Origin of the sequence: Chloroflexus sp. (genome assembly GCF_049970315.1) — a bacterium.
Lineage (GTDB): Bacteria > Chloroflexota > Chloroflexia > Chloroflexales > Chloroflexaceae > Chloroflexus.
In genome coordinates this window covers 249,029-293,983 of record NZ_JBMFNE010000003.1, presented here as the reverse complement: position 1 = coordinate 293,983, position 44,955 = coordinate 249,029, and the positions used below count along the sequence as shown (strand labels likewise).

Genomic DNA, 44,955 nt, shown 5'->3' with positions numbered 1-44,955 from the left:
CCCCGCGGATGCAGTAGGGCCGCACGGCAGTGCGGCCCCGCGGATGCGGTGCGGCCCCGCGGATGCAGTGCGGCCCCGCGGATGCAGTGCGGCCCCGCGGATGCAGTAGGGCCGCACGGCAGTGCGGCCCCGCGGATGCGGTGCGGCCCCGCGGATGCAGTAGGGCCGCACGGCAGTGCGGCCCCGCGGATGCGGTGCGGCCCCGCGGATGCAGTGCGGCCCCCGGTGCATCCCAATCAGGAGTTCACGCCATGGACCCACGTGATCGCGTTGTCATTATTACCGGTGCCTCTAGTGGGATTGGCGCTGCCACTGCCCGTTGTTTCGCGGCTGCCGGTGCGCGATTGGTGTTAGCCGCCCGTTCGGTGGATACGTTAGCTCAGATTGCAGCCGAACTGCCGCAAGCCCTCTCGGTACCGACCGATGTGTCCGATCCGATTGCTTGTGCGCAATTGGTGGAACGTGCAGTAGCAACATACGGTCGAGTCGACATCTTGATCAATAACGCCGGAATTGGCCTGACCGGTCCGGTAAGTACGCTCGCTCGCCACGACCTTGAGCGAGTGTTGGCGGTTGATCTGCTTGGCCCGATCTGGCTTATGCAGGCTGTCGTACCGGTAATGCGTGCCGCCGGACGTGGTCAGATCATCAATGTCTCATCGGTGTTGGCCGTGCAACCGTTGCCGTACTTGGGCGGCTACGCGGCTGCGAAAGCGGCGCTTGAACAGATCAGCAACGCACTGCGCATCGAGTTGCACGGCAGCGGCATTGCGGTGACGGTGGTCCGCCCTGGTACGACCCGTACCGATTTTAATCAACGACGGCTGGGGCGTGGTCGTGAGCGGCGCCGGATTGCCCCGCCCGGTGTTGCGCCGGAAGTGGTGGCACGTGCTATTCTGCGGGCAGCCCGAACCGAGCCGCGTCTTGCGTATGTGAGCTGGATGGATCGCCTGGCGCTAATGGCGAGCCGTTTGGCGCCGGGTGTGGTCGAGGCAATATTAGCACGTGCCTTTCGTTGGGAAGAATGAGCGTGAGTGGTGTGCTGGGTGTTCGAGATATGACTACCCACGTACATTCTTGCGTGCTACAATGTAACCTCGAATTCGTGGTGAAAGAAGGTCACCTGGTTCGCGCTTCGCAGCGATCTACAACCTGGTTGGTTCTGATCTTGATGATGGTTGTAAATCGTCCTTGATGTACTCATGCGATATTCGGCCTTGCGGAGCGATTGGCATGATCTCGATGCAGCCGATATTGGTCTCGTTACCGGTAATAGTGAACGTTGTTTGTCGTTGCAGCCGGAGAACGTCGTTAGAGCGACTAACTGCCAGAGCAGTGATGCACCGCATCCAGTTGCTTAACAGCGGATTCGACGAGCTGTCTTTGGCGAAATAGCGGCGGGTCGCTGCTACGATGCCACAGAATAAGCTAATCGCGAGTATAATAGGGCAAGGGATCATAGGGTACTTGGGCTACACATTAGGAACGAAAACTACATGTTGGTTTGCATTGTCCCGTCTGGTATGCGTCAGAACGGTTGTTGCGCAGAAAAGTGAGGTTGAAGATGTCGACCCTCGCACCCCTCCGCTTCTCAGTCTGTCTCGATATGATCTTCACCGATCGACCGTTTGAGCAACGGCTGGAGCATATTGCCGATCTGGGTTTTCGCGCCTACGAGTTCTGGACGCGACGGGGCAAGGATATGAACATTACCATTGCCCTACAGACAGCGTTACGTTTGCATTGTGTAGCTATTTTGGGAAGTGAGGCATCGCCAAACGATCCCGATCAGCGTACTCAATTCCGCGATGAGATTAGTCGAAGTGCAGCACTGGCGGTCGATTTGGCGTGCGACAATCTGATTGTGCATGGGGGGGTTATCCGTCCGGATCTCGATCTGGCCTCGCAACGGGCGTGTCTCATCGAGGCATTACAAGAAGCAGCAGAAACAGCTTCTGATGCCGGTTTGAACCTTTTACTCGAACCGCGTAATCCGCTTGATCATCCGGGGAGCTTCTTGTGGTCGTCTGATGAAGGATTTGCGATTGTGCGCGCGGTTGGGCAACCACACGTGAAGTTGTTGTTCGATTGTTATCATCAGCAAATTAGTGAAGGTAACCTGACCCGTCGTATTTTGGCGAATCTTGATCTTATCGGTCATATTCATGTTGCCGATGTGCCCGGACGGCACGAACCCGGTACCGGCGAGATTAATTATGAGCATATTTTTGGTATTTTGCGCGAACATGCGTATAGCGGCTATGTTGGTTTAGAATATGCGCCACGGATTGATGCTGCGGCCAGTTTGCGGGCAGTGCGGATGATGGGGCAGTAAAGCTGAGATCCGAATGAATATCTTTACATATGTATTCGTCACCAATTATGATGGCGTTTTCGCATAAGGAATACAATGAACAACTTTTGTCGAATCAGTGTTTTCTACGATGGTTCGTACTTCTCATATTCGCAAGCATATTTCTACGCTGAAAAGAAAGTTGGCCGGCTGTCGTTTACGCTGTTTCACCGCTTGATCGAGCAATTCATCAGCAGCAAAGAGCAGCGTTATGTGATGCACCGCATTGTCTATGCGAGTTGGCATCAGGGTCTTTTCCCTGCATCACAGACCAATGAAAAGCAGTTTTTCGTTGAGCGCAATCGCCACCTCGATCTGATGCACGCCGGGATCGAGCCGAAGTATGTGCCGATGGCACCGAGTGGGCATGAGAAAGGGGTTGATGTGTCGTTGGCGGTTGATGTGATGGAGCGCGTGATAGAGGGAAAGATCGATGTGGCTGTCCTCGTCACCGGCGATGGTGATCTGACACCACTGGCGCGCACGGTCATGAAGCACGACGTGCGTGTCGGTGTTTTTTTATTTTGAATACGATTCGCCGCAACGGAATAGCCGTGTCAATAGGCGCTTGATCACCGCCTGTAACTACTCGTTTAACGTGAACGAACTCGAACGTGATCCCCGCTACGCTACCGTCTTTAAAACGCTGTTCCGCACACCACAAGCACCGCCGAGAAAGCATAGAGAGTTTTACCCCTGGCCCCTCTCCCAAGGTAGTGAGAGAGGGGATGTTGATGTCTCCTTAAGACTGCACTACGCTGAAAACGATCGTCGAACCGCTCGCTTGGGCGCGCCAGCGCCCGAGAAATCTTCCATCGAACGATGGGAAAGATTTCTCGCTACGCTCGAAATGACAGCGGTTTGCTGGTGAGGACGGTGCTGTGCTCGCACTGACAGCGGTTTGCTGGTGAGGACTGCGCTGCGCTCAACACGACCGTCGCCCCACTCCCTTGTGATTTCGAGGGCGCGCCAGCTCTTTTGTCATTTCGAGGGCGCGCCAGCGCCCGAGAAATCTTCCATCCATCGAACGATGGGAAAGATTGCTCGCTACGCTCGAAATGACAGCGGTTTGCTGGTGAGGACGGTGCTGTGCTCGCACTGACAGCGGTTTGCTCGATAGGACAGCACTGTGCTCGCACTAACAGTAGTTTGCTTACGCGGACCGCGTTGCGCTCGCACTGACAGTGGTTTGCTTGCGCGGACCGCGCTGCGCTCGATATGCAATATCTCCTTTGGTGGGAAGAGTTTATAAAAGCATTCGGCTATCGAGCAGGTGTCCCATACGGAGTTGTTTAGCCAAGAGATACGGGGCGTTATACACGTTTGCCGGAATTTGAAGGGGAACTCGTTCTGACACCTTAATGCCGTACTCTTCGAGACCGGTGATTTTGTCTGGGTTGTTGGTGAGAAGACGGACGGTGTGAACGCCAAGATCACGCAGGATAGCCGCTGCAACGCTGTAGTCGCGGGTATCGACGGGTAGTCCGAGCGCGCGATTTGCGTCAATGGTGTCTAGCCCTTGTTGTTGGAGGGCATACGCCCGAATCTTGTTGACCAGCCCGATCCCACGACCTTCTTGCCGCAGGTAGAGCAACACGCCGCGCCCGGCCTGCTGAATTGCGTTGAGTGCGGCAGCAAGTTGTTCGCCGCAGTCGCAACGGTGCGAGCCGAAGATATCTCCGGTCAAGCATTCGGAATGGAGGCGGGTGAGGACCGGCTCTGAGCCGGTTAGGACACCGCACGTCAGCGCGATCTGTTCTTTCTGTTCAGCATCGAGATAGACGATAATCTGAAAATGACCGAATTTGGTTGGTAAATCGGCCATCGCCGCACGGGTAATGAGAACGGGTGAAGATTCTGTTGTCATACCTGAGCCTCTGGATCTTCAGTAGAACGAATAAGAATAGACGGGTTGGCAATGGTTATTGTTGTCATAACCCATGAGCCGATCAACAGCATGCCTCCCGCGAGATAGGGTGTAGTGTTGCCAAACCAGTCGAAGAGGAAACCGAAACTGGCCGGTCCGATCAGGAGAGCTACACTGATCAGTGCCTGCATCCCGCCAAGCACAATTCCTTGCCGGTTTTCACTGGCCTGTCGTGAGACGAGCTTGTGATGGCCGGTACGGCTAGTCCCATCCCGATGGCGAGAAGCGCGGTGAGCGGAAAGAGAAGCCAACCCGTATGTACACCACTGACAAAGGCAAAGGCGAGGGCCATCAACCCCAAACCACCGCTGGCTAACCATGCATCGCTAAGCCGTGATTGTAACTGGCCGATGAGCACGCCTTGCGTTAGGGCAGCACACAGCCCTACAAAAACAAACAAGATCGCATTCTGATCTGGTCCCCAGCCGAAACGGGTGAGCGTGTAGAGTGCAATATTACTTTGTAAACCGGCAAATGTGATGTTGAGTAGCATCACCGCGATCAACAACGGTCCTACCGATGAGGCTTGTAACGCAATGAGCGCCGATCCGAACAGGTTGCGGAAGGGCAACGACGCTGTGCACCGCTTTGGTGATAACGACTCGGGTAAGACAATGCTGGCGTAGATAGCGTTAATCAAGGCAATGGTAGCGGCGATGAGTGGAGGCAGGGCTAATCCGAACTGGCTGAGGAAGCCGCCGATAGCAGCTCCGCCGATCAGGCCAAGCCCAAATGCCGCACCAAGCAACCCGAAGCCGCGAGTTCGTTCGGTCGGTGACGTGACATTGGCAATGTAAGCCTGTGCCACCGGCAGGCTCGAACCGGCTACCCCGCCAAGAGCGATGGCAGCCGCCAGTAAAGGGAGTGAGTCGGCGAGGGCTAGCCAGCTATATGCCAATGCCGATCCGAATAAGCAGTCCAAAATAACCGGTCGTCGCCCGACGCGGTCGGAAAGTGCCCCGAACAGCGGTGCTGCCAGCAACTGTATCAGCGTATACAGTGAGCCGAGCAACCCAATGATCGTCGCGTTACCTCCCCGCGTCTGCACTATAAACGGGAGTAACGGCATAATCAAGCCGTATCCCAGCATATCAACCAGGACCGAACTGGCGACGATGTAGCGATGATGGTTTAATGCCATGGTCTTGTCTCACGATATTCAATGGGTGTTACTTGCCGTATCAACTGCTCTGCCACTACTTGCACCGTCGAACGCAAGCTGGTGTTGGCGACGAGCGGTGGCCCCCACCGGATGCGCACCGGATTTGTCGCGAGATGCGGCCACAACACTTGCAAAATTGCCGCTAACCACCGTCGTTCCAATGGTTCGCGGCGAAGGTGCGTCAACGGATGGTGCAGTGCTGCCGGAGCCTGGACATCGCTAACGATGGCCGTTACCACAGGGATGTCAGGTGATAACCGGCCAAACAGATCGAGGCTGGTTGACCACTCGGCCAAGCCCATTATCGCCGTTGGATCACGTGCCGGGTCAGGCTCGATCCGACCGGCAGGGAACGTTAAGACTGCACCACCTTGCTGTAGATGGCGTATCGCCATACGAAGCGTGGTCATGCGTCCGGTTGGGGTTGTCCCCACCGGAATAATCGCCGCTGCCGTATTCGACAAAGCCCGTAGGAGCGGACGAGCAATCGCAATAATCTTCAGATCGGTACGACCGAGAGCTGCGATGAGAGCTGCCGCATCGAGCAGACCAGGATGATTGGCGACCACGAGTAATGGGCCGGTGCGTGGTGGTTGTGGGCCGTCGATCCGCAAACCTGGGGCAAATTGGCTACAGATCCACCGGCTCCCTGTCGGTAATCCGGCTTTGCCGACTAATTCGTCGAACACGAGGAGTTGTTCGGCGAACCGTTGGGCCGGTAGACGAGCAACGAGCGCAGCAATTCCGTAGATCCACGATGGTTGCGTTATCCCAAATCCACGCAACATATCGTGAATATTGCACCACATCAGATCGGCCAAAGCAGACGACCGGTAATGTGGTTTGGCGGCGAGACGATAATTCTGGTAGTGATTGATAAGCACAGGAAGAATACGTGCAACGTTCACATGCTGTTGTTATCAATTAACCCTGTATTGCTATCATACCACTGCTTGCCCGAGAATCACGGTACAATAATAATAAATATAGGTCTTTTCCGAAACAGGAGAACAGATTATGCCTACGGTCACCATTAACGATGTCGAGATGGAGGCCCGTCCCGGTGAACGACTCCTCGATATTGGCCGACGCCATGGCGCGCATATGGGTTTTGTCTGTAACGGTACCGGTTTTTGTCAAACGTGTAAAGTCAAGGTACTTGCCGGCAGTGAATCACTCAATCCGCCAACTAAGCTAGAGAAAAACTGGATTCCCGAGCAGCGGCTGCAAGAAGGGTGGCGTTTGGGATGCCAAGCTGCTGTGCGGGGGAGAGGGCCGATCACCGTTTTGACCAATGCTGAACTGTTGCGTCGGCAGACCTTTGCGGTGGTCAATCCACCCGCTGGTACCGATACGTTGTCCAATGTGGCCGCTTTACTGGCTAATATTGGGCAGCAAAGTATCGATCAGATTACCGGATATCCGTTTAATTTACTCAACGCAGTATCTCGGATAGGATTAGGTCGTTTGCTGAATCCGTGGCAATCGGTCGAACAGTTTAGTCGGTGGATTGCTGATTTTGGTAAGGTGGTGGAAACGACACTGAATGCACCGGTACCGCCTCCACCTCGTGATCCGCTCGATCAGGTGCGTGCGGCGGCTGCTGAGGTTCGGCGAGCTAGCGAGGCCAGCTAGGTAATGGGACAACGGCGGATTATCTCCTCGCTGTGGTAGTTTTCCCTCTACCTTAGCCTCCCTCGTGCGCGGAGGAGGCGGGGAGAGGGGGAGCATCTCCTGTCATCGCTATCGTTTCTTTCCCCAACTCTTCTCGCAAACCATGCTCATTGCAGCATACCTGTAAAGTCATGGTATGCTACCTATCAGCAAATACCTTGCCGAGGAGCTACCATGACGAACGAACCTCGTACTGCACTTGTCGTTGTCGCGCATCCTGACGATGCTGAATTTGGTTGTGGTGGTACCTTAGCCGCATGGGCCGCTGAAGGGTGGGAGATTACCTTAGTGATCTGCACCGACGGTGGCGGTGGCGGGCCTGATGATACCACCGATGTTGGCCCGACAGCTCGTCGCCGTATCAGTGACATTCGCAAGGCAGAGCAACGGGCAGCGGCGGAGGTACTCGGTCTCAAAGAGGTTGTGTTTCTCGACTACCCGGATGGGATGCTGCAACCAACTCTCGAACTGCGCCGAGATATTGTCCGCCAGATTCGCCGTGTACGCGCACAGCGGATTGTTTGCCAATCACCTGACCGGGTCTGGACACCGCAGTACTCCATCCCGCGGTTTCATCCCGATCATCTCGCTGCTGCCAATGCCACCCTTGCAGCGGTGTATCCGGCGGCACAGAACGGATGGGATTTTCCAGAACTCTTAGCCGAAGGCTATCGACCGTGCAAGGTGCGCGAACTTTACATCACCGGTGCGCCGGTGTTGAATTATGCCGTAGATATTAGTGCTACCATCGAGCGGAAACTGGCTGCATTGCGCTGCCACGTCTCGCAGTTAGGGACGGATCAGACTGAGTTAGCGCAGATGGTGCGGCAATGGGCTGCTGAGCGGGGCAAAGAGTTTGGTTTGGCGTTCGCCGAAGTATTCCATCGAGTGGAAAATTAGGTATTCACTACGATGGTGAGAGTGAATGGAGGCAGAACTGTTGCAGGTTGATGGATGAGACTGTAGCAGTGAACCTACCGCCGTGCTGCCGGCACAATGGGTGGTGGTGCTGTATAGCGAGATAATGTGATAAGTTGTTTGTTGCAGTTGACTCCGAGGCCAGACTCGGATATACTACCCAACGGTGGGCCGGTAGCTCAGTGGTAGAGCACCTGACTTTTAATCAGAGGGTCGTGGGTTCGATCCCCACCCGGCTCACCAGCTGCGGAAAAATACTGCCGCCGATTTGGATGTTGTCTTGCAATACCCGGTCGGCGGCAATACTTTTTGTTGCGTTACGTTTAGCCGGTTCGTCTCATTCCTCTGCCCAATCACGCGGTTTGAGAAACTCGGCCATCGCCGCTTCCGGTGATCCTGGTTCGGGCTGATATTTGAATTGCCAGCGCGCTAGTGGCGGTAATGACATCAAGATGGCTTCAATGTTGCCGCCGGTCTGTAGGCCAAAGAGCGTTCCCCGGTCGTAGATGAGGTTGAATTCAACATACCGACCCCGTCGGTAGAGTTGCCACGAACGTTCGCGTTCGCTGTAAGGGGTGTGCATACGACGTTTGACGATCGGTAAATAGGCGTCGAGGATGGTGGTGATACCGTCGCTAACGAAGGCAAAGGCCTGCTCAAAGCCGTCTGGCCCGGTGGGATGGAAGTCATCGAAGAAGATGCCGCCGATGCCGCGCATTTCATTACGGTGCTTGAGAAAAAAATAGCGATCACAGGTCTCTTTCATTGTGCGATAATCGGCGATGGGGTGGCGTCCGCAGTAGTCGCGAAGCGTGACGTGAAAATGGCGTGCATCTTCGACAAATCCGTAGTTGGGAGTGAGATCCATCCCACCACCGAACCACCAATCGTCACCGGTCTCGAAGTAGCGAAAGTTGGCGTGAAAGGCGGGAACGTAAGGGTTGCGTGGGTGAAGAACCATTGAGATACCGGTAGCGAAGTAGGGTTGGCCGCGGGTTGAGGGGCGATGTTGCCAGATACTCGGTGGCACCTCTTCACCGTACACTGCCGACACATTGACCCCGGCGCGCTCGAAGACGGCACCGTCGGTCATGACGCGCGCCGTACCGCCACCTCCTCCCGGTCGTTCCCACGTCTCGGCAACAAAACGTTGGTGTCCGTCGATCTCTTCAAAGGCAGCGCAGAGGTTTTGCTGACCGGTGCGCATCAGCTCATGCACAAGCGAACGAGTGTCGGTAATGGTCATAGGTCGTCTCCTTTGAGGTAAGGACGCAAAGCAAGCAAAGGTGTAAAGGGATAAACGCAAAGGCGCAAAGAACGCGAGGGACGCAATGGGTTGGGATGGTCCTTGGTCGTGTTTCCGGCTTGCGGCGCGGCGGAACGCGCTGGTGGCGTACCCAAACCCTTTGCGCCTCGGCGTTGGTTACAGTTGGGCGAACGATTCCTCCACGGCGGCCAGCGTCTGGTCAATGTCGGCGTCGGTGTGAGCAGTGCTGACAAAGCCGGCCTCAAACTGTGATGGAGCAAGGTAGATACCGCGGTCGGCCATCGCCCAGAAGAAGCGAGCATACCGTTGGGTGTCGGCATTAGCTTTCGCTTCGATGTAGTTGGTGATTTGCGCATCGGCGTGACGCAGGAAGTAGCAACCGAACATCGTACCCACATTGCCGACTTGTAATGGAATGCGATAGCGTTCACCCAATTCGCGCAAACCGTTCGCAAGTCGGGTGGTGAGCGTGACGGCCCGCTGAAAAGCGGTGTTGTCGTCAGTGAATGCGGTGCGGAGTGTGGTGAGGCCGGCGATCATTGCCAGCGGGTTGCCACTCAGGGTACCGGCCTGATACATCGGGCCGGCCGGTGCGACCAACTGCATCAAATGGCGCTTTCCGGCATATGCGCCGACCGGTAGGCCGCCACCGATCACTTTTCCCAAACAGGTGAGATCGGGGTCGAGGTTCCAGAGGGCTTGGGCGCCGCCAGGGGCAACCCGAAAACCGGTCATGACCTCATCGAGAATGAAGATGGCACCATGCTGTTTGGTGAGTTCACGGAGACCGCCGAGGAAACCGGGTTTGGGGAGGACGAATCCCATATTGGCGGCAATCGGCTCGACGATCACGGCTGCAATCTCGCTGCCACGTTTGGCAAAGAGATCGGCCGCGGCGTCGAGATCGTTGTATTCAATAGTGATAGTATCGGCGGCAACGGTCGGCGGTACGCCGGGACTATCGGGTAGGCCAAGGGTAGCAACGCCGCTGCCGGCCTGCACAAGCAGCATATCGGCATGACCGTGGTAGCAGCCGTTGAACTTGACGATGAGGCGGCGTCCGGTGGCGGCACGGGCAAGCCGAAGCGCACTCATCGTGGCTTCGGTGCCGCTATTGACAAAGCGAATCTGTTCGATCGACGGCACCAGCTCAATCACAAGCCGTGCTAATTCAGTTTCGAGTTCGGTTGGCGCACCAAAGCTGGTTCCGCGTTGGGCTTGCGTGGCAATCGCGCTGACAACCGCCGGGTGGGCATGACCGAGCAAGAGTGGTCCCCACGAGAGCACGTAATCGATATACCGGTTACCATCAACGTCCCAGATGTGGGCGCCTTGGCCGCGCTCGAAGAAGATGGGGCTACCGCCAACTCCGCGAAAAGCGCGTACCGGGGAATTGACACCACCGGGAATAACAGCTTGAGCTACGACAAAGTTGGTCTGTGAACGGCTGTAACGCTCGGTAGCAATGGTCATTGCATAACCTCCTGCAAGGCGGGCGTGGTCGCTGGAAGGGGGTGCGATTGGACAAATTCAACGAGATAGCGCACGTGTTCGACCGGTGTTTCGGTAAGAATACCGTGACCAAGGTTGAAGATGTGGCCGGGGCGGCCACCGGCGCGCTGTAAGATTTCACGTGCCCGGCTGGCGATGAGTTCGCGTGGAGCGAAGAGGGTCATTGGATCGAGATTACCCTGTACAGCGTGTTCGTAGCCGTACTGCGCCCACGCCACGTCGAGGTCGATCCGCCAATCGACGCCAAGCACATCGGCGCCAAGTTGACGTAATTCGCTCGCTAATCCGGCCATATCGGTGCCGAAATAGATGATCGGCGGGGCGGCTGCACCAAGGCGGGCACGGACGGTTGCCACCACGTTTTGGACATGGCGCAAGACGTAAGCGCGGTAGTCAGCCGGTGCGAGTGTGCCGGCCCAGCTATCGAAGATTTGGACGGCATCGGCGCCGGCCTCGACTTGGGCTATCAGGTATTCGGCGACCAACGTACTCAGCCGTTCCATCAGGTCGTGCCATGCAGCCGGCTGTTCATACATAAACCGTTTGGTGAGGCGGTACTCTTTCGAACTACCGCCTTCGATGGCATAGCTGGCTAACGTAAAGGGTGCACCACTGAAGCCGATCAGCGGGAGACCGTTCAGCTCTCGCTTCACCAAACGCACTGCGTCGAGGGTATAGGTAACCGTCTCACGTGGGTCACAGGCGTGTAGGGTAGCAACATCGTGCGGATGCCGGATCGGGTTATGGATAACCGGTCCTTCACCCTTCTCGTAGGTAAGCCGCAAGCCTAGTCCTTCGAGCGGTGGCAAAATATCGGCAAAAATAATCGCTGCATCGACCCCGAACGCTGCTATCGGTTGCAAGGTTACTTCGGCAGCGACTTCAGGCGTTTTCACCATCTGCAAAAAGCCATAACGTTCACGGACGGCGCGGTATTCAGGCATATAGCGCCCGGCCTGTCGCATCAGCCAGATCGGTGTACGGTCGACCGGTTGGCGGCGGCATGCTCGTAGAAAACGATCACGCATTGATCTCCTCGCTGGTGTGATAGTACATTATTCGATGAAACACGTGCAAAGCAACCTTAGTCCAGCCATTCGGCGGCTTCCTTCGCCCAGTAAGTAATGATCATATCGGCGCCGGCGCGACGGATTGCAGTCAGGGTTTCGAGAGCGATGCGCTGCTCATCGAGCCAGCCCTGTAATGCAGCAGCCTTAACCATGCTGTATTCACCGCTGACTTGGTAAGCGGCTAATGGTAGCGTATGGCGGTCGCGAACCTGCCGAATGATGTCGAGATAGGCGAGTGCCGGTTTGACCATCAAGATGTCGGCGCCTTCGGCTACATCGAGATCGACTTCGCGGATTGCTTCGCGTGCGTTGGCCGGATCCATCTGATATTGGCTGCGGTCGCCGAATTTGGGTGGGCTTTCGGCGGCGTCGCGGAAGGGGCCGTAGAAGGCACTGGCGTATTTCGCAGCATAACTCATGATCGAGGTGTGGGTAAAACCGGCAGCGTCGAGGGCAGCCCGGATCGTAGCGACCATACCGTCGATCATACCGGAGGGCGCGATAATATCGGCTCCGGCACGGGCATGCACGACCGATGCTTCGGCGAGGAGGCTGAGGGTGGCATCGTTGAGCAGATAGCCCTCACCGAGCTGCGGTTGGAAGTCGCTGTGATCGGGAGTATTGAGAACACCGCAATGACCGTGATCGGTATACTCGCAGAAACACATATCGCTGATCACGACCATACCCGGTACTGCTGCTTTGATAGCCTGTATCGCCTGCGGTACGATCCCATCGGGATCGGCGTTCTCGCTACCGCAGGCATCCTTGCGGGCGGGGATGCCGAAGAGCAGGACCGCACGAATGCCGCACTCCGCTAATTGTTTGGCTTCTTGCGCTGCCTGATCAGGCGACAGTTGATATTGGCCGGGCATGGAGCGAATCGCAACACGTAGATTGTGACCATGACGGACAAAGATAGGGGCGATCAGTTGCGCCGGTGTGAGCCGCGTTTCACGCACCAGATCGCGGAGAGCCGGGCTAAGGCGCAGGCGACGGGGACGCTGGACTGGCACCGGTAATTGTTGACCAATACTGTTCGTAGCCTGGGAACGTGATGACAGCGTTTTCATACTCATACTCCAGGGTAAAAAGCATTGTCAGACTGACTAATGGGAAGTTATACGTCCGGTTCTGTAAGCTGTCTCCAACTATCCATACAATCAAAACCCGCTCACAGGTTGCACATCCTGACCGAGAAAAACCCGTTCCAACGCCGCCAGCAGTGCATCGTCGTTGGGGCTTGTAGCGATGGCGGCAACCGGTAGGCCCAATTCTGTGCAGACGGCAGCAGTACTCGGCCCAATGCAGACTAATGGTGGGCACTGAGTTTGTGGCGGCAAGAGGGCCGGTATTTGGCGAGCGGCCGATCCGCTGGCCAGTACAATTGCATCAATCGTACCGCTCCGTAGCGCAGCGGCGAGTTCGGCGGCAGCCGGACTGCTGATCGTGCGGTAGGCAGTCACCCGATCAACAATTGCACCGGCTGCTTGGAGCGCTGCGGTCAGTGTTGATGGGGCAATATCGGCGCACGGTAGCAATACTCGCTTCCCGGTGAGTGTGCCCATAACGTTCGGTAGCGCGGCTCCGAGCTCCTCATCGGGTACACCGGCCGGTTCGCGCCCCCACGTGCGGCGGCAATCGGCAGCGGTTGCCTTCCCGACAGCAGCGATGGCTGTGGTCGCCGGCACTGTGGCCTCGGCTAACACGTGGACCGCTTGCCGGCTTGTGACCACGAGCCAATCATACGTGCCGGCGGCGAGTTGGGCCAGCGCGTGTTGCAGTGGGGCCGGATCGGCAGGTGGTGCATACGCGATGAGCGGCGTGAGTAACGGAATGGCGCCGAGTGCGCGTAATCGTGCAGCGAGTGTATCGCCGCGGCCTGCCGGACGGGTGATGGCTATCCGACGACCTAAAAGCATACTCATCGTTGCGCCTCCTGCTGACTTTGAATCGCGGCCAGAATTGCTTCGCCACCTTGGGCCAGGACAGCTTCGGCCACCGTGATACCGACGGCTTCGGGTTGAGCCGGATCACCGACTTGCTCGGCAAAGACCAGTGTGCTCCCGTCGAGTGCGCCAACCATACCACGGAAGTGTAAGCCGGATTCAGTCAAAACGGCATGAGCGGCAACCGGTATCTGACAACCGCCTTCGAGCCGGCGCAGGAATGCTCGCTCGGCCAGGGCGGCTGTGCGCGCTGCCGAGTCATCGAGGGCAGCGACGAGGCGGTTGGTCGTCTCATCGTCGGTGCGTGTCTCGACGGCCAAGATACCCTGTGCAACCGCCGGTAGCATCACCGATGGATCGAGGGGATAGACCAGCGCTTCGCCGATGCTCGCACCGGGCGTGCCATCCCACAACCCTAACCGGCGTAATCCGGCTGCCGCCAAAATAAGGGCATCGTACTGTCCTGCCGCAAGCTTCCGTAGGCGTGTGTCAACATTACCACGCACATCGGTCAGGTGCAGATCGGGACGATAGTAGCGTAACTGACTGGCACGGCGCAAGCTTGAAGTACCGATACGCGCTCCGGTAGGGAGCGTTGCAAGATCAGCGCCTACGTCGGCGTGACGCACGACTAAGACATCACGCGGATCCTCGCGCATCGGAAAAGCGCTTAGCATCAGCCCAGATGGAGTGGCTGTCGGCATATCTTTAGCGCTATGCACACATAGATCAACATCACCGGCGAGCAAGGCTTGCTCCAGCTCTTTCACAAAGAGACCTTTGTCGCCGACCGCCGATAGGGCTACATCGAGCACCCGATCGCCGGTCGTGGTAATGATCCGTAATTCGACCGACAGATCGGCAAACGTGTTGCGTAAGACGTTAGCGACCCATTCTGATTGAGTACGGGCCAGTGCCGAGCCGCGGGTACCGAGTAGTAAGCGCGCCATAGTTCCTCTCGTCTCTTCAAACCGTTATGCCGATGTCTTCCTGCAACCGAGCGTCTGGTGGACGTGCTACAGGGTTACGTCGCTTACCTTACGCGATCGATCGGTATTTCCCGTGCTACCGGCCTTGTGCTCAAGCGCATGTTCCAGATTAAACAGCTCGGCAAGCACGGTCGCATAACGTTTACCCTGACCGTGAGCAGCGGCTTCACGCAGGCAGCGGATCGGTGGATGGAGCAGCTTATTGACAATACTGCGGGACAAACCCTCGATCACGGCCCGTTGTTCGGGAGAGAGATCGTGGAGACGGCGCAAAGCGCGGGTAAGTTCTTCGTTTCGCACTTCTTCAGCCCGCTGACGAAGCATTGTCAACACCGGTAGTGCCTCTTGTGTTCGCAACCAATCACTAAACTCACGAACTTGCTCTTCAACAATCCGATTAGCAATATCTATCATGGCACTACGTAACTCAATCGTGTGGCTCACCACTTCGCGCAGATCATCGACGGTGAAGAGGTGAACACCGGGCAACTCGGCGACATCGGCGGCAATATCACGAGGGACGGCCAGATCGATCAGCAACATTGCCGGCGGGTCACAATCGCCGCAGGCTCGCATCCGTTGTTTATGGGCAAGTGCTTCGGCAACGTGGTGACGGTAAATGATCGGAACCGGCGCGGCAGTCGAGCTAATCACAATATCGGCGCGGGCAAGAGCTTCTGGTAGCGCACCGAAATCGAGCATCTCGGCACCGTAGCGTTCGGCCAATGCAGCGGCACGGGCCGATGTGCGATTGACAATGGTCAACCGGTTGGCGCCGTTGGCGATCAGATTCTGGGCCGCCAATTCACTCACTTCACCACCACCGATCAGCAATACTTCGCGTCCGCGCAGATCACCGAGCCGGCGGCGGGCAAGTTCAACTCCGGCTTGCGAGACACTGGCTGCACCTTTGCCGATAGTGGTCTCGTGGCGTACCCGTTTACCGGCAACCAGTGCGATTTGGAACAGGCGGTGCAACACTGAGCTGACGCTGCCGATCCGTTGGGCAGCTTCGTAGGCGCTCCGTACCTGACCTTGGATCTGTGCCTCGCCAAGAACGAGCGAGCGTAACCCGGCGGCAGTTGCGCACAGATGGCGGGCAACGGACTCACCCTGGTAAAAATAGAGAGTATAAACGAAGCTACCGGCGGGGCGACGGTGAAAGTTGGCCAAGAAATCGACCACGTGCTGCGCTGTCGTGCCCGGGTTCGCAACGCCATAAATCTCGACACGGTTGCATGTTGAGAGAATGACCGCTTCGCTGAACAGTGGTGGCGAACCGTTACCGGCTTGCGTCAGTTGTAACAGTGCGGACGGTAAATCGGTTTGGCTAAAGGCCAGTTGTTCGCGAATCTCGACCGGCGCGGTAGTGTGATCGAGACCGGCAAGGAACAGATTCATAGCCCTTGATCCTTTGCTCTGCAATGTGTATACGGTAAACGACGGAATCCCTCTTCCAGTCGGGTCGTTGAACACAATGGCCCAATCGACCCGTGCCGGTGCGCTGTTGCCACGGCACGGGCTGTCTCATTATACCCCATCTTAGTTTTAAAATTTACGTATATCTATACTTTTCTATGCATCGCCAATCACGGCCACTAACTGGCCCAACTCACGGCGCTGGCTGCGGAAGGCGCTGACATCAATCGTTCGTAAGAGGATGAGTGCAGTGCAGAGAATCAGCGCCTCGATCAGAAAGACGGTCACGTAAGCACCGGTTGGACCGACGACCAGCGCGGTGATGTCACGGATGATACCGGCGAGCAGGTTCCCCAACCCACGGGCCGCGGCATCGGCGACACCCCACGCACCGATGAACAGTCCAACCTGTTGCGGTGTAGTCATATCGAGCATCAGTGCGAGGTTGGTGGCAGTGGCGATGCCGGTACCAAAACCGAGCAAAGCTACTGAGGGTACAAAGAGCGGTTGCAGGTGCAAGATACCACTGAGCGCGATCAGGGTTAGCCCACCGGCAGCAATGATACCACCGAGCGTTGCCCCTTGCTTATTGCTCAGCCATCGGCTAAAGAAGATACCGTGCAGCAAGAGTGCCAGGAGTGTCGCTCCACCCCACGTCGCCGTTAATTGGGTGGTGTCGCGCACGTTCATTCCAAATGCCTGGGCGCCATACGGTTCGAGTAATACGTCTTGACCGAGAATAGCCGACAACATCAACATCAGATAGACGAAGAAGCGTCGTGCCTGGGGGTCACTCACGACGGTACGTACCGAGTCGGCGACGCTATGTCGTTCTTCATGGCTGAACGGGACGGCGTTACGCGGCTCAAGCCCGATGAGACCAAGCGTACTAATCAACAGGGCAGCACCGGCACAAATCGCAAAGACCTCGATGAGGCGAGTGGGAGAGTAATCCTCTAGTGCGCGGCCGGCCCCGATTGCCGTTCCGATCACGGCGGTGATCATCATAAACCACATGACCGCAATGGTACGCGAGCGTAGATGCGATGGCGACAGATCGCTGGCAAGGGAAAGGTACGACACAACCGCAACGTTGAAACCGATACCCCACATGCCAAAGATGAGCAGTGCCAACATTAATCCCGGCCAGAAGTTGGCGTCCATTGCAAAGGCGGCAAACGGCGTGAGCGCCGAGCCAACGACGCAGAGGATAATCCCCAGTACGATGTAGGGTGTACGCCGATACCCCCACAGTGGATGCCGGTCAGAGAACTGACCGATGAAGACTTGAATGGGCGAGAAGAGGTGCGGCAGGATGATCAGCGCTGCCACAACGCTGGCCATAATGCCGAGTTCGTGGATCATGATCCGGTTGAGCACGCCGGTAATCGGTACTAAACTAACGGCGGTAGCCATGTGGATCATGCCTAAACGGATCATTTTCAACCAGTTCATCCTACACTCCTCTCTTCGGTAATACCTTCTAGACGATCTTCGAGATCTTGATAAATCTCTTGCAGGCGATTGAGCGTTGCTTCATCAGCAGCCCAAAAGCCGCGTCCGGCAGCTTCGAGGAGACGACGAACAACGCCGGCGGTGGCAGATGGGTTGAGGGCGGCCATCCGCTCACGCATTGCATCGTCGAGGGCATAGGTAGCGGCAATCTCATCGTAGATCCACCCTTCGACGGCGTTAGCCGTGGCACTCCAGCCATAGGTATGACCGACACGCGCCTCGATTTCACGGACACCGGCAAAGCCGTGGGCTAGCATTGCTTCGTGCCACTTGGGGTTGAGTAGCTTGGCCCGTGTTTCAAGCCGTAGCATCGTCTCAATCGAGGCGATGCGGCTAGCACCGGGTGAACTGATCGCATCGGCAACCAATACCGGTGGTGCATTACCGCGAATCCGTTCTACACTCTTGGCGATCCCACCGAGATTCTCGTAGTAGTTGTCGATGTCGGTTAGACCAACTTCAAAACTATCAATGTTTTGGAACGTGGCTTGGACGTGCCGCAATGCTCCTTCAAGGAGACCACGTGCTTCGCGCCATTGGCCATTGGCAGTGCGAACGAAGCTCTTACGCGACAAGAAGGCATCGCTGAGCTGATCTTCACTTTCCCACGTCCCACTCTCAACGAGAAAGTTGACATTTGCGCCGTAGCTACCGGGCGCATTGGCGAACACGCGGATAGCTGCTTCTTCCAGTGAGATGCCCGTCTCGGCTACTTGGGCCAGCGCGTGGGCGCGGATGAAGTTCCACTCTGCCGGTTCGTCGGCGGTAGCGGCCAGATACGCGGCGCGGTCGATCAAGCGCATCTGGTTGCCGAGCAGGTCGCGGAAGATACCGCTCACCGTCACAACCACGTCAATACGCGGGCGACCGAGTTCGGCCAGCGGACGCAGCGCAACATCTGCCACGTTACCGAGTTCGTCGATCACCGGACGGGCGCCGATCAGGGCCAAGATCTGTGCGACCCCTTCGCAATCACTCTTAAGGTTATCGGTACCCCACAGCACAATTGCGATGCTCTGCGGCCAAGCTCCTTGCTCAGCGCGGAGACGGGCAAGTAGTTCGTTTGCCAATGCTTCGCCACGCTGCATCGATACCGGGGTGGGTACGCGATACGGATCGAGGGCAAAGAGGTTCCGACCGGTTGGGAGAACGGCCGGGTTACGTACGGCGTCGTTGCTCGGCGAGGGCGGGATGAAACCGCCGCGCAGACCATGCAACAGGTTGCGCAGCTCGTCGTTGGCGAGCAGGCCGTTGCGCAGCTCGGCCAGTTTGGGCCAGAGGGGACGCAGCGCAGTGGCGGAGACGAGATCAGCCAGCTTGGCGGCGACGGCTCGCGCGCCAGCCTCGGCATCGTGAGCCTCGGCATAGGCCAGCATCGCCGCGCGGCCACGGGCCTCGATCTCGCGCATCTGGTTTTGGGCCGCCAAATCGCTGCTCAGGCGGGCGCAGAGCTGCTGGTAGTCGATCCCCATCCCGCGCGCAATCAGGGCCGGCAGGCCGCCATTGGGCTGCAAACTAGCGTACAGCAGCAAGAAATCGGCCAATTCGGTGGGGGCGGGCGGTTGGCCGAGGACGTGCAAGCCGAGCGGGATCATACGCTGCTCGATGCGTAGCAGCTCGTGGGCCAAGCCGGCGACGTCGGCATGATCGTCGCCACTGCTTTCCATAGGAATACCCAGTTGCGCCGCCCGGTCGCGCAGATCGGCCACCAGTGCCGGATCGGGATTGCACTCGTACTGCTCGATCGCGTCGCGCAGCGCGCGCAACCCTTTATAGAGACCGGCCTGCTGCACCGGCGGCACAAGGTAGCTGACTAGCGTGGCCGCGCCGCGTCGTTTAGCGATGGCCGCCTCGCTCGGATTGTTGACGCTATAGACGTAGAAATTGGGCAGCGGCCCGATCAGACGCAGCGGCCAGCAACGCGCGCTGAGACCGACCTGCTTGCCCGGCATAAACTCCATCGCGCCGTGGGTGCCGAGGTGAATGACCGCATCGGCGCGGAACTTGTGCGTGATCCATGTATAGAAAGCGGCGAACGCATGGTTCGGCGCAGCATCTTTGGCGAGGAGCAACCGCATCGGGTCGCGTTCGTAACCGAAGCTGGGCTGCACACCGATAAAGACATTGCCAAACTGGCGGCCAAGAATCCGAATACCGCGTTGATCCCGCCACAATTCACCCGGTGCCGGACCCCAATACGGTTCGATCTCGGTATAGGCCGGGAAGAGGCGGCGATACTCATCGGCGCTCAGCCAATCGGCGATGTGGGCATCGGCCCCGTGGGCCGGGCCATCGGCCAACAACAGATGGCGCAGTTCATCGACACTGTGTGGCACCTCAACGTGATAACCATCGGCAGCGAGGGCTTTGAGCAGGTGATACAGGCTGGCAAACACATCGAGATAGGCCGCTGTACCGACGGTACCAAGAGCCGGGGGGAAGTTATAGATGACAATTGCCAGCCGCTTCTGCGCATTGGGCATGCGTCGCAACGCAACCCGACGGACAATCCGGTCGGCAATTTGCTCGATTTCGGCTTGAGCCGGTGCGAAGCGCTGCCCGTCGGCTGCCGGCCCCCCGAAAATCAACGGTTCGGCAGCACCTTCGAGTTCGGGAATCGCCACACTTAAGGCCTGCTGCACCGGCGTGAGACCGTTATCATCGGCGCGCCAGTCATCGATACGTTGAAAGGCGAGGGGCACCAACCCCAGATACGGTCGGTCAAAGCGGGTGAGGGCCTCGGCAGCTTGCTGCGGTTGGCTCTCGGCAGGACCACCAACCAAGGCAAAGCCGGTTGCATTGACCAATACATCAACATCGGCCAGCTCTTTATCGAGCAGCGGTCGTAGATCGAGACCGGCGGCGTAGGCAATGCGGGCCTCTAGCCCACGGGCCTCGATGGCCCTTGCCAGCGCATCAATGTGGGGTGTATTACCACTCAGGACAACCGTGCGCAGGGTCAAGATGCCAACGCTGCCACCCTTGGGAATACGCTTACCGCGCCAACGGCGGTAATCGTTCAGTGAGGTAAATAACTCTGGTGCGTCAGGATGGTACAGTGCGGTTTCAGGGTAACTCAGCGGATCGAGCTGAGGGAGCTTTGGGCGCGGCTGCGGGCCGTAGCGTGCAATCAGAATACAGAGCAAACGGTAGAGGTTTTCCGGCGAAGCGTTCAGCCAATACTGGTGGCTGGTGATATAGGTATAGAGATCACGTGACGTGCCGGGAATAACCTTCAAGACCTTGCTCAGGTTGCGCAAAATTGCCAACTGGCGCCGCGCTTCACCGGCCCCGCCTTGAGGACGGAGTTTTTGTACCCACCGCCGTAGTGGTCCCGGCTCGGTATCGCTCTCGCGGCGCAGGGAGAAGCCTCCGATACGGGTACAGCGGATCAGGGCCGGGTTGGAGGTAATAATCAGGGTTGGCTTTTCGTAGTGGGCCAGCCGTTCGGCCAGCGGACGCACCAACTCTTCACTAAATAGTCGTGCGCCAAAGACAAAATCGGCAATCGCTAAATCACGATCGAGCTGTGCCCATCCTGCTGCATCACGCAGAGTCGACGCATCGTACACCGCCAGGCTCAGCGTAACCTTGTGTTCGCGCCGCAGACGGTCGGCGGCTGCCAGCAGCGCCGGACGATGATTACCGTCGATAGTTAGAACCACAAAGTGCATGGGTCTTCCTCACCAGTCGTACAGGCAGAACCGGTGTTTAGGCAAAAGGTACCTCTAGCAGCAGGAGCTAGTCCTGCCGCCAAGGCCGGTAGGCGATAACCTGCGTGTCAGGACACGCTCTTGTGTCGTTACGCCTCTACCGCGCGGACAGCTTCAATCTGCTGCTGCGACGCGCTGTGGCCGATTGGGACCGGGGTAGTTGGGGAAGCCGGGTAACCCCTTCCAGCGAATCGCCTCGGTTGTCTTACGGGTAGGCAGCCGGTAGATCGCCAGCAAGCGGAGCGCAATCGCTGCCTTGAGCCGGGTTGATTGCGCCAGCGCTACCGGGTCTTTGCGTCCCTCCAGTTCACGCAGTTTGCGGTCGTATTCAACCAGCTTGTCCATATAACCGAAGAACCGCGGATCGTCGAGGTTCATCGTTTCTGGATAGACTTGTGTGGCAATATCGTTGCACAGCCGAATGACCTTCTGGTCGTAATCGCGCCAGTTAAGGCCGAGAGCGGCGTAGAAATTGGCTCGGCGGGCATCATTCAGATACATCGTTGCATAGACGGCGAGTAAGAAGAAGCGGATCCAGCGTCGGTTGGCTCCTTCGAGCATTTCCGGTTGCGAGCGCATCAGGAGGGCAAAGAACTCGCCGTGACGATACTCATCGTTGCACCACTGCTCGAACCATTTAAAGATCGGGTGGATGCAGTATTGCGGGTTCTGTTCCAGGTGACGGTAAATGTTAATGTAGCGCGAATAACCTATCTTTTCCGAGAGATACACCGAGTAGAAGATAAACTTGGGTTGGAAGTAGGTGTATTTCTTGCGTTTCTGCAAGACGGTGAGATCGAGGGCGACATTCAGATCGGCCATTGTGCGGTTCAGAAAACCGGCATGGCGGCCTTCATCTCGGCTCATATACTTAAAGATGGCCCGTAAGGTTGGATCGTGTAAATGCTTGACCATCTCGGCATAGAGCAGACAACCGCTAAACTCAGCCGTGCATGAGCGCTCGAGAAAATCGATGAACGCATCGCGTTCAGGCATATCATCAAAGTTTTGCAGAAACTCGTCAGTGCGGCGGAAGTGCGTGCGGTTGTAATCGTAGGCAAACTCGTCGCGGATCCAGTCGAATTCGTCGCGCAGACCGTTGCGATCGATTTCAAGTTTGTCGATGGCTTTGAAATCGGTGGTGTAGAACCGAGGTGAGAGAATGGCCTCTTTGAGGGCATGGCGGGTCGTGCGACTGAACTCACCGGGCATTTCTATCATCAAGGGGTTGATCCAAAACATGCTCTGCTCCTTTGCGCTCCTGTTCGTACCAATCGTGACACGGGCTTCGTACCCGATACTAACCTTACGGGTGTTCGACCAGCTCGTTGATCTCGACGAGGCTACTCTTCTTGGTCAGGAAACGTCGCAACCAGCTCGCCTTATACAGCCGGATGGGGCTGCGGTAGCAAATCTCACCGTTGGTACGTCCGTCTTCGGTTGGTGGCAGATGCATAATTTCGAGCGTATCACCAGGCTGAATCTCCATCCCTGGCGGTAGATCGACGTGGAAGTGGAAGTGTTCATGCTCGCTCTGTAAGCGGACGAAACCCTCACCCTCCAGCAGCACCTCGCGGTTGTACCACTTGTGCAGGATAAATGCGGCTGCACCAAAGGCCATCACTACCAGCAATCGTCGCATGGCTTGCTCCTGTAGTTGTGTTTCTGAACTACAACCTTATAAAACGCGGTCTATGTGACCGGTGATACCGTAAGGTAAAAGTTGCCGTGCCAGGTATCTCATATGCGGCGAGCCTCGATCAAGGTAACGTGATAAAACCGACTACGAATCGGATGGAGGCGATGGACGCGCAGACCGGCGCGGGTGAGAATCGCCATCACTTCACGGTCACGGATCATTTGGATCTCAGTACGGCGCTGGCTATGGGGAAACCAACCGCCGATCCAATGCAACGCGGCGAGCAATGAGTTGTACGGTGCGTAGGTCAGCAGCAGGGTATGCTCGGTGAGCTGGGCAAGATGGGTGCAGAGCTGGCCGAAGAGGGGTTGCGGATAGTGGATCAACACATCAAAGCAGGCAACCACCTGTGCCGGCTCCTGCAATGACTCGATATCGGCTTCACAGCACTCAATCCGATCGGCGAAACCGGCTTCGAGTGCAGCGCGTTGGGTAGCAGCAACCATTTGTGGCGCAATATCGACCGCACGAACCCGATAGCCGCGACGGGCCAACATGAGACTAAATAAGCCTACGCCACAGCCCACATCAAGGGCAGTGGTTGGGGGCGGTTGATCGGCCAACCAGGTGTCAGCCACAGCCAGCATCCGGTTGTGGCCTTCCCGAATACTTTGGCGGACAAGGGATAGGGGGGCGTTGCCGTAAATTGCCGACCAGCGTTCAAAGCCCAAACCGTTGAAATAGTCGCGCAATTGAGCTTTGTGCTGCGAGACCTCAAGCACGTTGTTCTCCTCTAGCTATGTATGTAGTCCAAACTTGGTACTACGTTCACAAAGTATGAAACCGTGCTTACACTGATAGACCGGCTTAAGGGTAATGTAGTGCTGAATCAAAACTACGAACGTTCAAACAAATTGTAGCATGAGAGTCAATCTCATGGAATATAGACAATCATTGTGCAAAATCTTTGCGTTTGGTTAAATTGAGTGAATATCGCACACTAATGCCATGAAAATTGCTCAAAATATCGTCATTGGTCGGCCAACTATGGTCAGTATTATTGCATAAGGGTAAAGCAAACAAGGCTTCGTGCCGTGCTATAATGGTTCATTAGCAAATAGTTTCGTCCACCGGAGGGGCTGATGGAAGGCTATATTGTGGCCGGCACCGAATCGATGGCAGATCGGATCGATCTGCGGAGCGATACGGTAACCCTGCCTAGCCCGACGATGCGAGCGGCAATGGCCGATGCGGTGCTCGGCGATGATGTGTACGGTGAGGATCCGACGGTCAATGCGCTCGAGCGTTTGGCCGCCGAGATGGTCGGTAAAGAGGCGGCAGTATTGGTTCCGAGCGGGACAATGGGGAATCTGGCGGCGCTGCTCGCTCATTGTCAGCGCGGGCAACGGGTGATTCTCGGCAACGAAAGTCATATCTATCATTACGAAGCCGGTGGTGCGAGTGCTTTGGGCGGGTTGGTGTACCATCCGTTGCCCAACACTGCTGATGGTCGGATCGATCTTGATCTGTTGGCAGTTGCAGTCACAAAGGTGGACGACGCCCATTTTGCACCGCCCGGTGTGATTTGTCTCGAGAACACCCATAACCGGTGCGGGGGCGTGGTAATAACTCCTGAGTATCTGGCACAGGTACACGCCTTGGCCCGTGCCCACGATCTGCCAGTGCATCTTGACGGTGCGCGCATTTTTAATGCGGCAATCGCGTTGGAGGTGCCGGTTACGGCCTTGACTGATCACGTCGATACGGTGATGTTCTGTCTCTCGAAGGGATTGGCGGCGCCGGTTGGTTCACTGGTGGCCGGTCCAGCGTCGGTGATCAAACGGGTACGGCGGGTGCGAAAGATGCTGGGTGGCGGAATGCGGCAAGCAGGTGTGATCGCCGCTGCGGGTATCGTCGCTCTGACCGAGATGATTGACCGTCTGGCCGTCGATCACGCCAATGCTCGTTTGCTGGCCGCCGGTTTGGCCAAATTGCCTGGGGTTCAGATTGATCTGAGTAGGGTGCAGACCAACATTGTCCGCTTTACCTTTGTTCATCCCCGGCTTAGTGTGAGTGAGTTGCTAGCCGCACTGCGGACACAGGGTATCTTGATGGGAAGTATGGGTTCAACCAGTATTCGCGCAGTGACCCATTATGGGATCGAGCGGTCGCATATTGAGCATGTGATCGCGGTGGCTGCTGAGTTGTTGGCGTAGGTTGGCTCTTCGCTTGGATGTTCGTCGGGCCAAGAGATGGGGAGAGCAGGTAAAGTGTTCAGCCTTGGTCATGCAACAAGGTGAAGTATGGATGCTTCTTGTCAGCTTGCGGTACTGCTTTCATTATCAGGTGAGGTAGTAGCTTGCAGCGAAGCCCTACGTCCATTACTACCTGACGTTACTCCTCTCTTACCTGATCTGGTGCATACTGAATCGGAGAACGAAGTATTGCTGCAAGGCCGTCGTTATACCGTTACCTGCCAACCGTTGTTGAATGAAGCGGGTGCGACATTTGCCTTCCTAATCGCTTTTCAAGCCGTGTCTGTTCGACGTGCCGAGCATCGGTTGAGTGAGATGGCGCTTGTGCTCTCGAACAAGCTCGATATCGAACACGTGTTGGAGCAGGTGATGCGCTTTGCGATGGAGCTCCTCGACGCCGATGCTGGTTCGTTGCCGCTCTACGATCCCGAACGTGAACGTTTAATCATAGGCCATCTGGTCAATCTGCCGGTTAATACCCTTACTCCGCTTGTGGCACAGCGGCGCGGTTTGATGTGGCAGCTCATCAAGCAACGAACGTCGATCCTTATTGCCGATTATCCCCAACATCCGGTAGCGCTACCCGAACTGGTTCGTCTTGGGGTACGCTCATTGCTAGCAACACCGATTATCTACGGCAATACGCCGTTGGGGATTCTCGCCCTCTATCGTATGCGTGATGAGCCGTTCCAGGAATCGGATCGCGACATCTTAAAGGCTATTGCTCTGCAGACGGCAATTGCTCTACATAGTGCCCGTATGTATCAGCGTGCTGTGCGCGATGCCGACGAGCGGTATGCGCTGTACCAAGCTAGTTTGGAGATGGGGGCTACCCTCGATCTCGAACAATTGTATCAAGCTATTCATCGTGCCGTGTCGCATCTGGTTCGTCATAGCCGATTGATGATCGCAACACTCGTCGATCAACGGACGGCCGAATATGTCTATGTGTATACCCCAGACGGTCGACAACCGGTGCAACGCTGGCCGGTGACGCACGGCTTAGCCGGTTATGTTTTACGGTTTGGGGTATCGTTGCGCTTATCAAGTGCGCAGATGTTGCCCGCGCCGGGCGCCGAGCCATTGCCCGAGCTTGAAGGCGATCTGGCAGAGGGATCATTTATGGCGACACCATTGATCGTCGATGATCGTATCATCGGTGCATTGGTTGTCGGTAGCGAACAGGGCGATGTGTATGCGATGTCCGATCTGAGTGCACTCGAATTACTGGCGGCAACCGTCGCAGTAGCATTACACAACGCTATGCGCTTTGCCCACATCCTGTCGTTGACGATTACTGATGTGTTGACCGAACTGGTCAATCGCCGGCATTTTTTTCAAATCCTCCACCACGAAATCGAGCGGTCGCGCCGTTACCGCACGCCGGTGAGCATTGCAATGATTGATCTCGACCATTTTAAGCAGGTAAACGACACATACGGTCACGTCGTTGGTGATACACTGTTACGCGAGGTGGCCATGCGTTGCTGTCGGCATGTGCGTGATGTTGATATTTTGGCCCGCTATGGTGGCGAGGAATTTGGCTTGATCTTGACGGAGACGCAATACGAATCGGCTTTGTTAGTGGCCGAGCGGTTACGTCAGCAGGTTATGTCAGAACCTTTCACCGTTGATGGTTATCTCATCCCGATGACCTTGAGTATCGGGGTTGCCAGTTTTCAGGCCGATATTCATCCTGATCCATCTTCATTAGTCGTTGATGCCGACCGGGCGCTTTACCTGGCCAAACAACGTGGGCGCAATTGTGTCTGCGGCACAAAGGAGTTGTCTCGTTATGCCGAATCCTGATTTTGCCTACGTGCAACGTATTCTCACCAGTCGAGTCTACGATGTGGTGGAAGAGACCCCATTACAATTTGCACCGTTATTGAGTGAGCGGCTTGGCACAAAGATTTTTTTTAAGCGCGAGGATCTCCTCCCGATCTTCTCGTTTAAGCTGCGTGGTGCCTACAACCGTATGGCCCATCTTAGCCCTGCCGAGAAGGAGCGGGGTGTGATTACTGCTTCGGCCGGTAACCACGCGCAGGGGGTAGCCTTCTCCGGCCAACAGTTGGGGATTCGTACATTGATCGTGATGCCGGTAACGACGCCGGAGATTAAAGTTGCCGCCTGCCGTCGTCGTAATGCCGAGGTCGTGCTCTATGGCGATAGCTATAGTGACGCCGAAGCCCACGCGTACCGCGTACAGCAAGAGTTGGGGCTGACGTTTATCCATCCCTACGACGATCCGTTGGTGATTGCCGGTCAAGGGACGATTGGGCTAGAGATTTCGCAGCAGATGCGGGCTGAGCGCTATCGGGTTTTTGTGCCGGTTGGTGGCGGCGGTTTGATCGCCGGAATTGCCATCTTTCTCAAGAGCATCAACCCCAATATCGAGATTATCGCCGTTGAGCCAGACGATTCCGACGCGATGTATCAGAGTGTGCGTGCCGGCTATCGGGTGACGCTCGATCAGGTGGGTATTTTCGTTGATGGTGTGGCGGTGCGGCGTGTAGGTGAACATACGTTTGCGATTGTGCAACGCTACGTCGATGATTTTGTTCGTGTTACTACCGATGAGGTTTGTGCAGCGATCAAAGATGTGTTTGAGGATTCGCGTGCCATTATGGAGCCGGCGGGTGCGTTAGCAGTCGCCGGTTTGAAGCGGTATATTGCCGAACACGGTGCCGATCTGCCGGCGGTTGCACTGACGTGCGGTGCGAATATGAATTTTGACCGCCTGCGCCACGTCGCCGAACGGGCCGAGATCGGTGAACGACGCGAGGCGCTGTTTGCCGTGACCATCCCCGAACGACCCGGTTCGTTTAAACAGTTTTGCCGGGTGATCGGGCCGCACAATATCACCGAGTTCAACTATCGCTATGCACCGCGTCCCGATGCCAACGTCTTTGTTGGTATCCAATTGACCGACGCGCGTCAGCGCCATGAACTGGCCGATCGGTTGCGTCAGGCTGGCTATACCGTCGTTGACTTGACCAACGATGAGTTGGCGATTATCCATCTGCGCCATATGGTTGGGGGACGCGCACCGGAAGCAACCGATGAGCGTCTCTTCTCGTTCGAGTTTCCCGAACGGCCAGGGGCGCTGTTGCAGTTCCTCGAATCGCTCGATGCCTCGTGGAATATTAGCCTGTTCCATTATCGTAATCACGGGAGTGCGCATGGCCGGGTGTTGGCCGGTATTCAGGTGCCCGATGCCGACCTTGATCGGTTTTACGCTTCATTGTCGCGCCTCGGCTATCCCTATCGCGAGCAGAGTGATAATCCGGCGTATCATCTCTTTCTGAAGTAGGTGCCTTTGCGCGAGGCGTAGCAGGTTCCTGGATAGAGTTGTGTTATAATCACAGTAGGTTTGCACGTAAGCAATTGCATACTCATCGCGGTGACCCGTTAGCCCGGATGCTAGGGCGTAAAGGTGGAAGCTGGTGCAAGTCCAGCGCTGTGCCGCAACTGTAACCGGATGTGATATGCCGGAAGCCAGGACGCCTGCCGCGATGTATTCTCGTTCTGCCCTTCTCGCGCCAAGGAGGATGAACGAAGCGCGTTTTTGCGTTATCGTTTCATAACCCCAGCCGACGAGAACGGTTGGGGTTTTTGTTTATATGTCAACGGAAGGAGCATGCTGTGTCGGGCGAGACGACAACTCCTTTGGGGCCGGGTTCATCACCGGAAGCGGAAGCGCGACGTAAGGCAGTGCGGGCTAGCCATACGCCGAAGGGCTTGGTAATTGTCAATACCGGTAACGGTAAAGGCAAAACGACGGCGGCCCTCGGCATCTTGTTGCGCGCTTGGGGCCGTGATATGCGGGTAGGCGGCGTACAGTTTATCAAGCACGAACAGGCAAACTTTGGCGAGTTGCGTGCGCTGAAACGTATGGGTATTACGCTGACGCCGATGGGTGATGGCTTCACATGGACGAGTCGGAATCTCGATGAGACCCAAGCACGGGCCCTGCACGGCTGGGAAGTAGCGAAGCAGCAGATTGCCGGCGGCGATTACGATGTCTTTTTGCTCGACGAGTTTACGTATGTGATGCACTACGGCTGGGTGCCGGCCTCTGAGGTGGTGGAGTGGCTGAAAGCGCATAAGCCGCCGATGTTGCATCTGATTATTACCGGTCGGTATGCGCCGCCGGAGTTGATCGAGTATGCCGATTTGGTGACGGAGATGCACGAGGTGAAGCATCCATTCCGCGATCAGGGCATTCGCGCCCAGCCGGGGATTGAGTATTGAGGGATCGCGGCAGGGGATTTTTTACCGCAGGGGACGCAGAGAGCGCAGAGGATGAGAGTGGTGGGTCGGCAAGCTCGGTTTCGAGCGTGATAGATAAGACAACCCTCTGCGTCCTCCGCGCCCTCTGCGGTAAACCTAACACGAGCAGCGAGGAACCATGGCTGAATCGCTCAAACGTAACATGGTGCAGCGCCTCGACGGGCGGATGGTCAATGCTGGCGCGCGGCGCGGGATGCTGATTGTCTGTGCGACTGGCTGCTGCTGCGGCCACACCGAACGCGGTTTTGCCCCGGTGCCGACCGATCGCTACCACACGGAATGGGAACGGCGACGGTTACGCAACCGGGTTCATCTCAGTCAGGGCGGTTGCTTGGGGCCGTGCCCGTTGGCGAATGTGGCCCTCTTGTTGATGGATGGCAGGCCCTACTGGTTCCATTCGCTGAACGATCCAGCGCTCATTCCGATCTTGTACGATTTTATCGAAGATCTGTTGGCGGCTGATCAGCCGTTGCCGCCGCCGCCAGCATTAGCGCCTCACCTGTTCAACGGCTTTAGCTGGGATGGGGTGAGCGCGCCGGCAGCGAGCGCCGAGCGCCTGCCGGCAGTGGCTGGCGATGGCATCCTCGTGCTGAGCCAAGCCGATACCGACCTGCTCACGTTAGAGCAGGCGCTCGACCTGTTGTCCGATGGTTTTGCGCCGGTGCGAATGGCGCACGTGGGCCGGTTGGCCGACCCGGCGGCGATTGACCGTTTGCTCGAACAGCATCTGCCCGCGGCGGCAATTGTGGTGGCGCGCTTGCACAGTCCGGCGGCGTTTGCCTACGGTCTCGAACGGCTACAACAGTGGGCGGCGTCAACCGGCGGCTTCCTGCTCTGTCTGCCGGCAGTCGAGCAGGTTGATCCTGATCTGATGGCGCGTTCGACGGTTGGGGTGCCGTTGGCAATGCTGGTCAGCGCCTATTTTCACGCTGGCGGTGCGGCCAATCTCGCCAACGGCTTGCAGTGTCTGAGCGATCACCTACTGGCGAGCGGGTGGGGCTACGATCCGCCGGTTGAATTGCCGCTCCACGGTATTTACACCCCACCCCAACCGCGCCGGCGCAGCAAGGCGGCCCAACCAGCGTTGCCGGCGGCTGATGCGCCGGTGGCCGGATTGCTCTTCTACCGCGCTCATCTGCTCAGCGGCAATACCGCTTTCGTCGATGCGCTGATTGCCGGCTTGCAGGCGTGCGGCTTGTGTGTGTGCGCGGTCTACACTCAATCGCTCAAAGAGCTAAATGCGGCGGGGATGCCGGTGGCGCTCGAGCTGCTACGCCAAGCCGAGCCGGTCGATGTAATCGTCTCGACCCTCAGTTTTGCGCTCGGCGATAGCGAGCCGCACCCCTTTGCCCAACTGGATGCGCCGGTGGTGCAGGCGCTGGTCAGCAGTAGCAGTCGGGCGGCGTGGCAACGCGATGGTCGCGGGTTGGGGCCGCTTGATACGGCCATGAATGTGGCTTTGCCTGAACTGGATGGCCGGATCATCGGCGTGCCAATCGCGTTTAAGACCCAAGCTGGCGAAGCGGCGGCGCGCTCGGTGCCTGACCCAGAGCGGATCGAGCGGCTGGCCGGCTTGGTGTGGCGTTTGGCGCAGTTGCGGCGCAAACCGAATGCGCAAAAGCGGATTGCGGTCATCTTAACCAACAGCAGCGTCAAGGCACAGCGGATTGGGAACGCGGTTGGTCTTGATGCACCGGCATCATTGATGCGTCTGTTCGCGGCGTTGCAAGCTGAAGGGTATACGGTAGCCGATCTGCCGGCGACCGGCGATCAACTCATCGCCGATCTCATCGAGCGTTGCTCGTATGATGAGACGTGGCTCACGACCGAGCAACTTGCCCGTGCGTACCGAGTACCTGCTGAGACCTACCGGCGTTGGTTTGATGAATTGCCATCGGAGTTACAAACGGCGATGATTCGCCAATGGGGGCCGCCGCCGGGCAAGGCGTATGTGCATGGCGGCGCGTTGGCGCTGGCCGGCCTCGCATTCGGCAATATCTTTGTGGCGCTGCAACCGCCGCGCGGCTACGATATGGATCCGGACGCCATCTACCACCGGCCTGACCTGCCGCCGCCGCACAACTACTACGCGCTCTACCGCTGGTTGCGCGATGAGTGGCGCGCCGATGCGATCATCCATCTCGGTAAGCACGGCACGCTCGAGTGGCTGCCCGGCAAAGGCGTCGGCCTTGGCGCGACCTGTTTCCCTGATCCGTTCCTCGCCGATCTGCCGCTGATCTACCCCTTCATCATCAACGATCCCGGCGAAGGTACGCAGGCCAAGCGGCGCGCCCACGCGGTGATTATCGATCACCTCACCCCGCCGATGACTAACGCCGGCGCGTATGGTGATTTGGCCGAATTAGCGCAACTGGTCGATGAATATTATCGCATGGAGCGGCTCGATCCGAGCAAGCTACCGCTCTTGCAGCGCCAGATTTGGGAGGTGCTGCAACGCAGCCAGTTAGCTGACGATCTGCGCTACATCTTGCAAGCCGATCACGGCGATCACCGGCACGAGTGGGATGGCAGTGTGCTTGAAGATGGCACGCCGACCGTGTTGGCCGAATTGGAGGGGCGTGAAGTCGCGCACCTGCTCGAAGACATCGAAGGCTACTTGTGCGAGTTGACCGGCGCGCAGATCCGGGATGGCCTGCATATCCTTGGTACGGTGCCCGCCGGCGTGCAGTTGGTCGATCTGGTCTACCACCTGCTGCGCGTGCCCAACCTGCATGCACCGAGCCTGCCGGCCAGCGTTGCGGCGGCGCTGGGGGAGGATTGGCGCGTCTTGCAGGAGCAGCCGGGCCGGCGGCGGGCCGGTGACGAGCAGTGGTTCACCAACGCTGATGGTATCGCGGCTATTGAGAACCTTTGCCGACAAATACTTAGCCAGCTTAACGATGCTAATTGGGAGACAGAGGCCGTTGCCGGCGTGTTGGTAGATGCTTTGCCGGCAAACAGTAATCACGAGCCGGTCGCGGCGGTGCTGTGCTACGCCTGCGAATGGATCGTGCCGCGTTTGCGCCAGAGCGCAACTGACGAAATCGAGCATCTGCTGGCAGCGCTCGCGGGCCGGTTTGTGCCGCCGGGGCCGAGCGGCGCGCCGACGCGCGGCATGGCTCACGTTTTGCCGACCGGACGCAACTTCTACAGTCTTGATCCGCGCAGCGTACCAAGTCTCGCCGCGTGGGAGACCGGCCAAGGGTTAGCCCGTGACCTAATCCAGCGTTACCAGCGCGAGTATGGCGCTATCCCTGAAAGTGTCGGCATCAGTATCTGGGGCACTAGCCTCATCCGCACTGCCGGCGATGATGTGGCGCAAGTTTTGGCGCTGCTCGGCGTGCGCCCGCGCTGGCAACGCGAAAACCGGCGTGTCACTGGGTTTGAGATAATCCCCCTCGCCGAGCTGGGTCGTCCGCGGATCGATGTCGTCTGCCGGATCAGTGGCTTCTTCCGCGACGCCTTTCCCCACTTGATCGAGTTGATCGATCAGGCGGTGCAAGCGGTGATTGAGTTAGACGAACCGCCGGAGCTGAACTTCCCGCGCAAGCATGCCTTTCAGACTGAGCAGACGCTGATGGCGAGAGGTGCCGCCGTCGAGGAGGTCCAACGCGAAGCGCGTTACCGCATCTTTGGCAGTCCGCCGGGTAGTTACGGGGCCGGGATGCTGCAACTGATCGACGGCCAAAACTGGAGCAACGACGCTGATCTGGCGCGGGTGTACCTGAAGTGGGGCGGCTATGCCTACACCGCAACTGAGCAAGGCGTGCCGGCGGAGACCGCCTTTGCCGCTGCGCTCAGCACGGTGCAGGTCGCTACCAAAAATCAAGACACCCGCGAACATGACATCTTTGATAGTGACGACTACTTCCAGTTCCACGGCGGCATGATTGCGGCCATCCGGGCGCTAAGCGGGCGCAATCCGGCCCGCTACTTCGGCGACAGCAGCGACCCGGCCCGGCCCCGCACCCGCGACCTGCGCGAAGAAGCGCGGCGCGTCTTCCGGGCGCGGGTGGTTAACCCGAAGTGGATCGCTAGTATGCGCCGGCACGGCTATAAAGGCGGCCTCGAACTGGCGGCGACGGTTGATTATCTCTTCGGCTACGACGCCACTGCGCAGGTATTAGCCGATTGGATGTACGAACAAATCACCGAACGGTATGTGCGTGATCAAGAGGTACAGCAATGGTTGCAAGAGGTCAATCCGTGGGCGTTGCAAGCGATCACCGAGCGCCTGAACGAGGCGATCGGGCGCGGGATGTGGCGCAACCCATCCGCTGAAGCGCAGGCTGCGATCGATGCTGTACTGGCGCAGGGTGAAGCCCTCCGTGAACAACAGTAAAGCCGCACGGTCGTGCGGCTCTACGGGCGTGCGGCTCTACGGGCGCGGCTCTACGGTCGTGCGGCTCTACGGGCGCGGCTCTACGGTTGTGCGGCTCTACGGGCGCGGCTCTACGGGTGCGGCTCTACGGTTGTGCGGGGATATACGTTTATGAAGGAGGTTGTATGTCGCTGCTCACGCAAACTATCAATCACATTGGCCCATTGGATGATCAGGCGGCAACGGCGGCTCACCGCCGGCAAGACATGCTCACCAAGCCGGCCGGCTCGCTGGGCCGGTTAGAGGAACTCTCGATCCGCATTGCCGGGATCACCGGTCAGGAACGACCACGTCTGACCAAGCCGGCCGTAATCGTGATGGCTGCCGATCACGGGGTAGCCCGCCAAGGCGTGAGCGCCTTTCCCGCCGAGGTGACGCCACAGATGGTACGCAACTTTTTGCGTGGTGGTGCGGCGATTAACGTGCTGGCGCGTCACGTTGGCGCCCAAGTGATTGTCGTTGATATTGGCGTAGCGACCGATCTACCCCCGCATCCTGAATTGGTCAGCCGCAAACTCGCCTATGGCACGGCTGATTTTAGCCGGGAGCCGGCGATGAGTCGTGAACTCGCCCAGCAGTCCATCGAGGTGGGGATTACTTGTGCCAACGAGGCGATTGATAGTGGAGTAGACCTATTAGCCACCGGTGAAATGGGTATCGCCAACACGACGGCGGCGAGTGCGGTGGTGGCGGCGATTACCGGACGTCCGGTAGCAGAAGTGACCGGGCGTGGTACCGGTATCGATGATACCGGGCTAGCACGTAAAATTACTGTCATTGAGCAGGCATTGGCGTTGCATTGGCCTAACCCGCACGACGGATTGGATGTGCTGGCAAAGGTAGGTGGGCTAGAGATCGGCGGTTTAGCCGGCGTTATCCTTGGTGCGGCAGCGCGGCGGGTACCGGTCGTGATTGATGGTTTTATCGCCGGGGCTGCCGCATTGATCGCCGCTACCATTGCGCCGGCGGTTACCAACTATCTGATCGCCGGCCACCGCTCGGTCGAGCGTGGCCATGCTGCGGTATTCGACCGTCTCGATTTGAAACCGTTGCTTGATCTCGATATGCGACTCGGTGAAGGCACCGGTGCTGTGCTGGCAATGTCGCTCTGCCAAGCGGCCTGCAAGGTGCTTGATGAGATGGCAACCTTCGCCGAAGCCGGTGTGTCGGAGAAGAAGGAGTCGTAGTGCGTCGTCGGTGACGAGCGGGAATTGTGATGACTGTTCCCGCTCACACGCTTGCTCTTGCGGTTGCGGAAAAGGTGTCGAGGCATTTTGGTCTACCGCACGCGGCGATACTACCGGCAAACATCTTTTCGTCATCTCACTTTCGGTCGCTTTTGCTGAATACCGAAGAGGAGGCTGGTGATGAAACATCGTTGGTTCATTGGGGTGCTTGGTGCGGCGCTCCTGATCGCGCTGGAAGCACGTCCGGCATATGCCATGCACATCATGGAAGGTTTCTTGCCACCGTTGTGGGCGTTGTTTTGGTTTGTGGTTATGATCCCTTTCTGGGTGATTGGCTTTCGCCGCATCCAGCGGATCGTTCGTTCACAGCCAGAGTTGCGGTTGCTGCTCGGTTTTGCGGCTGCATTTACCTTCGTCCTCAGTGCTCTCAAGTTGCCAAGTGTGACCGGTTCGAGTAGTCACCCGACCGGTACTGGTCTCGGGGCGATCTTATTTGGGCCGTGGGTGATGAGCGTGTTGGGAACCATCGTGTTGCTCTTTCAGGCGTTACTTATTGCCCACGGAGGCCTGACGACGCTCGGAGCAAACGCCTTTAGTATGGCAGTGGTGGGACCGTTCGTGGCGTGGTTGATCTGGCGTGGACTTGTCGAGCGTGCGCCGTTTTGGCTCACGGTGTTTCTGGCGGCTGTACTGGCCGATCTGGCGACATATGTCGTTACCTCGTTGCAACTGGCCGTCGTCTATCCCGATCCCGTTGGTGGGTTCGTGGCCTCGTTCGCGAAGTTTGGTACGATCTTTGCGGTGACCCAGATTCCTTTGGCGATCAGTGAAGGGATCCTCACGGTTCTGATAATGAATGCGTTGCAGACGAGCGCTGCCTCTGAGATGCAAGCGTTGATGTTCAAAGGGGGCCGCTCATGAACGTACAACCGTTGTCGTGGCCGATGATCGTTGTGCTTGCTCTTATGGTCGTGGTTCTGACGATTGCGCCCATGCTGCTCATCCGTGACACCGAGTTTGGTGGCGCGGACGCTGCTGCCACAGACGCGATTGTTCAGATCGCCCCTGATTACGAGCCATGGTTTCAACCATTCTTCGCGCCACCGGGGAGCGAGACCGAAAGCCTGTTGTTCGCCATCCAGGCCGGGGCAGGCGCCGGTGTGATCGGATATTTCTTTGGCCGGTGCCATGGTCGCCGCCAACGGCGGGATCACTGATATGCTGCGTGTGATTGACCGCTACGCCTTCACCAATCGGCTGCGTGACGTTGATCCGGCGCAGAAGAGCAGTATCGTGATGGTGACGATCCTGCTGTGTCTGCTGCTGGATCATCCACGTGTCGGATGGCTGGTCGTCGCGTGGATGGTGGGATTAGCCGTGTGGTACGCCCGACTCCCGTGGCGCGTTGTCGTGGCGGTCGTCGGCTCCGAGCTGACCTTTCTGGTCATCTCGGTCATCTCCGTTGCGGTGAGTGTGAGTCTGACGCCGCCGACGGCATCTTCAGGGGTATGGTCGGTGGGACCGTTCTGGCTGAGTATGAGTAGCGAATCGTTGGATACCGCAGCGCGTCTCCTCAGCCGGGCGCTTGGTTCGATAGCAGCGCTCAACTTTCTTATTCTGACAACTCCGTTGGTCGATCTGCTTGAAGTGGTGCGTCGGTTGTGGGTGCCACCGCTACTTGTCGAGCTGATGATGCTGAGCTACCGGGCCATTTTTGTCTTGCTCGATACGCTTGAGCGGATGGTTACGGCTCAGTCGGGACGGCTGGGGTACGCTTCGTGGTGGTCTGCCTTGCGCAGTTCAGCCCTGATCGGAAGCCGCCTGTTTGTCGAAACATACCATCGGAGCAAAGCTCTCGACATCGCACTGCTGGCGCGGGGGTTCGATGGCGAACTCCGAGTGTTGCCGCTGACGTATCGCCACGAGCGCCGGTTGTGGGTGATCGGAGGGGTGATGATCGTGAGTCTGCTGTGGGCAAGGTGGGGTGCATGACGGCAGTGGTTGCGTTAGAAGATGTATCCTATTGCTTTCCGACCAGTTCGCAGCCGGCATTGGCGGACGTCTCGTTGCGGATTGACGCCGGTCGGCGGATCGTCGTGCTTGGCCGAAACGGCGCCGGGAAAAGTACCTTGCTGTTGATCATGGCCGGTCTGCTTCGCCCACAACGAGGGCGGCTGTACCTTGGTGCGACACCGGTTGCGTATTCGCGGCAGGGGTTGCGTCGTTTGCGCCAAACGGTCGGGTTGGTGATGCAATCACCCGACGAGCAACTCTTTAGCGCAAGCGTCTGGCAAGACATCAGTTTTGGCCCACTCAATCTTGGCTTGAGCGACGCCGAAGCGCGTCAGGCGGTCACGGAAGCAGCCGCCATGTGTGATGTGACCGATCTGCTCGACCGACCAACGCACGCACTGAGCAGTGGGCAGAAGGCGCGGGTAGCGTTGGCCGGTGTGCTGGCGATGCGCCCACGCTGCATCTTAGTCGATGAAACGACCTCGGGTCTCGATGCATGGGCGCGTCAGCAGGTCATGCAGGTGTTCGACCGGCTGGTTGCGCAGGGAGGCACCGTCGTGCTGGCAACGCACGATCTGGCATTGGCACGCCGGTGGGCCGATCTGGTTGTCGTGTTGCACGAGGGGCGGGTCATGACGGTAGCACCGCCGGCACAGGTGTGGGCCGATCCAGAGCTGCGGATGCTGATTGCACCGTCTGAGTTTTGGTACGGAGATGAGTAATGCTACTCGGATTCCTGCATCGAGCGTTATCCCTACTGACTGAGCGCGCTGCGGTTGCGTTGCTCGCCTTAGTCATTGACGCCGGGTTCGGTGATCCACCTAACTATCTGCATCCAGTTGGTGCGATGGGCCACTGGCTGCATCTTGGTGAGCGGTTAGCTCCGGCCACACCGCCGGTTGCTCGGTTGGTGTGGGGAATAGGCTGGATCGTCGTCGGGTGGTTGCTGGGTGGCGGGATCGGTGTGTCTTTGCCACGTCAAACCATCGTGCAAGCAGCACTCGCCTCATTGCTGCTTGCCTATCGCGGTCTTGATCGTGCGGTTGCCGCAGTCGAGACGGCGTTAGTCGCCGGTGATCTGGTCGAGGCGCGGCGTTTACTCGGTTGGCATTTAGTAAGCCGGCAAACAAACGATTTGAGTGCCGCTGAAGTGGCCGGTGCCGCCATTGAGTCTCTGGCAGAAAATCTCAGCGATAGCGTTATTGCACCGGTATCGGCGCTCTTAGTTGGTGGTTTACCGGCGATGTTGATATACCGCTTCACCAACACTGCCGACGCGATGTGGGGCTATCGCACCGAACGGTTTGAATATTTGGGTAAAGTGGCAGCACGGAGCGATGATCTATTCAATTGGCTCCCCGCTCGCCTCACCGCGCTCCTTATCGCGCTGGCTGCTCAGATCGTCAACCGCCGTGGTCGGCAGGCACTCATTGGAGCAATCCGGGACGCCCGACGCACGGCTTCGCCCAATGCAGGTTGGCCGATGGCTGCAATGGCCGGTGCGCTTGATACGGTATTGACCAAGCGTGAGCACTACACGCTCGGTACCGGTACACGTATGGCCGATGCTGCACTCATCCGAGACGCTCGACGGATCGGGCGAATGGTAATGTTTCTCGTGACCGGCTTCCTGCTCGGCTTATCGGTGATGCGCTTCGTCAAGCAGAGGTCTACGCTATGAATGACACGGCTCTGTTACTCATCGGTCACGGCACCGACGATGCTGCCGGTATCGCCGAATACCATCGGTTGGCGGCGTTGGTACAAGAACGCTTCGGTCTGTTTGTGCAGCCATGTTTTCTTGAATTGGCCGATCCGCCGATCGGGCAAGCGATAGATGCTTGCGCTCGTGCCGGTTATCAGCGCATCGTCGCATTGCCGCTCTTGCTCGGCGCGGCTGGCCACCAAAAGAACGATATTCCGGTCGCGTTGCGCGAGGCGCGCGCACGCTGGCCCGAACTCACCATCCACTATGGCGCGCCACTGGGGGTGCAATATTCGCTGCTCAAAGCTCTCGGCGACCGCTTGGCTGAAGCTGAAGCAGCAGTGCCGCCGGTTCTGCGGGCCGAGACGGCGCTAGCTTTGATTGGCCGCGGCAGCAGTGATCCCGATAGTAATGCCGATGTCGCGAGGATGGCTCGCTTGCTCTGGGAAGGGCGTGGTTATGCGCGGGTCATGTATGGTTTTTATAGCATCACAACGCCGCGTGTCCCCGAAACCATCGATGCGTGTATCGCACTCGGCGCACGGCGGGTGATGATCATTCCGTACCTGCTCTTTACCGGGCGGATTTTGCAGGGGATTGAGCAGCAGGTCATTGCTGCCCGCCAACGCTATCCCGATCACGATCTCGTGTTTACCGGCCATCTTGGGTTACACGAAGGGGTGATTGCAGCAATCGAACAGCGGTTTCGCGAAGCGGTGCAGGGACAAGTCACCGTCAATTGCGATGTGTGCAAGTATCGGCGGCTCTTCCCCGGCTTCACCGCCGATTTTGGCCGACCCCAAACCAGTGACCACGAGCATGGGCTGCGTGGTGAAACACCGACCAATCGACTGGAGACGATCTTGCCGCCGCGCTACCGTGGTGGGCGGGCGGTGAGTGCGGCGCCGATGACGGCTGCACCGCTTGTCTATGATGAAACCGGACAAGTAGCGTGGGATCGGGTGTGGGGTGGTGACGATCCCAACAATCCTTTCTGCGAACTCGCATTGGCCGGTGGTCCGCCGCACCGCGGTACCTTACTCGAACCGGTCGATCCAGCGACGGTGCATGCCGATCCTGAAGGGTATGATCGAGTGATCGCCGAATTGGCCCGTGCGCTGGCGATGGTGACTGATCTGCCGGTGAAGACCGATGTCGCTCCCGGCTGGATTGGCCTCGTCTGTGAGAGCGAAGAGATGGCGATCTGGCTGTTGCGGGCGATTATCGTGGAAAATGTTAGTGTGCGGCGTGAAGATCGGGTCTTGCTGTTGCCGGCGGGGCCGCAGTTCCGGCTCGAAGCCGAGATCAAGAATGTCGTGACCGCTGTTGCCAAGACCTACCATTACTGGAAGGAGCATATCCGCCAATGACTGATGTGACGTGCCGCATCTTTATTTTGCACGATGTTGGCGATCACGTGGCCCAATTAGCTCAAGCCATCGCCGCCGGTGTCGCGACCGTTCCCGGCGCCGAGGTGAAGGTGCGCTTGCCCAACCACGCCACCAAAGCCGATCTGCTCGAAGCTGACGGAATCATTATCGGCACACCGAACTGGACAGGTATTAAGGGCACGTTGAAGCGGTGGCTCGACACTACTGGCGACCTGTGGGAAGAGGGAAGCTTAGCCGGCAAAGTAGGTGCGGCCTTTACTAGCAGCGCCGGACGCCATTCCGGCACTGAGTTTACCTTACTCTCAGTGTTGCACTGGATGCTCGGCGGCGGCATGATCATCGTTGGCTTGCCGTGGACGCCGCTGATGGAGCAGGCCGGTTCCTATTACGGTGCGACGTCGGTTGGTGATATTACCGAAGCTGATCTATTGCAGGCGCAAGCCTTAGGCCGGCGGGTGGCGCAGATTGCTGTGCAGTTGCGTCGGGGAGCGAACCTATGACCGAGCACGTTCCTGTGACCGGCGCCGAGATCGCCGCTCGCTCGTTCGCGATTATCCGTGCCGAGCTGGCCGAATGCGGGATCACTTTGCCGCAACCGCTGGCGACGGTCGTCGAGCGGATCATTCACACCACTGCCGATTTTGAGTTCGCCACGATTACCCAAGCCAGCCCCGGCGCAATCGAAGTCGGTGTCGCTGCGTTGCAACGCGGCTGCGCGGTGATCACCGATGTGCAGATGGCACGGGTTGGCATTGACCAGCGGCGGCTGCACCGCTTCGGTGGCGCAGCGCACTGCTTCAACGACCTGCCGGACGTTATCCAACTCGCTGCGGCGACCGGTCTTACCCGCAGCGCTGCTGCTCTGCACTGGGCTGCCGACCGAGGTCTGATCGCCGGATCAATCGTAGCGATTGGCAATGCACCAACAGCGTTGTTTGCATTGCTGGATCTCCTTGACCGTGGGGTTCAACCGGCGTTAATTATTGGTGTGCCGGTCGGCTTTGTCAATACTGCCGAGAGCAAATCGGCGCTCATAGCCCGTACCGATGTGCCCTGGATCGTCACCGTCGGTCGAAAAGGTGGTTCACCGGTGGCGACGGCGATTGTCAATGCGCTGCTGCGGTTGGCGCTCGGTGAAGACAACCGCGATGTGTGACATCAAGGCGCAAAGGGCGCAAAGGCGCGAAGGGCGCAAAGGTGCGCAAAGGGTTTCGGAGTATGCAACTAGTACTCCATCCTCTGCGGCCTCTGCGGCAAGAACCACTCGCGCCCTCTGCGGTGAAACATGTACATACGGAGACACGTGATGGCCGATATGGTTCCACCCCGCAACAAACGCGGTTCGCGCACCGGCTACACCACCGGCAGCAACGCCTCAGCCGCCGCCAAAGCGGCTACGATTGCCCTCTTCAGCGGGCAGTGGCCGGCGCAAGTGACGATCACCTTGCCGATCGGCGAAACCGCTACGATGACACCCGCCGTCACCCGGCTCGATGAGACGGAAGCCTATTGCTGTATGCGCAAAGATGCCGGTGACGATCCCGATGTCACTCACGGCGCATTGATCTGCGCGCAGGTGCGGCTTGTGACCACGCCGGGCATCCATCTGGAAGGCGGCGAGGGGGTGGGACGGGTGACGTTGCCCGGTTTGGGTTTGCCGGTCGGTGGACCGGCGATCAACCCGGTGCCGCGCCAGCAAATTACCGCGAACGTCCTCGATGCTGTGCGCGAATGTGCTCCCGGCGGCGAAGCGTTTCTGGAGCAGGCTGGGCTAGAGGTGATCATCAGCGTGCCCGGCGGTGAGCAGATCGCGCAAAAGACGCTCAACCCGCGCCTCGGCATTATCGGCGGGATTAGCATTCTTGGCACCACCGGCAAGGTCTTTCCCTATAGCACCGCCGCGTGGCGGGCCAGCGTGATCCAAGCGGTCGAAATGGCGGCTCGCAATGGTGTGCAGAAGATGATCCTCTGCACCGGCGCTCGTTCCGAGAAGTTTGCGATGCGTATCTTTCCTGAGTTGCCGGAAATGGCATTTGTCGAATTGAGCGTCTTTACCGGCGATGCGCTCAAGACCTGCATTGCCCACGGGGTGCCGTCAGCCGTGTTTGTGGGCATGATCGGTAAGATGATCAAGACCGCGCAAGGCTATATGCAAACCCACGTCGCCGGTAATCAGGTCGATTTCGCCTTTCTGGCGCAGGTCTGCCGCGAGGTGGGTGCGCCGGACGAGCTAGTGCAGGCGGTGGCGCAGGCGAATACCGGACGCCATTTTCTTGAGTTGTGCCAGCAATATGGTCAGCAAGCACCGTTGCAGCGGATCGTGGATTTGGCCCTCGAACAGTGCCTGCGCTTCATTGCCGCCCACGGCGGCGCGATGGATTTCGAGACCATTCTGGTCGATTTTGATGGTACGGTGCTGGCCCGCGCTGCGGCAGTCGCTGCCGATCACGCGGATCCTGCGACTCTGCCGCCCCCGTTGATCGAGCGGTTGCTAACCGATCCGTTGCCCGAAGATGACACGGTCGTGGAGGGTGAGCCATGAGCCGGCGTGTGCCGATTTTGGTGGTCGGTCTGACCGATGCCGGCGCTGATGGTTTGCCGGCTAGGCTTCTTCTGCGCATTGCTCGCGCCGATCTGCTGGTCGGCGGGAAGCGCCATCTGGCTGCGTTTCCTGAGGTGGCCGCCGAGCGGCTGGTGGTCGAAGCGAGTGTGGAGCCGGCGCTGGCCCGGTTGCAGCAGGCGTGGGAAGCCGGTCAAACAGCGGTGGTGCTGGCGTCGGGTGATCCGCTTTGGTACGGCATTGGCGCCAGTTTACGGCGAGTGTTTCCACCGGAGGTGCTCGACATTGTGCCGGCCCCGACTTCGGCCCAGCTTGCCTTTGCTGCGCTGGCCGAACCCTGGCACGATGCGGTGTTGCTCAGTGCCCATGGCCGACCCTTGGACGCGATCATTCCGGCGGTGCTGGCCGCGCCCAAAGCGGCGATTCTGACCGATCGTCGGCAGACGCCGGCAGTGATTGCGCAAGCCCTGATCGCTGCCGGGATGGAACCCGCCAGCCGCTGCGCTGTCTGCGAGCAGCTTGGTGGGCCGCGTCAGCGCGTCGTCTCCGCTACGCTCGCCGATCTCGTCACCGCCGCGTTTGATCCGCTTAATGTGCTGGTGGTTTGGAACGACCGGCCCGTGCGTCCCATTCCACCCGGCCTACCCGACGAGGCCTTCAGCACCGAAGCCGGCCAAATTACCAAGCGTGAAGTACGTTTGATCAGCCTGGCCGAGCTGGCCTTGCAACCCGGCGAAGTGCTGTGGGACATCGGGGCCGGCAGTGGCGCGGTGGCGATCGAGGCGGCTCGCGCCTGCCCAACCGCGCGGGTCTATGCGGTCGAGCGGCGCGCGGTGTTTGTCGAGCATATTCACGCTAATCTGCGCCGTTTTCCTGCGCCCAACCTGTACGCGGCTCACGGCGAAGCGCCGGAGGCGTGCGCCGATTGGCCCGATCCCGATGCGATCTTTGTTGGAGGGAGCGGCGGGAGGTTGGAGGCGATCATCGCGCTGGCTCAGCAACGGCTGCGCATCGGAGGCCGGCTGGTGCTCAACCTCGTGACTGCCGGCCATCTCGCTACGGCGCTGGCCCTTTTGCCAGCGGCGCGGGTGGCGCAGGTACAGATCAACCGCGGCGCGCCGATCCAATCCGATCTACGCTTCGCTGCACTCAATCCGATCTTCATCGTGACGTGGCGAGTCTGAAGACGCTAAGAACGCTAAGGATTAACGCAAAGACGCTAAGATCGCTAAGGTTTTATGGGGGTAGCGATGCTTATGCCAAATTCTCAAAAAACGTTGCTTATCTTCGCGCCCTTCGTGCGGCAAGGTGTAGCGTGGTATGAGGTGGGTATGGGGTGCCTCAAAAAACGTTGCTTATCTTCGCGCCCTTCGTGCGGCAAGTGTAGCGTGGTATGGGGTGGGTATGGGGTGCCTCAAAAAACGTTGCTTATCTTCGCGCCCTTCGCGCCTTTGCGTTCACATCCTCTGCACCTTTGCTTGCTCTGCGCCTGAAAGTTAGGTGTTGGTATGAATGCTGAACTCGCCGCAGTCGGGATTGGCCCCGGCGACCCCGAACTGATTACGCTCAAAGGCTTGCGTGCCGTGCAAGCGGCTGATGTTATCTTCGCGCCGCAGAGCCGTGATGGCGATGCCAGCATCGCGTTGCGGATTGCCGCGCCGTGGATCGATCCTGAACGTCAGCGCGTCGTTACCCTCCCGTTGCCGATGACCCGCGACTCGGGTCAGTTACGTCCGGCATGGCAAGCGGCCGCCGATGTGATGCTCACCGAACTACAAACACGACAGCGTGGTGTTTACCTTTTGCTCGGCGATCCATTGCTGTACGGTACTTTTGTCTACCTTTGGCGTGAGTTGCGTGAACGCTCACCCAATCTCAGCGTGCGCATCATTCCAGGTATCACTTCCTTTGCCGCTGCTGCGGCTGCCGGCGGCTTGCCGTTGACAATGGCCGATGAGCGGTTGATCGTGTTGCCGGCCAGCTATGAGACCGATGCCGCTACCCTGCAGCGTCTGCTCACCGAGTTTGCTACGGTAGTGTTGATGAAAGCCGGTTCGGTCTTG

39 protein-coding genes, 1 tRNA gene and 1 riboswitch (1 of these 41 running past the window's edge) are annotated in these 44,955 nt (G+C 58.2%); of the genes, 24 read left to right on the top strand and 16 right to left on the bottom strand.

Annotated elements, in window-relative coordinates:
- The first annotated feature begins 251 nt into the window (after positions 1-251).
- The 4 genes from ACP5OT_RS03825 to ACP5OT_RS03810 all read left to right on the top strand — a co-directional run bounded on the left by ACP5OT_RS03825 (position 252) and on the right by ACP5OT_RS03810 (position 2,881).
- On the top strand, positions 252-1,028 hold the full coding sequence (locus ACP5OT_RS03825; protein WP_428131366.1) for an SDR family NAD(P)-dependent oxidoreductase: 777 nt from the start codon (positions 252-254) through the stop codon (positions 1,026-1,028).
- 174 nt (positions 1,029-1,202) lie between these two features.
- Positions 1,203-1,361, top strand: coding sequence for a hypothetical protein (locus ACP5OT_RS03820; protein WP_424676712.1), 159 nt, complete (start codon positions 1,203-1,205; stop codon positions 1,359-1,361).
- A 203-nt stretch (positions 1,362-1,564) separates the two neighbouring features.
- Positions 1,565-2,335 carry a hydroxypyruvate isomerase family protein gene (locus tag ACP5OT_RS03815; RefSeq protein ID WP_424676713.1) on the top strand — a complete coding sequence of 257 codons (771 nt, stop codon included), beginning with the start codon at positions 1,565-1,567 and terminating at the stop codon, positions 2,333-2,335.
- Between the two features lie 75 nt (positions 2,336-2,410).
- The gene (locus ACP5OT_RS03810) at positions 2,411-2,881 is read left to right on the top strand and encodes an NYN domain-containing protein (RefSeq protein ID WP_428131364.1); all 471 of its coding nucleotides are present in this window, start codon (positions 2,411-2,413) and stop codon (positions 2,879-2,881) included.
- 718 nt (positions 2,882-3,599) lie between these two features.
- Here the strand turns inward: ACP5OT_RS03810 and ribA are convergent.
- The 4 genes from ribA to ACP5OT_RS03790 are packed head-to-tail and all read right to left on the bottom strand — an operon-like array spanning position 3,600 to position 6,326.
- Positions 3,600-4,220, bottom strand: coding sequence for a GTP cyclohydrolase II (ribA, locus tag ACP5OT_RS03805; protein WP_424676628.1), 621 nt, complete (start codon positions 4,218-4,220; stop codon positions 3,600-3,602).
- Positions 4,217-4,411 carry a hypothetical protein gene (locus ACP5OT_RS03800; RefSeq protein WP_424676627.1) on the bottom strand — a complete coding sequence of 65 codons (195 nt, stop codon included), beginning with the start codon at positions 4,409-4,411 and terminating at the stop codon, positions 4,217-4,219. Before ACP5OT_RS03800 ends, ribA begins: the two co-directional genes overlap by 4 nt.
- Complete coding sequence (locus tag ACP5OT_RS03795) at positions 4,399-5,421, bottom strand: MFS transporter (protein ID WP_428131362.1); 1,023 nt, start codon at positions 5,419-5,421, stop codon at positions 4,399-4,401. Before ACP5OT_RS03795 ends, ACP5OT_RS03800 begins: the two co-directional genes overlap by 13 nt.
- The gene (locus ACP5OT_RS03790; RefSeq protein ID WP_424676625.1) at positions 5,412-6,326 is read right to left on the bottom strand and encodes a GNAT family N-acetyltransferase; all 915 of its coding nucleotides are present in this window, start codon (positions 6,324-6,326) and stop codon (positions 5,412-5,414) included. Before ACP5OT_RS03790 ends, ACP5OT_RS03795 begins: the two co-directional genes overlap by 10 nt.
- A gap of 133 nt (positions 6,327-6,459) precedes the next feature.
- Here ACP5OT_RS03790 and ACP5OT_RS03785 point away from each other — a divergent pair, with 133 nt between their 5' ends.
- The 3 genes from ACP5OT_RS03785 to ACP5OT_RS03775 all read left to right on the top strand — a co-directional run bounded on the left by ACP5OT_RS03785 (position 6,460) and on the right by ACP5OT_RS03775 (position 8,277).
- Entirely contained in the window at positions 6,460-7,077 is a 618-nt protein-coding gene (locus ACP5OT_RS03785) for a 2Fe-2S iron-sulfur cluster-binding protein (RefSeq protein ID WP_428131359.1), read from the top strand.
- 213 nt (positions 7,078-7,290) lie between these two features.
- Positions 7,291-8,016: a PIG-L deacetylase family protein gene (locus tag ACP5OT_RS03780; RefSeq protein WP_424676623.1), complete on the top strand. Its 726-nt coding sequence runs from the start codon at positions 7,291-7,293 to the stop codon at positions 8,014-8,016.
- 186 nt (positions 8,017-8,202) lie between these two features.
- Positions 8,203-8,277 (top strand) — tRNA-Lys (locus tag ACP5OT_RS03775).
- Positions 8,278-8,371: 94 nt separating this feature from the next.
- On the opposite strand, the gene hemF is transcribed toward ACP5OT_RS03775, so the two are convergent.
- From hemF to bchM, 12 genes are all read right to left on the bottom strand, one after another.
- Positions 8,372-9,280: an oxygen-dependent coproporphyrinogen oxidase gene (gene hemF, locus ACP5OT_RS03770; protein ID WP_424676622.1), complete on the bottom strand. Its 909-nt coding sequence runs from the start codon at positions 9,278-9,280 to the stop codon at positions 8,372-8,374.
- A 177-nt stretch (positions 9,281-9,457) separates the two neighbouring features.
- A complete protein-coding gene (gene hemL, locus ACP5OT_RS03765; RefSeq protein ID WP_424676621.1) occupies positions 9,458-10,774 on the bottom strand; it encodes a glutamate-1-semialdehyde 2,1-aminomutase in 1,317 nt (438 codons plus the stop codon).
- Entirely contained in the window at positions 10,771-11,841 is a 1,071-nt protein-coding gene (hemE, locus tag ACP5OT_RS03760) for a uroporphyrinogen decarboxylase (RefSeq protein WP_424676620.1), read from the bottom strand. Before hemE ends, hemL begins: the two co-directional genes overlap by 4 nt.
- Before the next feature lie 56 nt (positions 11,842-11,897).
- Entirely contained in the window at positions 11,898-12,956 is a 1,059-nt protein-coding gene (hemB, locus tag ACP5OT_RS03755; RefSeq protein ID WP_424676619.1) for a porphobilinogen synthase, read from the bottom strand.
- Between the two features lie 90 nt (positions 12,957-13,046).
- Positions 13,047-13,811: a uroporphyrinogen-III synthase gene (locus tag ACP5OT_RS03750; RefSeq protein ID WP_424676618.1), complete on the bottom strand. Its 765-nt coding sequence runs from the start codon at positions 13,809-13,811 to the stop codon at positions 13,047-13,049.
- Complete coding sequence (hemC, locus tag ACP5OT_RS03745) at positions 13,808-14,782, bottom strand: hydroxymethylbilane synthase (protein WP_424676617.1); 975 nt, start codon at positions 14,780-14,782, stop codon at positions 13,808-13,810. Before hemC ends, ACP5OT_RS03750 begins: the two co-directional genes overlap by 4 nt.
- Before the next feature lie 66 nt (positions 14,783-14,848).
- Positions 14,849-16,222, bottom strand: coding sequence for a glutamyl-tRNA reductase (hemA, locus tag ACP5OT_RS03740; protein WP_424676616.1), 1,374 nt, complete (start codon positions 16,220-16,222; stop codon positions 14,849-14,851).
- A gap of 174 nt (positions 16,223-16,396) precedes the next feature.
- Positions 16,397-17,695, bottom strand: coding sequence for a BCD family MFS transporter (locus ACP5OT_RS03735; protein WP_428131357.1), 1,299 nt, complete (start codon positions 17,693-17,695; stop codon positions 16,397-16,399).
- Positions 17,692-21,429 carry a magnesium chelatase subunit H gene (locus tag ACP5OT_RS03730; RefSeq protein ID WP_428113400.1) on the bottom strand — a complete coding sequence of 1,246 codons (3,738 nt, stop codon included), beginning with the start codon at positions 21,427-21,429 and terminating at the stop codon, positions 17,692-17,694. The genes ACP5OT_RS03735 and ACP5OT_RS03730 overlap by 4 nt, the downstream gene beginning before the upstream one ends.
- 153 nt (positions 21,430-21,582) lie before the next feature.
- Positions 21,583-22,710, bottom strand: coding sequence for a magnesium-protoporphyrin IX monomethyl ester (oxidative) cyclase (gene acsF, locus ACP5OT_RS03725; protein WP_424676612.1), 1,128 nt, complete (start codon positions 22,708-22,710; stop codon positions 21,583-21,585).
- 64 nt (positions 22,711-22,774) lie between these two features.
- Positions 22,775-23,110: a hypothetical protein gene (locus tag ACP5OT_RS03720; RefSeq protein WP_424676611.1), complete on the bottom strand. Its 336-nt coding sequence runs from the start codon at positions 23,108-23,110 to the stop codon at positions 22,775-22,777.
- Between the two features lie 98 nt (positions 23,111-23,208).
- Positions 23,209-23,889 carry a magnesium protoporphyrin IX methyltransferase gene (gene bchM / locus ACP5OT_RS03715; protein WP_424676610.1) on the bottom strand — a complete coding sequence of 227 codons (681 nt, stop codon included), beginning with the start codon at positions 23,887-23,889 and terminating at the stop codon, positions 23,209-23,211.
- Positions 23,890-24,249: 360 nt separating this feature from the next.
- Here bchM and ltaE point away from each other — a divergent pair, with 360 nt between their 5' ends.
- From ltaE to cobI, 17 genes are all read left to right on the top strand, one after another.
- Complete coding sequence (gene ltaE, locus ACP5OT_RS03710) at positions 24,250-25,323, top strand: low-specificity L-threonine aldolase (RefSeq protein ID WP_428113397.1); 1,074 nt, start codon at positions 24,250-24,252, stop codon at positions 25,321-25,323.
- An 87-nt stretch (positions 25,324-25,410) separates the two neighbouring features.
- Entirely contained in the window at positions 25,411-27,171 is a 1,761-nt protein-coding gene (locus tag ACP5OT_RS03705) for a diguanylate cyclase (protein ID WP_424676608.1), read from the top strand.
- Entirely contained in the window at positions 27,158-28,675 is a 1,518-nt protein-coding gene (ilvA, locus tag ACP5OT_RS03700; RefSeq protein ID WP_424676607.1) for a threonine ammonia-lyase, biosynthetic, read from the top strand. The genes ACP5OT_RS03705 and ilvA overlap by 14 nt, the downstream gene beginning before the upstream one ends.
- Positions 28,676-28,746: 71 nt before the next feature.
- Positions 28,747-28,891: riboswitch (cobalamin riboswitch) on the top strand.
- A 116-nt stretch (positions 28,892-29,007) separates the two neighbouring features.
- The gene (gene cobO / locus ACP5OT_RS03695) at positions 29,008-29,616 is read left to right on the top strand and encodes a cob(I)yrinic acid a,c-diamide adenosyltransferase (RefSeq protein ID WP_424676606.1); all 609 of its coding nucleotides are present in this window, start codon (positions 29,008-29,010) and stop codon (positions 29,614-29,616) included.
- A gap of 157 nt (positions 29,617-29,773) precedes the next feature.
- The gene (gene cobN / locus ACP5OT_RS03690; protein ID WP_428131353.1) at positions 29,774-33,997 is read left to right on the top strand and encodes a cobaltochelatase subunit CobN; all 4,224 of its coding nucleotides are present in this window, start codon (positions 29,774-29,776) and stop codon (positions 33,995-33,997) included.
- Positions 33,998-34,161: 164 nt separating this feature from the next.
- Positions 34,162-35,223 (top strand): nicotinate-nucleotide--dimethylbenzimidazole phosphoribosyltransferase, encoded by a 1,062-nt coding sequence (gene cobT, locus ACP5OT_RS03685; RefSeq protein WP_428112303.1) that lies wholly within the window; start codon positions 34,162-34,164, stop codon positions 35,221-35,223.
- A 180-nt stretch (positions 35,224-35,403) separates the two neighbouring features.
- On the top strand, positions 35,404-36,144 hold the full coding sequence (locus tag ACP5OT_RS03680; RefSeq protein ID WP_424677362.1) for an energy-coupling factor ABC transporter permease: 741 nt from the start codon (positions 35,404-35,406) through the stop codon (positions 36,142-36,144).
- Positions 36,141-36,440 (top strand): energy-coupling factor ABC transporter substrate-binding protein, encoded by a 300-nt coding sequence (locus tag ACP5OT_RS03675; protein ID WP_424677363.1) that lies wholly within the window; start codon positions 36,141-36,143, stop codon positions 36,438-36,440. The genes ACP5OT_RS03680 and ACP5OT_RS03675 overlap by 4 nt, the downstream gene beginning before the upstream one ends.
- A 1-nt stretch (position 36,441) precedes the next feature.
- A complete protein-coding gene (gene cbiQ / locus ACP5OT_RS03670; RefSeq protein ID WP_424677364.1) occupies positions 36,442-37,215 on the top strand; it encodes a cobalt ECF transporter T component CbiQ in 774 nt (257 codons plus the stop codon).
- Positions 37,212-37,958: an energy-coupling factor ABC transporter ATP-binding protein gene (locus ACP5OT_RS03665; protein WP_424677365.1), complete on the top strand. Its 747-nt coding sequence runs from the start codon at positions 37,212-37,214 to the stop codon at positions 37,956-37,958. Before cbiQ ends, ACP5OT_RS03665 begins: the two co-directional genes overlap by 4 nt.
- A complete protein-coding gene (cbiB, locus tag ACP5OT_RS03660; protein ID WP_424677366.1) occupies positions 37,958-38,917 on the top strand; it encodes an adenosylcobinamide-phosphate synthase CbiB in 960 nt (319 codons plus the stop codon). Before ACP5OT_RS03665 ends, cbiB begins: the two co-directional genes overlap by 1 nt.
- A complete protein-coding gene (locus ACP5OT_RS03655) occupies positions 38,914-40,311 on the top strand; it encodes a sirohydrochlorin chelatase (protein ID WP_424677367.1) in 1,398 nt (465 codons plus the stop codon). The genes cbiB and ACP5OT_RS03655 overlap by 4 nt, the downstream gene beginning before the upstream one ends.
- Positions 40,308-40,832, top strand: coding sequence for an NAD(P)H-dependent oxidoreductase (locus tag ACP5OT_RS03650; protein ID WP_424677368.1), 525 nt, complete (start codon positions 40,308-40,310; stop codon positions 40,830-40,832). Before ACP5OT_RS03655 ends, ACP5OT_RS03650 begins: the two co-directional genes overlap by 4 nt.
- On the top strand, positions 40,829-41,488 hold the full coding sequence (locus ACP5OT_RS03645; protein WP_424677369.1) for a precorrin-8X methylmutase: 660 nt from the start codon (positions 40,829-40,831) through the stop codon (positions 41,486-41,488). Before ACP5OT_RS03650 ends, ACP5OT_RS03645 begins: the two co-directional genes overlap by 4 nt.
- 150 nt (positions 41,489-41,638) lie before the next feature.
- Positions 41,639-42,874, top strand: a complete 1,236-nt coding sequence (locus ACP5OT_RS03640; protein ID WP_424677370.1) for a cobalt-precorrin-5B (C(1))-methyltransferase — start codon at positions 41,639-41,641, stop codon at positions 42,872-42,874.
- Positions 42,871-44,076 (top strand): precorrin-6y C5,15-methyltransferase (decarboxylating) subunit CbiE, encoded by a 1,206-nt coding sequence (gene cbiE, locus ACP5OT_RS03635; protein WP_428131351.1) that lies wholly within the window; start codon positions 42,871-42,873, stop codon positions 44,074-44,076. Before ACP5OT_RS03640 ends, cbiE begins: the two co-directional genes overlap by 4 nt.
- 324 nt (positions 44,077-44,400) lie before the next feature.
- On the top strand, positions 44,401-44,955 hold the 5' portion of the coding sequence (gene cobI / locus ACP5OT_RS03630) for a precorrin-2 C(20)-methyltransferase (protein ID WP_424677372.1). Its footprint extends 168 nt past the window's final position; 555 of the gene's 723 nt are visible here — the first part of the coding sequence; its start codon is at positions 44,401-44,403; its stop codon lies beyond the right edge, outside the window.

What these genes read in the sequence shown, in the direction of transcription:
- cbiB (WP_424677366.1), top strand. Translation starts at nt 37,958, where the DNA reads ATGCTACTCGGATTCCTGCATCGAGCGTTATCCCTACTGACTGAGCGC.
- ACP5OT_RS03750 (WP_424676618.1), bottom strand. Translation starts at nt 13,811, where the DNA reads ATGAGTATGCTTTTAGGTCGTCGGATAGCCATCACCCGTCCGGCAGGC.
- ACP5OT_RS03665 (WP_424677365.1), top strand. Translation starts at nt 37,212, where the DNA reads ATGACGGCAGTGGTTGCGTTAGAAGATGTATCCTATTGCTTTCCGACC.
- ACP5OT_RS03655 (WP_424677367.1), top strand. Translation starts at nt 38,914, where the DNA reads ATGAATGACACGGCTCTGTTACTCATCGGTCACGGCACCGACGATGCT.
- ACP5OT_RS03810 (WP_428131364.1), top strand. Translation starts at nt 2,411, where the DNA reads ATGAACAACTTTTGTCGAATCAGTGTTTTCTACGATGGTTCGTACTTC.
- ribA (WP_424676628.1), bottom strand. Translation starts at nt 4,220, where the DNA reads ATGACAACAGAATCTTCACCCGTTCTCATTACCCGTGCGGCGATGGCC.
- ACP5OT_RS03780 (WP_424676623.1), top strand. Translation starts at nt 7,291, where the DNA reads ATGACGAACGAACCTCGTACTGCACTTGTCGTTGTCGCGCATCCTGAC.
- ACP5OT_RS03795 (WP_428131362.1), bottom strand. Translation starts at nt 5,421, where the DNA reads ATGGCATTAAACCATCATCGCTACATCGTCGCCAGTTCGGTCCTGGTT.
- ACP5OT_RS03825 (WP_428131366.1), top strand. Translation starts at nt 252, where the DNA reads ATGGACCCACGTGATCGCGTTGTCATTATTACCGGTGCCTCTAGTGGG.
- ACP5OT_RS03815 (WP_424676713.1), top strand. Translation starts at nt 1,565, where the DNA reads ATGTCGACCCTCGCACCCCTCCGCTTCTCAGTCTGTCTCGATATGATC.
- ACP5OT_RS03785 (WP_428131359.1), top strand. Translation starts at nt 6,460, where the DNA reads ATGCCTACGGTCACCATTAACGATGTCGAGATGGAGGCCCGTCCCGGT.
- cbiE (WP_428131351.1), top strand. Translation starts at nt 42,871, where the DNA reads ATGAGCCGGCGTGTGCCGATTTTGGTGGTCGGTCTGACCGATGCCGGC.
- hemB (WP_424676619.1), bottom strand. Translation starts at nt 12,956, where the DNA reads ATGAAAACGCTGTCATCACGTTCCCAGGCTACGAACAGTATTGGTCAA.
- ACP5OT_RS03680 (WP_424677362.1), top strand. Translation starts at nt 35,404, where the DNA reads ATGAAACATCGTTGGTTCATTGGGGTGCTTGGTGCGGCGCTCCTGATC.
- hemL (WP_424676621.1), bottom strand. Translation starts at nt 10,774, where the DNA reads ATGACCATTGCTACCGAGCGTTACAGCCGTTCACAGACCAACTTTGTC.
- ACP5OT_RS03675 (WP_424677363.1), top strand. Translation starts at nt 36,141, where the DNA reads ATGAACGTACAACCGTTGTCGTGGCCGATGATCGTTGTGCTTGCTCTT.
- ACP5OT_RS03735 (WP_428131357.1), bottom strand. Translation starts at nt 17,695, where the DNA reads ATGAACTGGTTGAAAATGATCCGTTTAGGCATGATCCACATGGCTACC.
- ilvA (WP_424676607.1), top strand. Translation starts at nt 27,158, where the DNA reads ATGCCGAATCCTGATTTTGCCTACGTGCAACGTATTCTCACCAGTCGA.
- ACP5OT_RS03820 (WP_424676712.1), top strand. Translation starts at nt 1,203, where the DNA reads ATGCGATATTCGGCCTTGCGGAGCGATTGGCATGATCTCGATGCAGCC.
- ACP5OT_RS03650 (WP_424677368.1), top strand. Translation starts at nt 40,308, where the DNA reads ATGACTGATGTGACGTGCCGCATCTTTATTTTGCACGATGTTGGCGAT.
- hemF (WP_424676622.1), bottom strand. Translation starts at nt 9,280, where the DNA reads ATGACCATTACCGACACTCGTTCGCTTGTGCATGAGCTGATGCGCACC.
- ACP5OT_RS03800 (WP_424676627.1), bottom strand. Translation starts at nt 4,411, where the DNA reads ATGCAGGCACTGATCAGTGTAGCTCTCCTGATCGGACCGGCCAGTTTC.
- cobT (WP_428112303.1), top strand. Translation starts at nt 34,162, where the DNA reads ATGTCGCTGCTCACGCAAACTATCAATCACATTGGCCCATTGGATGAT.
- ACP5OT_RS03705 (WP_424676608.1), top strand. Translation starts at nt 25,411, where the DNA reads ATGGATGCTTCTTGTCAGCTTGCGGTACTGCTTTCATTATCAGGTGAG.
- hemA (WP_424676616.1), bottom strand. Translation starts at nt 16,222, where the DNA reads ATGAATCTGTTCCTTGCCGGTCTCGATCACACTACCGCGCCGGTCGAG.
- hemE (WP_424676620.1), bottom strand. Translation starts at nt 11,841, where the DNA reads ATGCGTGATCGTTTTCTACGAGCATGCCGCCGCCAACCGGTCGACCGT.
- hemC (WP_424676617.1), bottom strand. Translation starts at nt 14,782, where the DNA reads ATGGCGCGCTTACTACTCGGTACCCGCGGCTCGGCACTGGCCCGTACT.
- ltaE (WP_428113397.1), top strand. Translation starts at nt 24,250, where the DNA reads ATGGAAGGCTATATTGTGGCCGGCACCGAATCGATGGCAGATCGGATC.
- ACP5OT_RS03720 (WP_424676611.1), bottom strand. Translation starts at nt 23,110, where the DNA reads ATGCGACGATTGCTGGTAGTGATGGCCTTTGGTGCAGCCGCATTTATC.
- ACP5OT_RS03640 (WP_424677370.1), top strand. Translation starts at nt 41,639, where the DNA reads ATGGCCGATATGGTTCCACCCCGCAACAAACGCGGTTCGCGCACCGGC.
- ACP5OT_RS03645 (WP_424677369.1), top strand. Translation starts at nt 40,829, where the DNA reads ATGACCGAGCACGTTCCTGTGACCGGCGCCGAGATCGCCGCTCGCTCG.
- ACP5OT_RS03730 (WP_428113400.1), bottom strand. Translation starts at nt 21,429, where the DNA reads ATGCACTTTGTGGTTCTAACTATCGACGGTAATCATCGTCCGGCGCTG.
- cobN (WP_428131353.1), top strand. Translation starts at nt 29,774, where the DNA reads ATGGCTGAATCGCTCAAACGTAACATGGTGCAGCGCCTCGACGGGCGG.
- acsF (WP_424676612.1), bottom strand. Translation starts at nt 22,710, where the DNA reads ATGTTTTGGATCAACCCCTTGATGATAGAAATGCCCGGTGAGTTCAGT.
- cbiQ (WP_424677364.1), top strand. Translation starts at nt 36,442, where the DNA reads ATGCTGCGTGTGATTGACCGCTACGCCTTCACCAATCGGCTGCGTGAC.